The sequence below is a fragment of the Pseudomonas sp. B23(2017) genome (assembly GCF_002113725.1).
In the GTDB taxonomy this organism is placed as follows: Bacteria; Pseudomonadota; Gammaproteobacteria; order Pseudomonadales; family Pseudomonadaceae; genus Aquipseudomonas; species Aquipseudomonas putida_Z.
This window is the reverse complement of the sequence record NZ_NEJM01000018.1, coordinates 57,172-113,594: the sequence shown is the minus strand read 5'-3', so window position 1 is coordinate 113,594 and position 56,423 is coordinate 57,172. Positions and strand designations below refer to the sequence as shown.

The following is a 56,423-nucleotide window of genomic DNA, read 5'->3' as shown; positions in this document are numbered from 1 at the left end:
CCGCGCCGTTCCGGGTAGAGAATGGTGCCGCAGGCGGTCAGTTGGGTCAGCAAGGTGACGATGAGGGCGCCACCGATGACGCGGGTTGGGATGCGCATGTAAATCTCCGAAAAGGTATCCAGCAGGGCAAGCGAAGCGCCTGCACCTGAAGCTAAGACCATGATAGAGCAGGCTGGGTTCGCCGTTATACTCGCGGGACTGTTCGAGGACCACCATGATTTCATTACCGATCGATGCTGTCTTGCCCACCCTGCGCCAGGCCCTGGAAAACCGTGACGAAGCGGTGCTCGAGGCGCCGCCCGGTGCCGGCAAGACCACCCGCGTGCCGCTGGCGCTGCTCAACGAGCCGTGGCTGGCCGGGCAGAGCATTCTCATGCTCGAGCCCCGGCGCCTTGCAGCGCGGGCTGCAGCCGAGCGCCTGGCCAGCGAGCTGGGCGAAAAGGTCGGCGAAACCGTGGGCTATCGCATCCGCCTGGACAGCAAGGTCGGGCCGAAAACCCGCATCGAGGTGGTGACCGAAGGCATCCTGACCCGCCGCCTGCAGGCCGACCCGGCGCTGGAGGGTGTGGGGCTGGTGATCTTCGACGAATTTCACGAGCGCAGCCTTGATGCCGACCTGGCCCTGGCATTGAGCCTGAATGGCCGGGAGTTGCTGCGGGACGACCCGCCACTGAAGGTTTTGCTGATGTCCGCGACCCTGGAGGGCGAGCGCCTTTCGCGGCTGCTGGATGATGCCCCGGTGGTCAGCAGCGAAGGCCGCATGCACCCCGTCGACATCCGTTGGGGGCGGCCTTTCCAGCCGGGTGAGTTCATCGAGCCACGGGTAGTGGACAGCGTGTTGCAGGCACTGGCCGACCAGACCGGCAGTTTGCTGGTATTCCTGCCAGGTCAAGCCGAGATCCGCCGGGTACACCAGAGCCTGCAGGAAGCGCTGGGCGAGCGCCCCGAGGTCCTGCTTTGCCCGTTGCATGGCGAGCTCGATCTCGACGCCCAGCGTGCGGCCATCGACCCCGCGCCCAAGGGCCTGCGCAAAGTGGTGCTGGCCACCAACATCGCCGAGACCAGCCTGACCATCGACGGCGTGCGCGTGGTGATCGACGCAGGCCTGGCCCGGGTACCGCGTTTCGACCCCGGCAGCGGCATGACTCGTCTGGACACCCAGCGCATCTCCCGCGCCAGTGCCACTCAGCGCGCTGGCCGTGCCGGCCGCCTGGAGCCCGGCGTGTGCTATCGCCTGTGGTCCGAGGCCCAGCATGACCAGCTGGCCGCACACGGCAGCGCCGAGATCATGCAGGCCGACCTGGCCGGCCTGGCCCTGCAACTGGCGCGCTGGGGTGTTACACCCGAGCAGTTGCGCTGGCTCGACCAGCCCCCCACGGCCGCCTTCGCCCAGGCCCAGGACCTGCTGGCGCGGCTCAACGCCTTCAAGCCCGGCAGCCGCGACAACCTCAGCGAACACGGCCAGGCCATGGCCGAGTTGCCGGCGCATCCGCGTATCGCGCATCTGCTGTTGCGCGGCCAGGATCTGGGCCTGGCACAGATGGCCTGTGATGTGGCTGCGCTGCTGGGCGAGCGGGATATCCAGCGCGGCGGTGGTGCCGATTTGCACAGCCGGCTGGCGCTGGTCAGTGGCGAAAGCAAAGCTGCTCGTGGCAGCCACGGCGGTATGCAGCGTGCGCGCCAACTGGCTCGCCAGTACCGCGGCCTGCTGCGTGGCAAACCAGGCGCGCCGGTTGCGGACCCCGATCACCCGCGCTGGCTGGGCGCGCTGCTGGCGCTGGCCTACCCCGACCGCGTCGCCCAGCAGCGCCGCGAGGGCGGTGCGGAATACCGGCTGGCCAACGGCCGTGCGGCGCTGTTTGCCGAAGTCGATGCACTGATGAAGTGCCCGTGGCTGGTGATCGCCGACCTGGGCAGCCGCCAGGGCCAGCGCGAAGAGCGCATCTATCTGGCTGCCGAATTCGATCCGGCGCTGCTCGAGGGTGTGCTGGCCGAGCAGGTCGAGCGCGTCGATATCCTCGACTGGGACGAACGCGAGCAGGTGCTGCGTGCCGAACGCCAGACCAAGGTCGGCGAGCTGGTGCTGGGGCGTGAACCGTTACCCAACCTGGATGACGATGCCCGCGCCAAAGCGTTGCTTGGCCTGGTGCGGCGCAAGGGCCTGAACGTGTTTACCTGGACCCCGGAACTTCGCCAATGGCAAGCACGGGTGGCGCTGTTACGTCAGCTTGATCTGGACAAAGAGGGGCAAAGCGAATGGCCTGACCTGGGGGACGAAGCGCTGCTGGCGACCCTGGAAGACTGGCTGCAGCCATACTTGGGCAAGGTCTCGCGGCTGAGCCATTTCGCCGCCCTGGATGTGTCCTCGATCTTGCGCAATCTGCTGCCTTGGCCGTTGCCACAGCGCCTGGACGAATGGGCACCGGCGCATCTGGCGGTGCCCTCCGGCTCGAACATTCGCCTGGACTACAGTGAAAACCCACCGATTCTCGCCGTGCGTCTGCAGGAACTCTTCGGCCTTGCCGATACTCCGCGTATTGCCCAAGGCCGTCAGCAGGTGAAGTTGCATTTGTTGTCACCGGCACGGCGGCCGGTACAAGTGACCCAGGATCTGGCCAACTTCTGGCGCACGACGTATGCCGAGGTGAAGAAGGATTTGAAAGGGCGTTATCCCAAGCACTATTGGCCGGATGACCCCTTGGTGGCCGATGCGACCGCGCGGGCGAAGCCGCGCGGCACCTGAATGTGACGCAGAGCGGTAGCCAGATCGGTTGCCTTGTTCAGAGGGTTAGAGATGTGGCTATCCTCATGAATCATGTGATTCGGCCAAAGAAAATTTGTGAAGGCTAAGAAGCCCCAATAGATGTGCGCTTCATCGAAGTGCTCCCTATGAATTAATATTTCGTCAGGTCGAAGGTGACGATCTGACCTTTCTTGACATTCAGCGGGGCTAACGTTTCTTGGTACTCGTCTCGTTTGTAGTCAATGGCGCCCACGCTCTGCCCGCTTTGGTCACGCAGATGACAGATGAGAGACCCATGGAGCAGGTGCAGTGGCTCGATCATCCAGTAATCGGTGACTTCGGCATACTTGTAGAAGCCGAGGTAGCCATTGCGGCTGACACCCAACTTCTTGTCTGGTTGTTCCCAAAGGTGGATGTGATAATGCAGGCGATCTTCGGTTTTGGAGATATAACGGAACTCCAACAGTGGCGGCAGCGTGCGTCCGCCCAATATTAACCAATCATCCCCAGGGGAGAAATCAAAGAAACTATCATCGGTTTTGTCGCCACTACGACTAAGCCGAGTATTGGCATAACCATCGTCGAGGCGCATTAAAAGCCGGCCTCGAAACGATTCGGCATATTGAGTGCTGATTGTTTGCTCCATGACGTTTTCCTCTAATGGCATTGAAGGTGTGTTTACACTAATGCCACCGTCGGGCGTGCGAGCAGAATGAAGATTTTCCCAGATGGCTCAAGCCCCGGCTTCGCCTTCCAGCAACATGAACAGGCGGTACAGCACCACGGTGCTGAACAACTGCAGGAAGCCGCTGAGGCTGTCCATGGCCAGCTCCATGCCGGGCGATGGCTCGGGGAAGGCCATCAGCAGCAGGCCGTCGATCAGCCAGATCGGCGCCAGCACACCTACGACACAGATCATGATGCGCATGAAGTGCCCGGTGGTCATGCTTGCGCTGTCGCGCATCGACTGCACCACCGTCAGGCCGCGCAGTACCAGCAGGTACTCGGCGAACACCAGGTTGATCATGATCCACACGCCCGGGAAGATGAACAACGCCAGGCCGGCCATGATCAGCAGCGAGCTGATCAGTATCAGCAGGGCCAGCTGTGGCCACAGTTGCACGGCGCGGGCGAACAGGTCGCGCTTGGCGATTTCCTGGCCATTGCTGCGGGTGTCGAGGTACAGGATCAGCGCGGCGCTGTACAGCGGGTAGAACAGCAGGCTGATCAGCATGCCGTAGGCCGGCGATGCCTGGTCGCCCATCTGCCGGTACAGCAGCTGGGTGAGCAAGGCTTCCAGCACCACCAGCGGCAGGCACAGCTGGAGGATGTTCGGCAGGTGGCGGCGGAAGAAGTACAGGGAGTCGCGCAGGACGCTCAGCGGGTTCATCGGTCTACATCGCATGGCAGTAAAAACAGGGGCATAACTTTAGCCCAAAGCAGGCCTGGGGCTGTCACTTGCTGAAAAAAGTTTCACGCCGCCGGTGATTGAATCCCACGCCTGTACGCCCCATCTTTGACGCTGTCCGTTGTCCGCTACCCCACGAGGTCGCCCCATGAATACTGAAGAACAAACCCTGATCGACGGCCTGTTCGGCCGCCTTAAGCAAGCCGAAGACCCGAGCCAGCCACGCGATGCGCAGGCCCAGGCATGCATCGAGGAACATGTGCGTCAGCAGCCGGCGGCGCCTTATTACATGGCCCAGGCCATCCTGGTGCAGGAGGCAGCGATCAAGCGCCTCGACGAGCAGAACAAGCAACTGGAAGCCGAACTGAAGCAGGCTCGTGCCCAGGCCGAGGCCGCCCGTGCCAGCAGCAGTGCGCCGAGCGATGGCGGTGGTGGTTTCCTGTCCAGCATCTTTGGTTCGTCTGGGCGCAATGCGGCCCCGGCCGTGCAACCGCAGCGTCCAGCTGCAGCCCCCGTGGCATCTGGCGGTGGCTGGCGTGAGCCATCGGCGCCTGGCTTCTCTCAGCCACAAGCGCAGCAGCCTGGTTTTGGCGCTGCGCCGGCACGCAGTGGTGCCAGCAGCTTCCTCGGCGGTGCGATGCAGACTGCGGCCGGTGTGGCGGGTGGTGTGTTGCTGGCGCAGGGCATCAGCAGCCTGTTCAACCACAACTCGCAGCCGGAGGAGGTGGTCGAGGTGATCAAGGAAGAGCCGGCCCCGGCCAGCGACAGCGGAGGCTGGAACGACTCGGGGGCACAGCAGCAGGTAGCTGACAACGGTGGTTGGGGCAGCGATCAGGGTGGTTATGCCGACAGCGATTATGGCAGCGATGATGGTGGGTTCTTCTCGGACGACGATTCGTACGTCTGACAGGCCTGGCATACTGCTGGCAATTTTAGGGGCGCTTTGCGCCCCTTTCGCGACGCAACTTGACCAGTCCGGTTTTCGAAAGGTGAAAAGCCAAGCGGGCCAAACCCAGAGGTACATGACAACGCATGGCCGTGTACCTCGGGTTTTCCAGGGGCAACCTGTCAGGGGCAGGTGCCGCCTGGCAGCTATCGGCGCGTGATAAGAAATGTCGCAATGTCGCCATCGTTCGTATTCAAATAGACATTACTGTCCGGAGGCGTGTGATACAGCGTTTTCACGGTACGGCCCGTATGGTCGCGCAGGCGGCAGCGCAGTGTGTCAGGGCCCCATTCCAGCGGTTCGAGTTTTATCAGGTCGACCGGTGAGTTGGTCCGGTACAAACCAAGATAGCCGTTGCGGCTGATCTCGACCTTTCTGTCGCCGTCGGTGCCCGTGCCGTTGATGTAGACATGGATCCGATCCGTTGTCTCGGAGTGGTATTCGATGTTGAACGTGGTGGGTGCTGCTTGGCGTCCGGTGATCAGCCAGCCTTCCTCCTGGCCGAGCCCGGAAGCCTCGCTCAGCCAGACTGGTTGATCTATCCCCGGTGAGTCGAAAGTCATTATGTCTTTGTACCTGTCTTGTGTGCCGTCCCAGTATTTCCAGACCGACTGACAATGTATGTGCGCCTTGAAAGATTTTGCTTCTGCGATCCAGTTGGTAATGCTGTTACTCATGACTGTTCTCCAATGAGGGAGTTGAGCTCCCTCCGCGTGGGTACAGTAGTAAGGCGCGGGACCGGGCCGAAGCTTGAAGTACTTCCTTGTTCATTGGCATTGCATGGGCGAGCAAGGCTGGGAGGCGACCACGTGGAATGCCGACAGCGGTTATGGAGGGTTCTTCTCGGACGACGATTCGTACGTCTGACAGGTCTGGCATACTGCTGGCAATTTTGAGGGCGCTTTGCGCCCCTTTCGCGACACAAGGCCGCTCCTACAAGGGTACGCGAACCCCTGTAGGAGCGGCCTTGTGTCGCGAAAGGGCCGCAAGGCGGCCCCCAGCATTCCAGGCCGACCAAGGGGTTCCAAGGTGAAAAAGATCGCGCTGTTCGCCGATGTGCAGAACCTCTACTACACCGTGCGCCAGGCCCACGGCTGCCACTTCAACTACACCGCCCTGTGGGCCGATGTCAGCCGCGAAGGCCAGATCGTCGAGGCCGTGGCCTATGCCATCGACCGTGGCGACAGCAAGCAGCAGCAGTTCCAGCAGATCCTGCGCAATCTCGGTTTCGATGTGCGCCTCAAGCCCTTCATCCAGCGCAGCGATGGCTCGGCCAAAGGTGACTGGGATGTGGGTATTACCCTGGATGTGATCGACGCCGCCAGCCGCGTCGACCAAGTGGTACTGGCCTCCGGCGACGGCGATTTCGACCTGCTGCTGGAGCGGGTGATACAGCGCCATGGCACCGAGGCGGTGGTGTATGGTGTGCCCGGGCTTACCGCACTGTCGCTGATCCGTGCCGCCACCCGTTATGTGCCCATCGAGGGTGCGCTGTTGCTAAAACACTGAGATTTTTCATGGAACGTATCGCTGTCATCGACTTTGAAACCACCGGCATCAGCCCCGGCGCCGGCTGCCGCGCCACTGAGGTGGCGGTGGTGATGCTGGAGGGCGGGCGCATCGTCGAGCGCTACCAGAGCCTGATGAACGCGGGCGTGCCGGTACCGGCCTTCGTCGCCGGGCTCACTGGCATCACCACCGCCATGCTGCGCAGTGCGCCGCCGGTGGACAAGGTGATGAACGAAGTGGCCGAGTTCGTTGGTGGTACCCCGCTGCTGGCACACAATGCCGCCTTCGACCAGAAGTTCTGGGACTACGAACTGGGCCGCATCGGCCGCAGCCGCAGCCAGGCCTTCGCCTGCTCCTTGCTGCTGTCACGGCGCCTGTTGCCGGCGGCACCGAACCACAAGCTGGGCACCTTGACCCGCTGGGTCGGGCTGCCGGATACCGGTACCGCGCACCGTGCCATGGCTGATGCCGAAATGGCCGCCAACCTGCTGCAACATCTGGCTGGCGTGCTGCGCCAGAGCCACGGTGTACAGCAGCTTTCGCACGACCTGCTCTGCCGCCTGCAGAAAACCCCGGCCGCCAAGGTTCGTGAAGCTCTGGCCAGGTACTGTTAGGGCTTCTTCTCCAGTTGCGCCAGCGGCACCCGCCGCTCCACAGCGCTGGAGAGAATGATCGAGGTCTTGCTGAAGCCGAACTGCGCGACCCGGTTGATCAGTTCTTCCAGCTCCGGCATCGAACCCACCGCTGCCTGCATGATGACGCAGGGGTCGCCGGTTACCCGGTGGCATTCGGTCAACTGGGGGATCTGGGTCAACGCTTCGTAGGCCTGCTGGTTGCCGTGGCTGGCCAGGCGCAGTTCGATCACGCACTGGATCGGCAGGCCGATCTTGCTCATGTCGACCTTGGCCTGGTAGCCGGTGATAACCCCGCTGGCCTCGAGCTTGGCCACCCGCTCGGCCACCGCCGGCGCCGACAGGTTCACCTGGCGCGCCAGTTGGGCGAAGGTGGCGCGGCCATTGTCGAGCAGGGCGGCGAGCAGCATGCGGTCGTACTTGTCCATGGGTTATTTCTGCCTGGTTTCGATTCGATTGAAAAGCATCCGAATAACCATGCAATGCAAAGTGTTCGGGTGATTTAAAGCTGTTTTGTAACTTAAGTTTACACGGTGGCCTTTCTAAACTAAGCCACCCGTAAACGGATTTCGAGTGTTTCCCATGCCTGCCTCCCGTCGCTTCCCGTTGTTGCTCATTGGCGCTTTCCTGGCCTTGTACCTGGTCTGGGGCTCCACCTACCTGTTCATTCGCATAGGCGTCGAGAGCTGGCCACCGATGCTCATGGCCGGGGTGCGCTTCCTGATTGCCGGGGGCCTGCTGTATGGCTTCTTGCGCTGGCGCGGTGTGCCGGCACCGACCTGGCCGCAGTGGCGGGCTGCGGGGGCGATCGGTTTCCTGCTGCTCAGCTGTGGCAACGGTGGCGTGACCGTGGCCGAGCATGCCGGTGTGGCCTCGGGCGTGGCGGCGCTGGCGGTGGCGACGGTGCCGCTGTTCACCTTGCTGTTCGGCCTGCTGTTCGGGCACCGCAATTCGAAGCTGGAGTGGGCGGGGATCGCCCTCGGGCTGGTGGGCATCGGCCTGCTGAACCTGGGCTCCAACCTGCAGGCAAGCCCGATTGGCGCGGCGCTGATCATCTTTGCGGCAGCGTCGTGGGCATTCGGCTCGGTGTGGAGCAAGACCTTGCCGCTGCCCCAGGGGCCCATGGCCAGCGCCGCGGAAATGCTGGTTGGTGGCGCTGTGCTGCTGCTCGGCAGCGTGCTGTCTGGCGAGCGCATGACGCAGATGCCGACCGCTGCCGGCTGGGGCGCACTGGCCTACCTGGTGTTCTTCGGTTCGATCCTGGCGTTCAGTGCCTACATGTACCTGCTCAAGCACGTGCGCCCGGCAGCTGCCACCAGCTATGCCTACGTCAACCCGGCGGTGGCCGTGCTGCTGGGCATCGTCTTTGCCGGTGAGCAGATCGGTGCCGAAGAATGTGTGGCCATGGCGGTGATCATCGGCGCGGTGGTGCTGATTGGCCTGCCGCAGTGGCGCAAGGCACCTGAGCAGGTGCAGCCGTTGAAAGGCGAAATCTGCAAGTAGGCAGGGGTGATGCGGTAAACTTGCCGCCTTCGCTGAACCCCCTGACGGTATTGCCATGAATTTCGCCAAACTCGGCCTGATCGAACCGCTGCTGCACACCCTGCAGCAACTGGACTACACCACCCCGACTCCGGTGCAGGCCAAGGCCATCCCCGCCGTGCTGGCCGGCCGCGACCTGATGGCCGCGGCCCAGACCGGCACCGGCAAGACCGCGGGCTTTGCCCTGCCTGTGCTGCAGCGCCTGGCGCTGGAAGGCGAGAAGGTGGCCAGCAACTCGATCCGCGCGCTGGTGCTGGTGCCCACTCGTGAGCTGGCCGAGCAGGTGCACAACAACGTGCGCGAGTATGCCGAGAACCTGCCGCTGAGTACCTACGCGGTGTATGGCGGGGTCAGCATCAACCCGCAGATGATGCGCCTGCGCCGTGGTGTCGACCTACTGGTGGCCACCCCGGGGCGCTTGCTCGACCTGTTCCGGCAGAATGCCGTGAAGTTCAACCAGGTGCAGACCCTGGTGCTGGACGAAGCCGACCGCATGCTCGACCTGGGCTTTGCCGAAGAGCTGCAGTCGGTGTACGCCGCGCTGCCACGCAAGCGCCAGACGTTGCTGTTCTCCGCCACTTTCTCCGACCAGATCCGCATGCTGGCGGGGCTGGCCCTGAACGACCCGCTGAGCATCGAAGTCAGCCCGCGCAATGCCACGGCCACCAGCGTCAAGCAGTGGCTGGTGCCTGTGGATAAAAAGCGCAAGGTCGACCTGTTCTGCCACCTGCTGCGCAAGCAGCGCTGGAAGCAGGTGCTGGTGTTCGCCAAGACCCGCAATGGCGTCGATCAACTGGTGGAGCGCTTGCTGGCCGAGGGTGTGAATGCCGACGGTATCCACGGTGACCGCCCGCAAGCCACCCGCCAGCGCGCGCTGGACAGCTTCAAGGCCCGCGAAATCCAGGTGCTGGTGGCGACCGATGTGGCGGCCCGCGGCCTGGATATCGATGACTTGCCGCTGGTGGTCAACCTTGACCTGCCGATCGTTGCCGAGGATTACGTGCACCGCATCGGGCGTACCGGGCGGGCGGGCAACAAGGGCGAGGCGATCTCGCTGGTGTGTGCGGATGAAGTGCAACTGCTGGCGGCGATCGAAGTGCTGACCCGGCAGACCCTGCCGCGTCATGAAGAGCCGGACTTCATCCCTGACCACCGGGTGCCGATGACCGACGCCAGTGGCCAGGTGATCAAGAAGCCGAAGAAGCCCAAGAAGCCGAAGGAAAACAGCGCCAAGCGCGGGTTGGGGCGCTGGATGGACAGTGCTGAATCAGGCAGTGCGGAACCGGCGGTGAAGGCGGTGCGCAAGGTACCGAGCTTCAATGGTGGGGCGCGCAAGCGTAAGCCGTAGATTTGCAGTGTACGCGGTCTCTGTGGGAGCGGGTTTACCCGCGAAGAATGCGACTCGGTGCATGGCACGGGCTTCGCCCGTGTTCGCGGGTAAACCCGCTCCCACAGGGGACAGTGTCAACCTTTGGATTTGAGCCAATCCGCCGCCGCCCGCCCGGCGCGCAAGCCGCTGGCAAAGCACGCTGTCAGCAGATACCCCCCAGTCGGCGCCTCCCAGTCCAGCATCTCGCCGGCACAGAACACCCCCGGCATGCCCTTGACCATCAAGCCCTCATCCAGCCCCTCGAAACGCACCCCACCCGCGCTGCTGATCGCCTCATCCAGCGGCCGCGTGCGCACCAGCGTGATCGGCAATGCCTTGATCGCCCTCGCCAAGACACCAGGGTCGGCAAAGGTCGCCTGATCGGTCAGCTCGCGTAACAGCGCCGCCTTGACCCCATCGATACCCAGCTGGCTGTGCAGGTGCTTGGCCATGGAGCGGGAACCCCGTGGCTTGGCCAGCGCCTGGGCAATCTTGTCCACAGGCTTGTCCGGTAACAGGTCGAGCAGCAACACCCCGTGGCCCTCACGGTTGATGGCCTCGCGCACCGGCGCTGACCATGCATACACCAGGCTGCCTTCCACACCCTGCGCGGTGAGGATGAACTCGCCCTTGCGCGGCGCGCTGCCGGGAACGCTGAGGGCAATGTTCTTCAACGGCGCACCGGCGAACTTGTCCTTGAGCAGCGCGCTCCAGCCTGCCACTTCAAAACCGCAGTTGCTGGGCTGCAAGGGTGAGATATCCACAGCCCGTGCGGCCAGCAGCGGCTGCCAGCTACCGTCCGAGCCCAGTCGCGCCCAGCTGCCGCCACCCAGCGCCAGCACCACCACGGCGGCCTTCACCGCCCGCTCGCCCTGTGGATAAGCAATCCGCAATGCACCTTCGGCATTCCAGCCCAACCAGCGGTGACGGGTGTGGATAACTACTCCGCTGTCGCGCAGGCGCTTGAGCCAGGCGCGCAGCAGTGGCGCGGCTTTCATGTCGGTGGGGAACACCCGGCCCGAGGTGCCGACGAAGGTTTCGATACCCAGGCCGTGAATCCACTGGCGCAAGGCGTCGGCATCGAAGTCGTGCAGCAGCGCGGCGATTTCGCCCTGGCGCTCGGCATACCGGCTGACGAACGCCGGGTAGGGCTCGGAATGGGTGATGTTCATGCCACCGACCCCCGCCAGCAGGAACTTGCGGCCCACCGAAGGCATGGCATCGAACACCTCGACCGCCAGGCCCGCCTGGGCCAGTGCTTCGGCGGCCATCAGGCCGGCTGGGCCGCCGCCGATGACGACAGCGAGGGGAGGGGAGGCGGGGCTCAGATCAGGCATGGTGGGCAGCAGGCTGTGGAAAAGAGGCGCATTCTAGCGCAGCGTAGCCTGTGGAAGCACTGCTCAAAAAATGATCAGAGCTTTGCAGGCCTTGCCTGTAAAGGGCTGCAGCGCCTTTCCCGCAGGTTATCCACAAGCGGTTCCACAGTCATTGTGAACAACCGATGACGCGTGCCGCGCTGTGATGAAGGATGCCATGGCGCCTGGCCAGGGCTGCGCGGTCCTTGCTGTAGCCACCGCCGATCACGCCCACCACCGGGATGTCGCGGCCCAGGCAGTGGCGCAGCACCGCTTCGTCACGGGCGGCAACGCCTGCATCGGTCAGTTGCAGATAGCCCAGGGCGTCGTCTTTGTGCACATCGACCCCGGCGTCGTACAGCACCAGGTCGGGTCGATAGAGTGGCAGCAGGTAGTTGAGGGCGTCGTCCACCACCTTCAGGTAGGCCATGTCGCCCATGCCGCGGGGCAGGGGGATGTCCCAATCGCTTTGTGCCTTGCGCGCCGGGAAGTTCTGTTCGCAGTGCAGCGACACGGTGATGGCGTCTGGTGTGTCGTGCAGGATGCGCGCGGTGCCGTCACCCTGATGCACATCGCAATCGAAGATCAGCACCCGGTGTACCCGGCCAGCCTCCAGCAGGTAGCGGCTGATCACGGCCAGGTCGTTGAAGATGCAGAAACCGGCAGGGTGGTCGTAATGGGCGTGGTGGGTGCCGCCGGCAAGGTGGCAGGCGATGCCGTGCTGCAGCGCCATCTCTGCGCTCAGCAGCGAGCCGCCTACGGCGCGCACGGTACGCCGGGCCAGGGCCTCGCTCCAGGGCAGGCCGAGGCGGCGCTGGTCCTCGCGTGACAGGTCACCGTTCATGTAGCGCTCGATGTAGCTGCGGTCGTGGGCCAAGGCGAGGATGTCGTTGGGGCAGATGTCCGGGCGCAGCAGGGCCTGGTCGGTGGTCAGTCCGCTGTCGATCAAGTGGTCGTGCAGCAGGCGAAACTTGTCCATGGGGAAGCGGTGTTCGGCAGGGAACTCCGGGCTGTAGTCTTCGTGGTAGATCAGCGGCAACGGCATGGGTGGGGTCGCAATCGGGGCCAGTGCTGATCTTGCCATGGCTGGAGACTGCTGTGGGAGAACCTGTCTGGCATCAATCTCCTGGCCAGCGCCGGCCTTTGTAGGAGCGGCCTTGCGTCGCGAAAGGGCTGCGCAGCAGCCCCGGGGTATCAGCGCAAATGCACAAATTGCCGGGGCTGCTGCGCAGCCCTTTCGCGACGCAAGGCCGCTCCTACAGGGCGTGTTTGCTGCGAGGGGGCGTTATTTCGTGGTACTGGCCAGCACCCGTTGCCAGTCCGGCTCGTTCAGGCGGCCGAGGATGCGCGTCTTGCCATTGCCGTCCACCGAAACGAACAGCGCACTGGCATAGCCGCTCTCACGCTCGCCCCCCGCAACTTTCTGCTGGCGGGCAAAATGGTCGATGCAGCCGTTGTGGGTCACCAGCACCAGGTTATGCCCCGGTCGTTTGTGTGCCAGCGCTTCACTGGCGAACTGGCTGTCACAGCTTTCCAGCCAGTCCTCACTGGCCACCGCCTGGCCAAGGATGAAATGCGCGGTTTGCCGTGTGCGCAGTTTCGGGCTGCTGAGCATATCGGCGTTGTTCAGGCCCAGCTGGTGCAGCCCTTGGCCAACACGTCCGGCAGCCTGGCTGCCGGCCACGGTGATGCCGGTGGGGTCGTCCACGCATGGACCGGGAGCGCTGTCGCAGCGCTCGGCGTGGCGGATCATCACGATCACCGCACCGTCGGCCCAGTCCTGCAGCAGGCCGCTGTCAGTCAATTGTCGTTCGTTGCCAAGGTCCACGATGTGCGTCCTCGTCGCCAGCCAGGTGCTCAACGCCGCCACGACCATGCACAGGCCAAGGGCGGCACCGAGGGCTTTGCGGGTCAGGCGTCGCTTGCGCCGGGCGTGGATGGCTGGGTGCCCCAGGGTGTTGCTCGATAGCATGCGTTGCTCCGTTGGCATGGTCGCGGCTGGCGCGGCGGTGTTGGCTGGCATCCTGCCAACAGGCCTGTCGGGGGGCGGTGAAGGGCGTGTGAAAATTGCATTCGGCTGCGCCGGCTGGGTGAAACCTGCACCCGCGCCTACGCTGTAAACTGCAAGACGGTAAAACCGGAGCACGCCCGATGACCCCTATCCTGCAACTGGAAAGCGCGCGGCTGGTGCTGCGCCAATGGCACGACGACGACCTGCGCGAGTTCGCCGCCCTGTGTGCCGACCCGCAGGTGATGCGCTACTTCCCGGCGCCGCTGACGCGCGTGGAGGCAGCCGCGCTGATCGGCCGCGTGCGCGGGCATTTCAATGAATACGGCTTTGGCCTGTGGGCCCTGGAGCGCAAGGACAGCGGTGCCTTCATCGGGATGACCGGGTTGCTGCACGTGGGCTTCGATGCCGATTTTGCGCCGGCGGTGGAAATCGGCTGGCGCCTGGCACGCCGCCACTGGGGCCTGGGTTTCGCCAGCGAGGCGGCGTGGACCTGCCTGCGCTGTGCTTTCGCCCAATTGCGCCTGGAGGAGGTGGTGTCGTTCACTAGCGAGAGCAACCTGCCCTCGCAGAAGGTCATGCAGGCCATCGGTATGCAGCAGGACCTGAATGGCAGTTTCGAACACCCCAGTCTGCCCGTGGGCCATCCGCTGCGCCCGCATGTGCTGTACCGCATCGACCGCGCACACTGGGAGCGTACCCTGCGCGCCTGAATGCATGGCCATGCCCGGCACGAATGACAAACCCTGTATCATTTGCCTTCATAAGAGTGCTGTAGAGACCTGTTTGCCTTGCTAGGAGAACCCCCGATGAGTCATGTGTTGGACGACCTGGTCGACCTGTTGAGCCTCGAGTCCATCGAGGAGAACCTGTTCCGTGGCCGCAGCCAGGACCTGGGCTTCCGCCAGCTGTACGGTGGGCAGGTACTGGGCCAATCGTTGTCGGCGGCCAGCCAGACGGTCGAGGATGCACGCCATGTGCATTCGTTGCACGGCTACTTCCTGCGCCCTGGCGATGCCAGCCTGCCGGTGGTGTATTCGGTGGACCGCGTGCGCGATGGCGGCAGCTTCAGCACCCGGCGGGTGACTGCGATTCAGAAGGGCCAGCCGATCTTCACCTGCAGCGCCTCGTTCCAGTACGACGAGGACGGTTTCGAGCACCAGGCGCAGATGCCCGAGGTGGTCGGCCCGGAGAACCTGCCCACTGAAGTCGAGCTGGCCCGGGCCATGGCCGACCAGTTGCCCGAACGCATTCGCGACAAGGTGCTGTGCGCCAAGCCGATCGAGATCCGCCCGGTCACCGAGCGCGACCCGTTCAACCCCCAGCCTGGCGACCCGGTGAAGTACGCCTGGTTCCGCGCCGACGGCAACCTGCCCGATATCCCCGCCCTGCACAAATACATGCTGGCCTACGCCTCGGACTTCGGCCTGCTGACCACTGCGTTGCTGCCCCATGGCAAATCGGTGTGGCAGCGTGACATGCAGATCGCCAGCCTCGACCATTCGCTGTGGTTCCATGGCAACCTGCGTGCCGACGAGTGGCTGCTGTACGCCACCGACAGCCCTTGGGCGGGCAATGCCCGTGGCTTCTGCCGCGGCAGCATCTTCAACCAGGCCGGGCAACTGGTGGCGTCGTCGTGCCAGGAAGGCCTGATTCGCCATCGCAAGGACTGGGCATGAGTCTGGGCGAGGTACGCAACTGGGTGTTCGACATGGACGGCACCCTGACCGTGGCCGTGCACGATTTTGCCGCCATCCGCGTGGCGCTGGATATCCCGGCCGAGCACGACATCCTCACCCACCTGGCAGCCTTGCCGGCGGACGAGGCGGCGGCCAAGCATGCCTGGCTGCTGGAGCACGAGCGTGACCTGGCGATTGCCTCCACGGCGGCCACCGGGGCGGTGGAACTGGTGCGCGAATTGGCCCAGCGAGGTTGCCGGCTGGGCATTCTGACCCGCAATGCCCGTGAGTTGGCGCATGTGACGCTGGAGGCCATCGGCCTGGCGGACTGCTTCCCGGTGGAGCACATTCTGGGGCGTGACGAAGCGGCGCCCAAGCCAAGCCCGGATGGGCTGCTGAAGATTGCCAATGCCTGGGGTGTGGCACCGGGTGAGCTGGTGATGGTGGGGGATTACCGGTTTGACCTGGACTGTGGGCGGGCCGCGGGGGCGCGCACGGTGCTGGTGAACCTGCCGGACAATCCGTGGCCGGAGCTGGTGGATTGGCATGCGGCCGATTGCCGGGCATTGAAGGTGATGTTGGGCTGAGTTTTTGTGTCGCCTGCGCGGGCCTCTTCGCGGGTAAACCCGCTCCCACAGGGACCGCGCCGAGCTCAAGTCCAGCACTCAACCTGTGGGAGCGGGTTCACCCGCGAAGAGGCCGGACCTGTCTATGCTGAACCCCAATCTATTCCCTGAACGGAGACCTATCCATGACTAGCAAGGCCATCTACGTAAAACCCGGCGGCGGCTACGACAAGGTCGAGGTCGGTACCAGCGAGGCTCTCGCACCCCAGGCCGGTGAAATCACCGTGCGCCTGCACGCCAGCTCTCTCAACTACCACGATTTCGCCGTTGTCAGTGGCATGTGGGGCCCGAGCGAGCGGCGCATCCCCATGGCCGATGGCGCTGGCGAAGTGGTCGCGGTGGGTAGCGGCGTTACCGAGTTCCAGGTCGGCGACAATGTGGTCAGTACCTTCTTCCCCGACTGGCTCGACGGCCAGGCCAATGTGGAAGGCTTCGCCAGGGTGCCCGGCGACGGTATCGATGGTTACGCCCGTGAACAGGTCACCGCTCGCGCCACCGCCTTCACCCTGGCGCCCAAGGGCTTCAGCCATGCTGAAGCTGCCACGCTGACCACGGCTGGTCTCACGGCCTGGCGTGCGTTGATGAACGACGACCACCTCAAGCCCGGCGATACGGTGCTGGTGCAGGGCACCGGCGGTGTGTCGATCTTCGCCCTGCAGTTTGCCAAGCTGGCCGGCGCGACGGTGATCGCCACCTCGTCCAGCGACGCCAAGCTGGAGCGCCTGAAAGCCCTGGGTGCCGACCACCTGATCAACTACAAGAGCACCCCGGCGTGGGGTGAGAAAGTGCGCGAGCTGACCGGCAACCGCGGAGTCGACCATGTGATCGAAGTGGGTGGCCCGGCGACGCTGGAGCAATCGATGATTGCCGCGCGCATTGGTGGGCATGTGTCGTTGATCGGCATCCTCACCGGCGTGGCCGGGCAATTGCCGCTGGTGCAGGCGCTGGTGCGGCAGATTCGCCTGCAAGGCGTGCTGGTGGGCAGCCGCGCCCAGCAGCAGGCGATGGTGCGGGCGATCGATGCCAACGGCCTGCGGCCGGTGGTGGACAAGCATTTCGAGCTGGAACAGATCGTCGAGGCGTTCCGTTATCAGGAGAGCAATCGGCATTTCGGCAAGATCTGCCTGACCTGGTAACAGGGCCTGATGCGGTTCTCTTTGTAGGAGCGGCCTTGTGTCGCGAAAGGGCCGCAAAGCGGCCCCCGGCCTGCAATTCTGTAGCTGAAATCGAGGGGCTGCTGTGCAGCCCTTCGCGACACAAGGCCGCTCCTACAGGGGATCGTGTCAGACCTGTTCGGGCAGTAGTCGGTCGCGGCTATTGGACAGGTGCAGGCACACCGCCGCCCGCGCCGCGTCCGGGTCCTGCCGTCGGATGGCATTGAGGATCGCCTCATGCTCGAGGTTGGCCAGGTACGCCTGCCGCGCCAGCTTCGCCCCGCTGCGTTCGGCCAGGGCCATGCGGTTGCGCGGGATCAGGCCGTTGCCCAGCTGCAACAGCATTTCAGTGAAGTACAGGTTGCCAGTGGCCTCGGCAATCAACAGATGAAAGCGCCGGTCGGCCTCGATGCAGCTGTCGCCGGCGGCGGCCAGGTCCTGGTAGTCATCCAGCGCCTGGCGCATGCGCCTCAGGTGCCCCTCGTCACGGCGTAGCGCGGCCAGGGCGGCGGCCTGGCCTTCCAGGCCGATGCGCAGCTCCAGCAGGTCGCGCACATTCGCCGCGCTTTCCGCAGCGATGCGCAGGCCGGCCTGGGCCTGGCGCTCCATCACGAACGTACCGATACCGTGGCGTGGCTCCACCAGCCCCGAGGCCTGCAATTTCGACAGGGCCTCGCGGACCACGGTGCGGCTGACCCCATGCTCGCGCACCAGGCTGTTTTCCGAGGGCAACTTGTCGCCTGGCTTGAAGGTACCCAGCAAGATCTGTTGGGTCAGGCTGGAGACCAGGTCATGGGCACGGCTGTGGCCGCGTTTGTGGGCTTGTTCGGTGGCCATGGTGTGATCCGATTGTTGTTGTGCTTGTACGACAAGTTAATCGATAAAAATATTTCTTGCCGATTTTTCCAGCGGTCAAGCCAGCGAGTAGTTTGTCTGTTTTTGCAAGATCGACGCATATTGGCTTTGCGGTAGCTTGTATTTTGTGATTTTGCCGATGTTGCTGATCTTGTCGTACAACTGCGCTGCGCATATGCTCCTCCCCGCTGCCATGTCAGACAACCTCGACCCGCACAAAAACAATTAGTGGGAGATCCGCAAGTGAACGATACCCTCGCTCCGTCTGCCCGGAATGAAGGCGACGCCCTGGCCAGCGCCGTGGCCAAGGTCAAGCGCCACGTCCTGCCGCTGTTCGTCATCATGTTCATCGTCAACTACCTGGACCGCGTCAACATCGGCTTCGTCCGCCCCCATCTGGAAAGCGATCTGGGCATCAGCGCCGCGGCCTATGGCTTTGGTGCCGGCCTGTTCTTCATCGGCTACGCGTTGTTCGAGGTGCCCTCGAACATGCTGCTGCAGAAGGTCGGCGCACGGCTGTGGCTGACCCGCATCATGTTCACCTGGGGGCTGGTGGCCACGGCCATGGCCTTCGTGCAGAACGAAACCCAGTTCTACGTGCTGCGCTTTCTGCTGGGCGTTGCCGAAGCGGGCTTCTTCCCCGGGGTGATCTACTACTTCACCCGCTGGTTGCCGGCCGCCGAGCGTGGCAAGGCGATTGCCATCTTCCTCAGCGGCTCGGCATTGGCGTCGCTGATTTCCGGGCCGCTGGCCGGCGCGCTGATGCAGATTCAGGGCCTGGGCATGCATGGCTGGCAGTGGATGCTGTTCATCGAAGGCATGGCCTCGGTGACGCTGTGCTTCTTCGTGTTCTTCTGGCTCGACTCCAGGCCGCAGGACGCCAAGTGGCTGAGCCAGGCCGAGCAGGAAGCACTGGTGGCCGCCATCGATCGCGAGCAGCTTGAGCGCGAAGCGGTCGGCGCGGTCAGGCCATCGGCCTGGAGCCTGCTCAAGGACCGCCAGATCCTGCTGTTCTGCCTGATCTACTTCTGCATCCAGCTGACCATCTACGCCGCCACCTTCTGGCTGCCGAGCATCATCAAGCGCATGGGTGACCTCAGCGACCTGCAGGTCGGCTTCTTCAACTCGATCCCGTGGCTGATCTCGATCCTGGCCATGTATGCCTTCGCCGCCGGCTCGGCGCGCTGGAAGTGCCAGCAGGCCTGGGTCGCAGGTGCGCTGGTGATCGCTGCCATCGGCATGTTCATGTCCACCACGGGTGGGCCGGTGTTCGCCTTTGTCGCGGTGTGCTTCGCGGCCATCGGTTTCAAGTCGGCGTCGTCACTGTTCTGGCCGATCCCGCAGGGCTACCTGGATGCCCGCATCGCCGCTGCGGTGATCGCCTTGATCAACTCGGTCGGCAACCTCGGCGGCTTCGTCGCTCCCACCACCTTCGGCCTGCTGGAGCAGCAGACCGGTTCGATCCAGGGCGGCCTGTACGGCCTGGCGGTGACCTCGGTGCTGGCGGCCATTGCCATCTTCTTCGTACGCACTCGCCCAAAGGGCGTCCCTTCCGATGACCTCAAGGCCCCTTCGGCCCTGGGTCAGAGCCATTGATGACTGCGAGACAACAACCATGAACATGCAGACCCTTCACACCAGCACCCCCGTGGTCACTGATCTGCGCGTGATCCCCGTCGCCGGGCACGACAGCATGCTGCTCAACCTCAGTGGTGCCCATGGCCCGTTCTTCACCCGCAACGTGGTGGTGCTGCGTGACAGCGCCGGCAATACCGGGTTGGGCGAGGTGCCGGGCGGCGAGAAGATCCGCCAGACACTGGAGGACGCCCGCAGCCTGGTGGTCGGCCAGCCGATCGGCCATTACCAGCGCGTGCTCAATGCCATGCGCCAGACCTTCGCCAACCGTGACTCGGCTGGTCGCGGCCTGCAGACCTTCGACCTGCGCATCACCGTGCATGCGGTGACGGCCATCGAGTCGGCGCTGCTCGACCTGCTCGGCCAGCACCTGAACGTGCCGATGGCGGCACTGCTGGGCGAGGGGCAGCAGCGCGAGGCGGTGAAGATGCTCGGTTACCTGTTCTACATCGGCGACCGCCAGCAAACCGACCTGGCCTACCGCAACGAAGCCGATGCCGAGGACGACTGGTTCCGCCTGCGCCACGAAAAGGCCCTGACCCCGGACGCGGTGGTGCGCCTGGCCGAGGCCGCCAAGGCGCGCTATGGCTTCAGCGACTTCAAGCTCAAGGGCGGGGTGTTGCGCGGCGAGGAGGAGATGGAAGCGGTAACGGCGCTGGCCGAGCGGTTCCCCGAAGCCCGCATCACCCTCGACCCGAATGGTGCCTGGTCATTGAAGGAGGCCATTGCCCTGTGCCGCGACAAGCACGATGTGCTGGCCTACGCCGAAGACCCGTGCGGTGCCGAGAACGGCTACTCGGGCCGTGAGGTGATGGCCGAGTTCCGCCGCGCTACCGGCCTGCCCACCGCCACCAACATGATCGCTACCGACTGGCGGCAGATGGGCCATGCGATCCAGTTGCAGTCGGTGGACATTCCGCTGGCCGACCCGCACTTCTGGACCTTGCAGGGTTCGGTACGGGTGGCGCAGATGTGCAACGACTGGGGGCTGACCTGGGGTTCGCATTCCAACAACCACTTCGATATCTCGCTGGCAATGTTCACCCAGGTGGCGGCAGCGGCGCCGGGTGAAATCACTGCGATCGACACCCACTGGATCTGGCAGGACGGCCAGCGCCTGACCCGCGAACCACTGCGCATCGTCGACGGGCATGTGCACGTGCCGGCGCGGCCGGGGCTTGGGGTGGAGCTGGATGAAGACCAGTTGGCCAAGGCGCATGAGTGCTACCGCAACATGGGGTTGGGCGCGCGGGATGACAGCGTGGCAATGCAGTTCCTGATTCCGGGGTGGAGCTTCGATAACAAGCGGCCTTGCCTGGTGCGTTGAGGCTGCTGGCCTCTTCGCGGGTGAACCCGCTCCCACAGGTACTGCATATCCCTCAAGGTTTATGCAAACCCAGTGGGAGCGGGTTTACCCGCGAAGAGGCCGGAACAGGTTAACCCTGCTCGAAGAAGGCCCGCGCCATCGCCACGAATGCCCCCAGCACCGGGTTGGGGTTATCCCGGCAGAACGCCAGGAAAATCTCCGCCTGCTGCTCCATCCCCACCAATGGCCTGAACACCACCTGCTCCAGGCGCAATGCCTGCGCCGAGGCCGGCACCACCGCGCAGCCCAGCCCCACATTGACCAGCCCCAGTATCGAGTGAGTCTGCCCCAGTTGGTGCAGGTACCGCGGCTGCACCTCATGCCGGGCAAACAGGTTGGCGATGCGGTCATGGAAGTAGCGCCCTTCGTTGGCGCTGTACATCACGAATGGTTGTTCATCGAAATCGCTCGGCCTGAGCCGCTCACGTGCCACCAGCGCATGCCCGGCGGGCAGGGCGGCGATGAAGGGTTCGCGGTGGATCGGCAGGTACTCCACTCGCGCGCTGGGCAATACCTGGCGCACCAGGCCAACATCGATCAGCCCTGCCTCCAGGTCATGCACCTGGGTGCTGGAGACGCGTTCGCTGAGCACCAGTTCGATGTCCGGCAGCGCCTGCCCGGCATGCACCAGCAAGCGCGGGATCATGCTGTAGGCACCCACTGCGGTGAAACCCAGGGTCAACCGGCCCGCTTCGCCATGAGCAATGCGCCGCGCCGACTGGCTGGCCGACTCGGCGATCTGCAGGATGCGACGGGCGTCTTCGAGAAAGCTCTGGCCCGCCAGGGTCAGCCGCGCCTGGCGGTTGTTACGCTCGAGCAGCAACACGCCGAGGGCATGTTCCAGCAACTGGATCTGCCGGCTCAAGGGCGGCTGGGTCATGTGCAGGCGGGTGGCGGCACGGCCGAAATGCAGCTCTTCGGCCACGGCCACGAAGCAGCGCAGCTGATGCAGCTCCATGATTCAATTCCTGAATTATTCGATCCAGCATCTATATTAGACCTGTATCAAATGCCGGCCTAGCATCGAGTCATGTCTTCGAACTGCCGGATGCCCACCATGAACGAAAACCCCATCGAAGTGCTGTTGACCCAGCCAGTACCAGAGGCCATCGATGCCCGGCTGGTCAGCGCCTATCGGGTACATCGCCTGTATCAGCATTCCAACCCGCAACAGTTGCTCGACGAAGCCGGCCCGCGCATTCGTGGTGTGGTTACAGGCGGTGCCAAGGGCCTGTCCAATGAGCTGATGGAGCAACTGCCCGCGCTGGAGATCATCGCCATCAGCGGTATCGGCACCGATGCTGTGAACCTGCGCCATGCGGCCAGCCGCGGCATCCATGTCACCACTACGCCGGGTGTGCTCACTGCAGATGTGGCCGACCTGGCCATGGGCTTGATCATTGGCACCTTGCGCCGCCTGGGCGAGGGTGAGCGGCTGGTGCGTGATGGCTTGTGGGGCAAGGTCGACCTGCCATTGGCGCGCAAGGTCAGCGGTATCGAACTGGGCATCGTCGGGCTTGGCGAGGTGGGCAAGGCTATCGCTCGGCGTGCCGCTGCATTCGACATGCGCATTGCCTACAACGGGCGGCGCGAGCAACCAGAAACCGGCTACCGCTATGAGGCCGACCTGGTCGAGCTGGCGCGCTCGGTGGATGTGCTGGTGGTTGCAGCTGCCGCCGATGGCGGGCAGGTGCTGGTGACGGCCGAGGTGCTCGATGCACTGGGGCCGGAGGGGTACCTGGTCAATGTGGCGCGTGGCAAGTTGGTCGATGAAGAGGCGCTGGTCGAGGCGTTGCGTGAGCAGCGCATTGCCGGGGCTGGGCTGGATGTGTTCGTCGACGAGCCGCATGTGCCGCCGGCCTTGCTTGACCTCGACCAGGTCAGTCTGCAACCGCACCGGGGTAGCGCCACGCTGCAAACCCGGCTGGAAATGGGGCAGATGGTTTTATCGAATCTCGCTGCTTGCTTCCGCGGCGAGGTTCCCCCGAATTGCGCGTAGGCCACATCGCCGGCAAGCCGGCTCCCACAGGGACAGCGCATGCCTTGAACACTGCACTGACCCTGTGGGAGCGGCTTTAGCCGCGAAGAGGCCGGCACAGGCAACACAAGGCCCCAAGGGCCACACCTTCTCCGCACAAGAACAATCGCTTCCACCGAGAAGCAAGAGGGTCCACATGAACAGCAAATCCGCCGTCGCCGCACCGCAGGCCGTGGCCGGGATCGGTCGCCATCGCTTCCTGGTCCTGGCACTGATCTTCGTCATCACCGTCATCAACTACGCCGACCGCGCCACCCTGTCGATTACCGGCACCGAGGTGCTCAAGGACCTCGGCCTGGACCCGGTCATGCTGGGCATGATCTTCTCTGCTTTCGCCTGGGCCTACGCCCTGGGCCAGGTACCTGGCGGCTGGTTGCTCGACCGCTTCGGCGCCCGCCGGGTCTACGGCATCAGCCTGATCCTCTGGTCGCTGTTCACCCTGCTGCAAGGGACCGTGGGCTGGATGGGCCTGGCTGGTGTGTCCGCCGCTGTAGCGTTGTTCTCCATGCGGTTCATGCTGGGCCTGGTGGAGTCGCCGGCCTTCCCGGCCAACTCGCGCATCGTCAGTTGCTGGTTCCCCACCCGCGAGCGCGGCACCGCCTCGGCACTGTTCAACTCGGCGCAGTACATGGCCGTGGTGGTGTTCGCACCGTTGATGGCGTGGATGACCCATGCGCTGAGCTGGGAGCAGGTGTTCATCTGGATGGGCGTGCTGGGGCTGGCGCTTAGCGTGGTGTGGTTCCGCTTGTACCACGAGCCGCACAGTGCGCCAGGGCTGAGCCCCGAAGAGCTGGACTACATGCGTGAAGGCGGCGCCCTGGTCGACCTGGAAAAGGAACGCAAGACCGCCAAGAGCAAACCGACCCGGGCCGAGCTTGCGCAACTGTTCACCAGCCGTAACCTGTGGGCGGTGTACCTGGGCCAGTACTGCATCACCGCGCTCACCTACTTCTTCATCACCTGGTTCCCGATCTACCTGATCAAGGGCCGTGGCATGACCATCATGGAGGCCGGCTGGGTGGCCGCGTTGCCGGCAATCTGCGGTTTTACCGGTGGCATTCTCGGTGGCTTCGTGTCCGACTGGCTGATCCGTCGTGGCGTGCACCCGTCCAAGGCGCGCAAGACCCCGTTCATCATCGGCATGGGGCTGTCCACCAGCCTGGTGCTGGCCAACTATGTGGACGGCAATGCCGCGGTGATCGCCCTGATGACCCTGGCCTTCTTCGGCAAGGGCCTGGCGGCGGTGGGCTGGGCGGTGTTGTCGGATGTGGCGCCGAAGAAGATGGTTGGCCTGTGCGGTGGCGTGTTCAACGGCATCGGCAACATTGCCGGTATCGTCACCCCGTTGGTGATCGGTTATGTGGTGGCCAGCACCGGCTCGTTCCACAACGCACTCTGGTTCGTGGCCGCCCATGGCGTGCTGGGGATCCTCGCTTACCTGTTGCTGGCCCGACGCTTCGAGCGTACCGGGCAGGCGTAGGCAGACGCCTGGCAACAGAGGCCCCGGGAGACCGGGGCTTTTTTGTGGCTGGCAGAAAGTGGTGATGCCGGCACCGGCCCTTTCGCGGGCTTGCCCGCTCCCACAGGTACACCACAGGTTTGAGGGGCGTGGAGTACTTGTGGGAGCGGGCGAGCCCGCGAAAGGGCCAGTACAGCCACAAACACACCCAAATGAAAAACAAAAGCTTCAGACGGCCTGGTGACGCGATCGGGCATGCCATTCGCGACATCTGGCGTTCATGGAAATGCCCTGTCGTGATCGAACAGTTCCGGGGCGTTCTCGTGTAATTTCCCACAGCCCTGCGGGGCTTAAATGAAGCCCGACCTGCACTGACACGTTGCTCTGTGACGCGTGCCAAATATCAACAACAGAGCGCGAGTAACGTGTCGACTTATTGATTTCAAAGGAGATATTTTCGCCTACACCTGCCCGTCCATCCTTGTGTCAGCAAAAAGAGAACAACATCAATGAACACCGTGGGATCTGATGGCAACCTTGCACAAGGTTTCAAGCCACGTCATGTAACGATGCTGTCCATCGCCGGCATCATCGGCGCCGGACTTTTCGTCGGCTCTGGCCACGCCATCGCGGCAGCCGGGCCAGCTACCATAATTTCCTATTTCGTGGCCGGGACCCTGGTGGTACTGGTCATGCGCATGCTCGGCGAAATGGCCGTGGCACACCCGGACACCGGATCGTTTTCCACCTACGCCGAGCAGGCCATCGGCCGCTGGGCCGGCTACACCATCGGCTGGCTGTACTGGTGGTTCTGGGTACTGGTAATCCCGATCGAAGCACTGGCCGCCGGGCATGTGCTGAACGCCTGGTTCCCGCAGGTGGACAGCTGGATATTCGCCCTGGCTTCGGTGCTGCTGCTGGCCGGTACCAACCTGTTCAGCGTGGCCAAGTACGGTGAGTTCGAGTTCTGGTTCGCCATCCTCAAGGTCACGGCCATTCTCGGTTTCATCGGCCTGGGTTTCGCCGCACTGATGGGCTGGCTGCCCAACCGCGAGGTCAGCGGCCTGAGCGGCTTGATGGCCGAGCACGGCGGCTTCGCGCCGAAGGGCTGGTCGGCCGTGGTGGGTGCGTTCATCACCGTGATGTTCAGCTTCATCGGCACCGAAGCGGTGACCATCGCCGCGTCCGAATCCAGCGACCCGTCGCGCAACATCGCCAAGGCCACTCGCTCGGTGATCTGGCGCATCAGCACCTTCTACATCCTGTCGATCTTCGTGATCATTTCGGTGGTGCCTTGGAACGACCCGCAGCTGGCGGTGGTGGGTTCCTACCAGCGTGCGCTGGAGATCATGAACATCCCCAACGCGGCCTTCATGGTCGACCTGGTGGTGCTGGTGGCAGTGACCAGCTGCATGAACTCTTCGATCTACATTGCCTCGCGGATGATGTACTCGCTGGCCAAGCGCGGTGACGCACCGGCCATGCTCAACAAGACCTCCAAGGTCGGTGTGCCACGCGCTGCGGTATTCGGCAGCACGCTGATCGGCGCGGCCATTGCCATCCTCAACTACTTCGCGCCGAAGGGCGTGTTCGAGTTCCTGCTGGCCAGCTCCGGCGCCATTGCCTTGCTGGTGTACATGGTCATCGCCATTTCGCAGCTGCGCATGCGCCGCCGCCTGGAGCGGGAAAACACCGAGCTGAAGTTCCGCATGTGGCTGTTCCCGTACCTGACCTGGGCGGTGATCCTGTTCATTGGCGGAGCACTGGCGGTCATGATGTTCACGCCTGAACACCGGGCAGAAGTGAGCTCGACATTGGGCCTGGCGATCGTGATTTCCTTCCTGGGGATCGTGACCACGCGGGGCAATGCGCAACCTGTGGGGGTGCGTTCGATGGGGTGATTGAGTTCACCTGGCGGTAGGGCAAAGGGCACCAGTGGATGGGTGCCCTTTGTTTTTTTGAAACACTTGTTCGGTGTCGTTGACGGTCGAACGGCGACTCCCCGGGCGTAGACTCCCTTTCGAATTCATAAAGGGAGTCGATGCATGAGCGCAGAACAACAAGACCTACAAGCGCCGCCGGCCCTTCCTTTGGTAAAGGATGACCGTTTTGAGGAAGTGCTGGCGTTGATTCAAGGCGCCAGGCAGCGGGTGGCGCAGGCGGTCAATACTCAACTGATCGAGTTGTACTGGCAGGTTGGTGCCTATATCAGTCGCAAACTGGAGCAGGCGGAGTGGGGTGATTCGGTGGTCAGTCAGCTGGCTGTGCATCTTGCTCGAACGCAGCCTGGATTGCGCGGGTTCACTCGCGCGAATTTGTTCCGGATGCGTCAGTTCTACGATTCATACCGAGGTGATAAGAAAGTCGCACCACTGGTGCGACAATTGTCTTGGAGCCACAACCTCATCATTCTGGGACAGTGCAAGCAGCGCGATGAGCGCGAGTTTTATGTGCGCATGGCTGTTCAGGAGCGTTGGTCAAGGCGTGAGCTCGAGCGTCAACTGAAAGCCGCTTTGTATGAACGCAGCATCGCTAGCCCGGCAAAAGTTTCAGCGGCGCTGAGGCAGAATTATCCGGCGGCCATGGATGTTTTCCGAGATGCCTACATGGTCGAGTTCCTTGGCCTGCCTGGGGACCATGCTGAGGCTGACTTGCATTGCGCACTGATGGAGCGGCTCAAACAGTTCCTGAGCGAATTGGGCCGGGATTTCTGTTTCGTCGGCTCTCAATATCCGCTTCAGGTTGGCGGCCGGGATTTCGCACTGGACTTGCTGTTCTTCCACCGTGGCCTCAACTGCCTGGTAGCGATCGAACTGAAGGTTGGTCGCTTCGAGCCCGAGTATCTGGGCAAGCTCGATTTTTATCTTGAGGCACTGGATCGCAATGAGCGTAAGCCTCATGAAAACCCTGCCATCGGCGTGTTGCTGTGTGCCAGCAAGGACGACGAGGTGGTCGAGTACGCACTTAATCGCAGTTTGTCTCCAGCGCTGATTGCGGAGTATCAAACGCGCTTGCCGGACAAGGCACTGCTGCAAGCCAAGCTGCATGAGTTCTATGCCTTGGGCGCTTCTGAGGAACAGGACGCTTGAGCACCCATCAAATGTCGCACTTCACGCTTTCCACATAACGCATCACTGCCGGCGCTTTCTCGAAGCGCCGGTGGATCAGGCTAAGCCACGAGCTGGCTTGGCAGTCGACAATACGCCGGTAGTTCACCTGCGGCAGGCTGACGCGCTGGACCACCGACTCCGGCACCACTGCGATGCCTTGGCCGAGTGACACCAGGGTGATCACCGCCACCAGGCTGCCTGGCTGGGAACCGAGCCTCGGGACGAAACCACCTTGTGCGGCCACCTCCAGCGTGCCGGAGATCTGTTCGGGCAGGATGAAGGTTTCATTGGCCAGGCGCGAGGCCGGGATCTGCGGCACTTCATTTATCCGCGAGCTGGCGGGCAGGGCGAGCACGAAACCTTCCTGGTGCAAGGCGATGGCTTCGAGTTCCTCGGGCAGCTCCATCGGTGAGCGCACATAGGCAAGGTCGAGCAGGCCGTCGCGGACCATACCGGGCAGTTCGGCCATGGGCAGTTCGCGAATGTTCAGGCGCACGCCGGGGCAGGTTTCGCTGTAGCGGCTGACTTGCTGCTGGAGCATGCCCGAGTACGCGGCCGAGGCCACATAGCCCAGTTCTATGCGCCCGCTTTCGCCTCGGGCGGCCCGTTGCGCGCCCAGTTGTGCAGCATCGAACTGGCGCACGGCATGTTCGGCCTCGACCAACAGGGCCTGGCCCGCTGCGGTGAGGTTGACCTCGCGCTGGTTACGCTCGAACAGGCGCACGCCCAGCTCGCGCTCCATGTCCTGGATCTGCCGGCTGAGGGTGGGCGGGGCGATCCCCAGCTGTTCGGCGGCACGGGTGAAATGACCGTGGCGGGCGACGCAGAGGAAGTAGCGGAAATGGCGGATTTCCATGGGTGTTACCTGCAGGGTAATGACGCGGGCCGCCGGGGCTAACAAGCCTGGGGGCTGGCGGCGTTATGGTGAGGCCAACACTACAAGGCTGATGGCTTGGCGGCAAAGGCTGCCTGGGAATTGCAGGGGACCGCTTTGCGATCCGTCGCAGGCAAGCCAGCTCCTACAGGTATTGCGCAATCCTTGAAGGCGGTGCGGTCCCTGTAGGAGCTGGCTTGCCTGCGATGGGCTGCAAGGCAGCCCCGGCGATTTGACCAACCAGCCCTGCATCCGGAGCCTCACCATGCCCTCTGCGCGTTTCACCCTGCTCACCGCCTCCCTGGTCTGCGCCCTGATCATCCTCGACACCAACATCGTCGCGGTCAGCCTGCCCAGCATCGCCCGCGACCTGTCCGGCTCGTTCGCCGATATCGAATGGGTGGTCAGCGCCTACCTGCTGGCCTTTGCCGCTTGCCTGCTGCCCGCTGGCAGCCTGGCCGACCGCTTTGGCCGCCGCCGCATGCTGCTGCTCGGCCTGGCCCTGTTCGGCATCGCCTCGCTGGCCTGTGGCGCGGCGCCCAACCTGCTGTTCCTCGACCTGGCCAGGGCAGCCAAGGGCGTTGGCGCGGCGCTGCTGCTGACCTCGGCACTGGCCGCGATCGGCAACCGCTTCCACCAACCCCAGGAACGCATGCGCGCCTGGGCCTTCTGGGGCGCCTGCATGGGCGCCACCATCACCTTTGCGCCGCTGCTGGGCGGGTTGATCGCCAGCACCCTTGGCTGGCGCTGGATCTTCTACATCAACCTGCCGTTGGTGGCAGTGCTCGCAGTGATGGTGCTGCGCAGTGTCGAAGAGTCCCGTGACAGCACTGCGGCCCGGCTCGACCCATGGGGCAGCCTGACTTTCGCCGGCAGCCTGGGTTACCTGATCTGGGCAATGATCGATGCCAACCAGGTGGGCTGGGGCAGTGCGCAAACCCTGGGACGGCTGGTGATCAGCGCCTTCCTGTTCGGCCTGTTCGTCATGGTCGAACGCAGCCAGGATCGGCCGATGATCGACCTGCGGCTGATGCGTAGCGGGCGTTTCGTTGGTGCCTTGCTGGGCATGTTCGCCTACGCTGCCTGCGCCCAGGTGATGATGACCCTGCTGCCGCTGTACTTGCAGAATGGCTTGCAGCTGTCGGCCCTGGCCGCAGGGGCGGGCATGTTGCCGTTTGCCGTGGCCATGCTGCTGACGCCACGCCTGGGCATGCGCCTGGCTGCACACTTGAGCCCGGCGCAGGTGTTCGCACTCGGCCTGGTATTGGTCGGGGCGGGTAACCTGCTGTGTGCCTGGGCCACGCAGCAGGGCGGTTACGGTGCATTCGCCCTCGCCAGCCTGGTGCTGGGTGCTGGCGCCGGGCTGCTGAATGGCGATACGCAGAAGAACATCATGGCTTGCGTGCCGCGTGAGCGCACCGGCATGGCTTCGGGGTTGAGCACAACCACGCGGTTCGGGGCGATCGTGCTGGCCATCGGTGGGTTGGGTGGTGTGCTGGCTGCACGTAGTGGGCAGTTGCTGTATGAGGCCATGGCTGCCGTGGCGCCTGGGCAATCGGGCCAGGTTGCCGCAATGGCTACGCGGGTTGCCGCGGGTGATTTGCAGGCGGCATTGGCATTGCTTGAGCCCGGGTTACGGAAAACGGTGGCACCCTTGGCCCGCCAGGCGTTCATCGGGGGCTTCGAAGCCGTGTTGCAGGTCGTCGGTGTGGCGGCGCTGCTGTTCGCGATGCTGGTCGGCGTGTTGTTGAGCCGGCCGCTGCCGGCCATGCCGGAGGTATTGCTGGCCGAGGGGCAATCATGAAGCGTGCGGCGGGGCACCACGACACAGCGACTGGGGGCATCGAGCCCCTCGTCGCGGCATTCGACAATCAGTCATTCAACAGCCATGGCTTCAATTCCTTGAGGTTGCTCACCACCAATTGCTGCGCCTCGGGAAGTACTGCCAGGTTGCGGTGGTCGATCTGGTAACGCTGCAACACGTACTTAACCAGCGCCCTGCGGCTGGGCACCACCAGTTGCCCCTGCGTCATGCCGAAGTCGGTTTCGATGATTGCCTTCTGCGCCGCGTTCAATCGCCCGTCAGGTTCGAAGATGACCGGCACCTCGACATTCCAGTCTTCATCCTGCTCGCGGGTGTTCGGCGATTGGTCGAGCAAGTCTGGCTGCCCACGCAGGCGGCTGAGGACGAAGTCGCGATACTGGCCGTTCTTTTCGCAGTAAGCCCTCACGTGCCAGCGCATGCCGGTGTAGACCAGCGTGTGCGGGGCGATGAGGCGCACTTCCACGTTGGGGGTGTTGAAGGACACGTATTCGGTTTCCAGGCGCAAACCTTCACGGCAGGCCTTGAGCAAGGGGCGCAGCACTTCCGGGCGAATAGGCCGGTCCGGCACTTCCAGCACCCGGGTATGCGCATAGGCCAGTGCCAACCCGTCGATGTGCGGGGCCCGCTCATTGTTCTGATAAAGCAGGTGCAGGTAGGCGCTGGCGCTGTCGTCGATGAACAGCGGCTTGAACTGCTTGCTTGGTACATAGCCCTTGAGCTGCTTGTCATATGTCAAGTTTTTGGGCGCATGTTCGGTGATGTAGGTATTGATGTCCTTCGACGCCTGCTGGCGGCTGATGCCAAAGCTCTGCATCAGGTGGCCCGTGGTCAGCCGGCCTTCCCACCAGGCAACGGTCTCGATCAAGCGATAGCGAAGTGCCAGGTCCCAGCGTACCTGCTCGATGGATTGCTTGCGTTTCATACCCTCTCCATGTGCGCGATAACTTTACCTGTATAAGTCTACATTCTAGACCTGTCACTAAACACTACATATCGTGTTCCTGTCTTCGAAATAAATTGAAGTCACGAAAGGAAGTGGACATGACCATGTCTGAAGCGGTTTCAACAGGAGCGTTGGTGTTGATCGGGGTGATCCTGGTGGTGCTCCTGATGCAGTACTTGCGGTTGCGAGAAATCTGGCACCTGGTTTTCGCCTGTCGCCAGGACGCGCGTTGGGCGCGGATATGGGAGATGGAAAACCGGGAGCTACGTGCGGCACAGCGTGCCGACAAAGCGCACATCGCGCAGCTGCAAAGCAAGCTGGTGCTTTTGCAGAACCTGGTCTCTGCAGAAGAGTGACAAGGGAAGACATGAACAGGCTTGAACGGATCAAAGGCTGCCTGCTGGGTGGCGCAGTGGGAGACGCGCTTGGCGCCCCCGTGGAGTTTCTCGAGTGGCCTGTGATCAAGGCCAGATTCGGCGCGCAGGGCATCATTGATCTTGCACCGGCCTACGGCATCACCGGTGCGATCAGCGACGATACGCAGATGATGCTGTTCACCGCAGAAGGCTTGCTGCGGGCTTATGTGCTTGGGAGCTCACGGCAGCCCCGCCATGTCCCCAGCATTATTCATCACGCGTTGCTGCGCTGGCTGATGACACAGGATTACCCCTCGACGATACCGGTGACCACGGATGGCTGGCTGATCAAGCACGTGGAGCTCTGGTCGCGCCGCGCCCCCGATGCAACTTGCCTGAATGCGCTCAAGAGCAGCGGGCGGCTGGGTGCGGTTGCCGAAAACAACAGCAAGGGCTGCGGTGCCCTGGTACGGGTTGCACCCTGTGCATTCTTTGCCCATGCATTTGACTACGCAGCGCAGTCCGGGCGACTGACGCACGGGCATCCGACCGGTTACCTGGCGGCAGGTCTGTTCGCCGACATTCTCCAGCGCATTGTCGATCGACAAGATAGCGTGGAGCACGCTGTGACTCAGAGCCTGGCCAGGTACGGGCAGGTGCCTGGCATGGAGGAAACGCGCAGCCTGATCGAGCGCGTGCTGTTCTTCTATTACGAGGGCTATGCACCCACCCCGCAACGCATTGACGATTTTGGCGCTGCTTGGGTCGCTGACCAGGTGCTGGCGGTTGGGTTGTGGTGTGCGCTGACAGCTCGGTCACTCGAAGAAGGGGTAGCCATGGCGGTGAATCACAGCGGCGACAGCAGCAGTACGGGGCTGGTCGTCGGGCACTTGCTGGGTGCGCAACATGGTGCTGCCGCTATTCCTGGCCGCTGGCTCGAGCACCTGGAACTGCACCAGGTGATTGCGCAGGTAGCCGAAGATATCGAGCGCATTCCGCGGGAGTATTGTGGGGTTGGCGGGGAGTTCGATCAGCAGATCGAACTGGCTTATCCGGGTAGTTGAACGCAGTGAAGGCCATGAGTTTGCACGGGGGCCGAGGAGCCGGGACGTTTCGTTTTACAGCCCGCCCCCGGTTCTCGAGTCGAGTGGATGATATTGATATCCACTCGAAATTCGTCGATGAGCCTGTTGATCGCTTGATCGCCACTGAACTGGGCAGCCGAGATCTCTATAAAAAGTAGACCAATCCGTCAAGATGCTGGCCCGGTGGTTTTGAAACTTTATGTTGCAGCTGTTAATCGGTATCATTAAGATTAAATTTCAGGACGCAAGGAGAGCATTGTCCATATAAAAAGAAGGTCATAAAAATAATGCTGAAAATGCTCCTCGTGTATGTTCATCTACTCGCCACCTGTATTGCCCTCGGTAGGGTCTTGCTTGCCGATCACAAGCTTTGGAGTTGGCGCAAGGAAGCGCTGGATCAGGCAAAACATGAGTACCTGGAAGAAACCAGGAAAATTGCCACCCTCGCGTTACTGGCTCTTTGGGGCAGTGGTCTGCTGTTGATACTTCAGGGATATCTTCTCGAGGGCGCAGCGTATTTGCTCAACCAGAAGCTCTGGGCCAAGGTTGCGGTTGTCGCGTTGCTGACATTGAACGGCGGTCTGTTGCATCGCATCGGCTTCCCGTTGTTGCAAAAAGCCCCTTTCGTCTTGTTGCCGGGTTCCGACCGCGGTCGCCTTGCACTCTTGGGGGCGTTCTCCATGAGTGGTTGGCTGTTCGCCGCTTTTCTGGGGGTAGCCCGAGCCTGGAACCATGTCATGCCATGCATGCATGTGATGGCGGTGTTCACGGCATTCGCTTTGCTGGCTTGTATCGTGGCGCTTGTGGTCGCCAGTACGGCAGGCACCATGGAAACTACGGCTTCATAGTGGCTGTGACACGCCATAACGTCACGCATCCTTTCAGCAGCGTGGCGGTCGAGCGCACGTATGACGAATGGCAGGAGAGCGCGTACAGCCTCAACGGTGTCACCTGCCGCTATACCGGTCAGCCCTTGGCGTCATTGGCTGGCTTGGCTTTGCTTTCAGCTACAGCGGCTTCTGCTTTCTGTTTCTCTGCGAGCTGGAAGGCCTGCATCGAGGCTTTGCGGGCTGACTCCATGCGTGCGAAGGTCCGATCACCACCGCCGGAGGCCATCGCCAGAGTAGAAGCGGTCAGGGCGGCGGCAACGAAGAGAACTTTCATGGTTTTCATCTGGATATCCTCAAGTAAAACTTTGTGAACTGCTCAGCATGACCCAGCACTGTTTGGCTGGAGTGTGCTGTTGTTGGCTGAAATTGAATTTCAGCTATTCTGGTAATTAACTTGCAGAATTAGGCTGTCAAGATAATAGTGTTTTTCGCGAATAAACTTTTAATCATTCGCTCATGTCCGTTTTCAGGTGATGGAAACATCATTCGCACTGAAAGCGTACGAGGTTTGACTTCCGTTTCTGGGGGCTTTAACGTTGGGCGGATCAGGCCACGCCAGTAGGGGCTGCGGGGCTTCCACCCCATTCGAGGAAGCGGATCTTGTGAATCTCGCCCTTGCTGTCTTCATAAACTACGGTTACCGGTACCACACCGGTCTTGTCGGATGTATCGGTGCGTTGCAATACGCGTTTCACATCTATGTTCATCCCGTAGTGGTATTCGACGGCAGAGATATGCGCGCCGGGTTCTTGCAGGCTGTTATGGTCAAAGACACTTGGTGCGAGACTGGAAATCACGGCACTTACAATTGTGGCCATGCTCATAAGGCTGTACCTCTACTGAAGTTCGCTTGACAAGGACCTAATCTGACACGCCGAGAAAGTGAAGTTCATTTCACCACGACGAACGCGCTTGGCTGAAACGCCAGTAGTGGCAAAAAACTCCCAGCAATTCCCCGTGCCTGACACATTTCGACCATTCGTCCTTTGACCCCCGTATCTGTTGGGCGAAGTCCGTTTTTGAGGCTGGCCGAGCACGGGGAAGGGCAGTGTGGTGTTCAGCGCATCATGCCGAGTTCGGCATCATCCAGCAGTGCTTTGCTGGCCATTAATCGATCTTACTCGTTGCAGGTGCTTGTGCTGCTCCTATCTCCGGCAAGCTGGGCTTTCAGGGAACTGCACATGACTTGTTGATTTGGCAGGGTCCCTGTGGGAGCGGGTTTACCCGCGAACACCGGCATAGCCGGTGCCATGCACCGCGTTGGATTCTTCGCGGGTAAACCCGCCCCCACAAGTACAGCATCGGCCTGAGGAAACGGCCTACACGGAAGGGGTGAAATCTGATTTTGGGGGCTCGTGCACCCTAAAATCCAGGCACAAAAAAAAGACGCCCGAGGGCGTCTTTTTCTTTGGAATTTGGTGGAGCCGGGGGGATTTGAACCCCCGTCCGCCAGTACTCCGCTGTCGGTACTACATGCTTAGCCGTGTCTACTGAGTTAATCCGCAGCCGCCCGACGGGCAGGGTGCTTTGGACGAGTTGGGTAAGTTTTAGTCGCTTTGCCCCCAACGTGCTACACGACGATCCTGTTCTGTATGACAATCATTTCGGGTTTACAGGCATCCCCTGATGATTGCTGGAGCCGAAGCTACCAGGAGAGCGGGCTCAGCTGCTTACGCAGCGAGAGCGTAGCCCTCGTAGTTTTCGTCATTGGCAACTATAGAAAGTTGCAACAGTGGATTTACGAGTTCTGTTACCAACTCGGCATGCACCTAGAGTTTCGCTACCGGCGTCGAATCCTGATCGGCCCCACACTAGCTCTTGGCTAACGCACCTTACGGTACGTGAGGCGGAGTATACGCCATTGCGCGGGCGACGTCGACAGCCGGTCCGGTCGCCCGCTTTTGGGCTCACGCGCCGCTACCGCCGCTGGTGCCGCTGCCTTTCTCGGTTTTTTCCAGGCGCTCCAGGACTTTGCTGGTGATGGCGATGCATTCCTTGGTGTCGCCCGAGGCTTGCGCAGCCTTGGCTTTGTCGACGTGCTCGGTGATGGCCTTGTCCAGGCCTTCGGAGGTGGCGCCGGCGGTGGCCATGCTGTCGTCGATCTTTTGCAGGTTGGCGGTGCACAGGTCTTCGGCGGCGAACACCGGCGAAGCCAGCAGGGTGGCGGCCGCGAACAGGGCCGAAAGCGCGGTACCTTTCATGGGAGTCTCCTTCTGGGCCTCTGGAAGGTGGGCCTGTAAGGGTGGACTGTGGGGGAATGGTGGGGGTTCAATCGGGATGCTGGCGCGGGATGGCACCGGCTTTGCCGGTGTTCGCGGCTGAAGCCGCTCCCACAGGTGCTGCACATAGCTGCCCAGGCATGACTGGGGGTTGAGGTGGTGCATAGTGCATGCCTTGATTCTTTCTGCGCCAGTGAGATCGAGCGCCGCCCGCGCGGCGCTTCGCGGGACAAGCCCGCTCCCACATTTGTTGCAACGTGCCCATGTCTGTTAGGCCATGGTTGTCAGCCTGTTTTGACTCAATTTCTCGGCTGGCGCTGCCGCCGCCTCACCAGTTTCAAGACATGCGCCAAGGCAGGCAACCATGGCCTGACAGGTTCGGTACGTTGCAACAAATGTGGGAGCGGGCTTGTCCCGCGAAGCGCCGCGCGGGCGGCGCTCGATCTCACTGGCAACAAAGTTGTCACGACAAGAACATGCTTGCCAAAAACCATAGAATCTCCGACTGGGATTGCGATAGCCGTCAGAACTTGCCTTGAACGGTCATATGCTACGCGGCCGGGTGACGCGGTCTACCAGGTAGACCAGCCCGTGGTAGTCGATGCCGCTATGGCTGGACAGGCCGATCTCGCAGGTGCGGCTGGTGGAAATGCCTTCGCTGCAATACTGCACCGCATCCTTCAGGCTGCGCAGCGAGTGGGCGTTGAGCTCGGGGGTGGTGAAACCTTTGTCACCGGCAAAGCCGCAGCAGTGTATGCCCTCCGGGATCACCACCTGTTTGCTGCAGCGCCGCGCCAGGTCGATCAGTGCCTGGCTTTCGCCCAGGTGCTGGGTGCTGCAGGTCACATGCACGGCCACTGGTTCGTCCTGGGGGGTGAACTCCAGGCGCTCGAGCAGGTGGGTGCGGATGAAGCGCACCGGGTCGTACAGGTCCAGCCGGGTGTCGCTCAGGTCTTGCACCAGGCGCAGGGTGCAGGGACTGGTGTCGCAGTAGATCGGGTCGAGGCCGCCGCGGCTTGCGTGCAGCAGGGCGGCAATCAGTTCCTGGCGTTTGTGCTCGGCCTGCTCGGGGTAGCCCTTGGAGGCGAACGGCTGGCCGCAGCACAGGCTGTCGGCGTTGTCGGGGAACACCACCTGGTAACCGGCCTTTTCCAGCAGGGCGCGGGTCTTGTCCAGTAGCGAACTCTGCTCGCGGTCGGCATAGGCCGGGCCCATCACCCGCGAGACGCAGGCGGCCAGGTACACCACGCGAGGGCGGGCATCGTTGCTGGCCGGGCCGATGTCCAGTGGGCGCAGGGGTTGTGGCATCGCCGGGGTCCACTGTGGCAGGCGGCCTTTGCTGGCTTTGTTCAGCGAGGCGCTCAGGCGGCCCAGGCGTGGGGCGCCGAGCAGCTTGCGTGCGGTGTTGGCGGCGGTCAGGGTCAGGCGCGCGCCGCCCAAGGCAGTGTGGAAGTGTTCGGCCAGCCAGTCGGCGGTTTTTTCGTGCTCGGCGGCCTGGCTGCGCAGTTTCTTCACCAGTTCGCCGGTGTTGATGCCGACCGGGCAGCGCTGGGCGCACAGGCCGGTGGCGGCGCAGGTGTCGATGCCCTGGTACTGGTAGGTCTGGCGCAGTTCGCGGGTGTCGATGCCGGCGCGTTGTTTGGCCTGTATGTCACGCCACATGACGATGCGCTGGCGCGGGCTGAGGGTCAGGCCTTTGGACGGGCAAACCGGTTCGCAGAAGCCGCACTCGATGCACTTGTCGACGATCTCGTCGGCGGCGGGCAGCGGCTTGAGGTTCTTCAGGTGGATGTCGGGGTCTTCGCTCAGCACCACGTCGGGGTTGAGGATGCCGTTGGGGTCGAGCAGGCGCTTCAGCTTCCACATCAGTTGGTAGGCGTCATGGCCCCATTCCAGCTCCACGAACGGTGCCATGTTGCGCCCGGTGCCGTGCTCGGCCTTGAGCGAGCCGCCGAACTCCACCGCCACCAGTTGCGCCACATCGTCCATGAAGGCCTGGTAGCGGGCGACTTCCTCGGCACTGTTGAAGCCTTGGGTGAAGACGAAGTGCAGGTTGCCTTCCAGGGCATGGCCGAAAATGATCGCTTCGTCGTAGCGGTGCTTGTCGAACAGCTGGATCAGGCGGTTGACGCCTTCGGCCAGTTGCTCGATGGGGAAGGTGACGTCTTCGATGATGACGGTGGTGCCGGTCTGGCGCACGGCGCCGACGGCGGGGAAGGTGTCCTTGCGGATTTTCCACAGCTGGTTGTACACGGCCGGGTCTTCGCTGAAGTCCACCTGCTGTTCCAGCGGGAAGTCGGCGATCGAGGCCATCACCTGTTGCAGCTGTTCATGCAGCAGGCTCTGGCTGGCGGCGCGGGACTCGATCAGCAGGGCGCAGGCATTGTCCGACAGGCCTTTTACCCACAGCGGCATGCCCGGCATGTTCTGCACCGAGCGCAGGCTGCGGCGGTCGAGCAGCTCCACGGCCGAGACCGGCTGGCGCTTGAGTACGGTCACCGCGCGGCAGCAGCTTTCCACGCTGGGGAACACCAGCAGGGCGCTGGCCTTGTGCGGGTGGTCGGGCACGGTGTCGTAGGTGACGGCACTGATGAAGCCCAGGGTGCCTTCGGAACCGACCAGCAGGTGCTGCAGGATATCCAGCGGCTGGTCGTAGTCCACCAGTGCGTTCAGCGACAGGCCGGTGGTGTTCTTCAGCCGGTATTTGTGCCGGATGCGCTCGGCGAGTGCAGTGTTGGCGCGGGTCTCGCGGCCCAGGCGGGCCAGTGCTTCCAGCAGGTCGGCGTGGCTGGCCTCGAACGCGGCGACGCTGGCCGGGTCTTCGCTGTCCAGGCGCGTGCCGTCGGCCAGCACCAGGCGCAGGCCGGCCAGGGTGTGGTAGGTGTTCTGCGCGGTGCCGCAGCACATGCCGCTGGCGTTGTTGGCGACGATGCCGCCGATCTTGCAGGCGTTGATCGAGGCCGGGTCGGGGCCGATCTTGCGCCCGAAGGGGGCCAGCCAGGCATTGGCCTGGGCGCCGATGACGCCGGGCTGCAGGCGGATCTGCTCGCCTTGGCCGCGGATTTCACGGCCGTTCCAGTTATCGCCCAGCACGATCAGCACCGAGTCGCTGATGGCCTGGCCGGACAGGCTGGTGCCGGCAGCGCGGAAGGTGACCGGCACCCGCTCGCGCTGGGCCAGTTTGATCAGGCCGACCACTTCGTCTTCGGACTCGACGCGCACCACCAGCTTGGGGATCAGCCGGTAGAAGCTGGCGTCGGTGCCGAAGGCCAGGGTGGAGGTGGGGTCGTCGAAGCGGCGTTCGGCGGGGATCAGGCGCTCGGCATCACGCAGGAACGCGGCGGGCAGGCTCATGCAGTCTCCTCGCGGGGCCGTGGCGTCTGTGCGCCACATGCCCCGGGTCAATCAGGCGGTCGTTCTTGCGGGCGTTCAGGCGCCCAGTTCGCGTACCAGCGAGTCGCGGGTGATTTCGCTGATCGACTTGGCGCCGGTCAGCACCATCGCTACGCGCATTTCCTTCTCGAACAGTTCCAGCAGGTTCTTCACCCCGGCCTGGCCGTGCACGGCAAGGGCGTAGAGGAAGGCGCGGCCGATCAGTACGGTATCGGCGCCCAGGGCGATCATGCGCACCACGTCGAGGCCGCTACGGATGCCGGAGTCGGCGAGGATCTTCAGGTCACCTTTGACCGCATCGGCAATTGCCGGCAGGGCACGGGCGCTGGACAGCACGCCGTCGAGCTGGCGGCCGCCGTGATTGGACACGACGATGCCGTCGGCACCGAACCTGACCGCATCGCGGGCGTCATCGGCATCGAGGATGCCCTTGATGATCATCGGGCCGTCCCAGAACTCGCGGATCCACTCCAGGTCTTTCCAGGAGATCGACGGGTCGAAGTTGTTGGCCAGCCAGCCGATGTAGTCGGCAAGGCCGGTGGGGTTGCCACGGTAGGTGGAAATGTTGCCCAGGTCGTGCGGGCGCCCCATCACGCCGACATCCCACGCCCACTCGGGGTGGGTCATGGCTTGCAGCACACGGCGCAGCGGGCCGTTCTTGCCGCTCATGCCAGAGTGGGCGTCGCGGTAGCGGGCGCCGGGGGTCGGCATGTCGACGGTGAACACCAGGGTCTTTACCCCGGCGGCCTTGGCCCGCTCCAGCGCGTTGCGCATGAAGCCGCGGTCCTTGAGCACGTACAGCTGGAACCACATCGGCCGGTCGATGGCCGGGGCCACTTCTTCGATCGGGCACACCGACACGGTGGACATGGTGAACGGAATACCGTGGGCAGCCGCTGCGCGCGCCGCCTGCACTTCACCACGGCGGGCGTACATGCCGGTGAGGCCGACCGGGGCCAGGGCCACCGGCATGCTCAGGGTTTCGTCGAACAGTTTGGTCTGAAGGCTGAGCTCGGACATGTTCTTCAGCACGCGTTGGCGCAGGGCAATGCTGGCCAGGTCCGAGACGTTGTGGCGCAGGGTGTGCTCGGCGTAGGCGCCGCCGTCGGCATAGTGGAACAGGAAGGGAGGCAGCTTGCGTTGGGCCGCGGCGCGATAGTCGGTAGAGGCAGAAATGATCATGGATTCTCGCAGCGTTGCGTGTGGGGATTGCCGGGCGCGCGATGGCGCCCGGCCCCTTTCACTTTAGTGATGAACCAGCATGCCGGTCAGCCAGTAGGCCTGGATCAGGGTGATCAGGCCGACGATGGTGGCGAAGAACAGGCTGTGCTTGACGGTGAAGCGGAACAGGTCGGATTCCTTGCCAACCAGGCCGGTGGCGGCGCAGGCCACAGCGATCGACTGCGGCGAGATCATCTTGCCGGTCACGCCGCCGCTGGTGTTGGCCGCTACCAGCAGAGTGTCGTTGACCCCGATCTGGTGCGCGGTGGTGGCCTGCAGCGAGCTGAACAGGGCGTTGGACGAGGTGTCGGAACCGGTCAGGAACACACCCAGCCAGCCGAGGAACGGCGAGAAGAATGGGAACGCGGCACCGGTACCGGCCAGCACCAGGGCCATGGTCGAGGACATGCCCGAGTAGTTGGTGACGAAGGCGAAGGCCAGCACCATGCCGATCGACAGGATTGGCCAGCGCAGCTCCCAGAAGGTTTCCTTGAAAGTGGTCAGACCAGTTTTGAAGTTGATCTTCAGCACGGCCATGGAGATCAGCGCCGAGAGGAAGATCGCGGTGCCGGTGGCAGAGATCGGGTCGAGCTTGAACACCGCTGGCATGGCGGTTGGCGCGGCGACGATCGGTGCGGTCTTGATCACCAGTTGGTCGAGGTGCGGGATGGCGAAGTTGAACACGAAGTTGTACATCGCGCCGCCCGGGGCGAAGGCCGCCTTGAACGGTTTCAGGGTCCAGATGGTGACCAGCACGGTGAGGATCAGGAACGGCGACCAGGCTTTGAAGATCTCGCCAAAGCTGTAGGGGCTTGGCTGGCTGCCGCTTGGCTGAACCACGGCGGCGCCGACGCTGCCTTTGGCTTCGGCGAACGAGCGCTTGGGCTGCCAGACTTTCAGGAACAGGGTCAGGGCGATCAGGCTGGCCAGGGCCGAGGTGATGTCCGGCAGCTCCGGGCCGATGAAGTTCGAGGTGAAGTACTGGGTGACGGCGAAGCTCAGGCCGGCGACCAGGGCGGCAGGCCAGGTTTCCTTCACGCCACGCAGGCCGTCCATCATGAATACCAGCCAGAACGGCACGAACAGCGACAGCAGCGGCAGCTGGCGACCGGTCATGGCGCCGATGTGGAAGGCGTCGATACCGGTGACCTGGCCGGCCACGATGATCGGGATGCCCAGGGCGCCGAAGGCCACTGGCGCGGTGTTGGCGATCAGGCACAGGCCGGCGGCGTACAGCGGGTTGAAGCCCAGGCCCACCAGCAGCGCGGCAGTGATTGCCACCGGTGCGCCAAAGCCTGCCGCACCTTCCAGGAAGGCACCGAAGCAGAAGCCGATCAGCAGCACTTGCAGGCGCTGGTCATCGGTAATCGACAGCACCGAGCTGCGGATCACTTCGAACTGGCCGCTCTTGACCGTGAGTTTGTACAGGAACACCGCGGCAACGATGATCCAGGCAATCGGCCAGAGGCCGTAGAGGAAGCCATAACCCGCAGCGGCGAATGCCATGTCGACAGGCATCTGGAAGGCGAAGATCGCCACCAGGATCGACAATGCGAGGGTGATGCTGCCGGCCACGTGGCCTTTGAGGCGGAATACGGCGAGGGCGAGGAAGAAGAAGACGATGGGAATGACCGCCGCCAGTGCGGACAGGCCAAGACTACCAAGCGGACTATAGATTTGTTGCCAGGTTTGCATATGGGGTGGCCCCTAATTGTTGTTGGTCAGGCACTGGCATTGGATAATTGGTAAGACCAATTTACAATGGCTGGGCGCTAGGTTAAAAGCGTCTTCGTGGGTGTGTCAATTTGTCCCGTGCAAAACTTTGGTCGCGTGCCGATGAGCGGGCGCCTGGTGGGTAGGGAAAATCGTCGCCTGGTGGGTGTTTGCGCGATCTGGATCGGCGAGAATAGGCGCCCCCTGAAATCTGCCGGGGGTTTGTGGAGAGCATGTGATGGTTTTTGATCAGGTCCGCCAACGGCGCCTGTCCGACGACATTGTCGATCGGTTGGAAGGGATGATTCTGGAAGGCACGCTGACCTCGGGGCAGCGGCTGCCGGCCGAGCGCGTCCTTGCCGAGCAGTTCGGCGTGTCCCGCCCGTCACTGCGTGAGGCGATCCAGAAGCTGGTGGCCAAGGGGCTGCTGGTCAGCCGCCAGGGTGGGGGCAATTTTGTCGCCGAGTCCCTGGGGTCCACTTTCAGCGACCCGTTGCTGCAGCTGCTCGAGCACAGTGCCGAGGCGCAGCGTGACCTGCTTGAATTCCGCCATACCCTGGAGGCTTCCTGCGCCTACTACGCGGCCCAGCGCGCGACCCAGCCGGACCGGGCGCGGCTGAAGGCGGCGTTCGATGCGCTGCAGGACTGCTATGCCAGGGCCGACGAAGTGACCCGGGCGGAGGAGGGCGCGGCCGATGCGCGCTTCCACCTGGCGATTGCCGAGGCTAGCCATAATGCCGTGCTGCTGCACACCATTCGCGGCTTGTTCGACCTGCTCAAGCGCAACGTGGTGACCAACATCGGCGGCATGTACCAGCAACGGACCGAGACCCGGGACATGCTGATCAGCCAGCACCGGGAGCTGTACCTGGCGATAGTCGAGGGCAGGGCGGAGGATGCGCGGGAAGTGTCCAGCCGACACATTCTGTATGTGCAGGAGGTGCTGGAAGAGGCGCACGAAGAAGCGCAGCGAGTGGCGCGGGCGGAGCGGCGTAGCGGGCGTTGAGATTTGTACTGGCAGTGCTGGCCTCTTCGCGGGTAAACCCGCTCCCACAGAGACTGCACCGAATCTGAACTCAGTGTTAATCCTGTGGGAGCGGGCGAGCCCGCGAAGAGGCCGGAGCAGGCTGAAGAAGAGGTATTACTCTTCCTTGCCCTTGTTCCGCACAGCCCGCTGCAGCTCGCGGTTGGAATCGCGCTCGCGCATGGTGTCGCGCTTGTCGAATTCCTTCTTGCCCTTGCCCAGTGCGATTTCGCACTTGATCAGGTGCTTGCTCCAGTACAGCGCCAGGGCCACGCAGGTGTAGCCCTTTTGCGCCACGGCCGCTTCCAGGCGCTCGAGCTCGCGCTTGTTCAGTAGCAGCTTGCGAGTGCGGATGGGGTCGGCGATGACGTGGGTGCTGGCCGTGGTCAGCGGGGTGATGTGGCTGCCGAACAGCCAGGCCTCACCGTCTTTCAGCAGCACGTAGCTGTCAGTCAGGTGCGCCTTGCCGGCTCGCAGGCTTTTTACTTCCCAGCCGGACAGGACCAGCCCGGCCTCGAACTTGTGTTCGATGAAGTAATCGTGTCGCGCCTTCTTGTTCTGCGCGATGGTCCCGGTCGGATGTTTCTTTTGTTTAGCCATAGGGGCGGCATTATAGGCAGTCGCCGCGTCGTCGGCTATGGGATTTCGGTGTGCTTGAGCCACTGCAATGAATACCGGACAATACAGCCCCTGTCTTTGCGACAGAACCTGTTTTCGGCACGCTGCGAAGCGCCGCCACCCAGCCTTGGAAGTGATGCCTGGATGACTACCCATATTCAACGCTCCGCCCTGCTGCCATACCCCGCCCAGGCGCTTTACGATCTGGTCAACGATGTGGCCAGCTATCCGCAGTTCCTGCCTTGGTGCTCGGCCTCGACGGTGATCGAAGCCAGCGACACGCACATGCGCGCCAAGCTCGATGTTGCCAAGGGCGGCATGAGCCAGCACTTCGTCACGCGCAACGTACTGGTGCCGGGGCAGTCCATCGAGATGAACCTGGAAGAGGGGCCGTTCACCCAGTTGCATGGCCTGTGGGTGTTCAAGCCGTTGGGTGACAAGGCCTGCAAGATCAGCCTGGACCTGTCGTTCGATTATGCCGGCCCGCTGGTGCGCGCGACCCTGGGCCCGCTGTTCAACCAGGCGGCCAATACGCTGGTGGATGCGTTCTGCCAGCGTGCCAAGCAGCTGAATGCCTGACTGAAAAGGTGGCAACAAAAAGCCCGGACCAGGTCCGGGCTTTTTTGTATCTGCTCGCCGCTTATTGAGGCGAGGTCTCCAACGGAGCCGGAGTCGGGACCGGGGTGGTCTCGATGGTGTCGATCTCGCGCTGGATGGATTCTTCCACCGAGCCTGGCTTGGCCGGTTTCTCTTCAGGCTGCACGGTTGGTTGCTCTGGCTGGTTGGCCGGGCTGACCGTGGTGTCGCTGCTGCCACCGAGGATTTCCTGGTCGCGGCTGACGCCTGGCATGAAGTCGCCGGAAAGGCTGACCAACTGGTCGCTTTCGTTGAAGAATACGCTCATGCGTTCTTGCTGGCGTTTGCCGCCGCCTGGCTGCAGGCTGTACAGGTAATCCCAACGGTTGGTGTTGAAGGTGTCCTGGATCAGCGGGTTACCCATGATAAACCTTACTTGCCGGCGGGTCATTCCGGGGCGCAATTGGTCTATCATGTCTTGCGTAACGACATTGCCCTGCTGGATGTCGATTTTGTAAACCCCGGGAAACGAGCAACCGGCGAGTGCGAGCAGTCCCACTAGGGTGAGGCTGGTTAGCAAGAGCTTGGTGTTTTGCATCGGTGGGCGACTTCCACTATCTTGGCTGGACAACGTAAACCCCGATCATACCCGTATTAAGAGAAGCTGCGAAGCAGCATCGGCGAGAAAGCTGACCATGGTTGAAAATAGCGAATTGCGCAAAGCCGGTCTCAAGGTGACCCTGCCTCGAGTCAAGATCCTTCAGATGCTCGACTCCACCGAGCAGCGTCACATGAGCGCCGAGGATGTCTACAAGGCGCTGATGGAGGCTGGCGAGGACGTGGGCCTGGCCACCGTCTACCGCGTACTGACCCAGTTCGAAGCGGCGGGTCTGGTGGTTCGCCACAACTTCGACGGCGGTCATGCGGTGTTCGAACTGGCCGATGGCGGTCACCACGACCATATGGTCAACGTGGAGACCAGTGAAGTCATCGAGTTCATGGATGCCGAGATCGAGAAACGCCAGCGCGAAATCGTGGCCGAGCATGGCTACGAGCTGGTGGACCACAATCTGGTCCTGTATGTGCGTAAAAAGAAGTAACGATTTTTTATCGTTATGAATGGCAAAGGCGACCTTCGGGTCGCCTTTGTGCTTTCTGAGGCAGAGAGCTGTGTCGTTTGTGCCGGCCTCTTCGCGGGTAAACCCGCTCCCACAGGTACTGCGCAGGCTCAGGTCCGGTGAATATCCTGTGGGAGCGGGTTTACCCGCGAATGGGCCTGAAAAAGAAGGGTTCAGGCCTTGCCGCTTACCACCATCTTGCGCGCATGCGCCAGGGATTCCTTGGTCAGGTCTATGCCGCCCAGCATCCGCGCCACTTCCTCGACCCGCTCACGTTTGCCCAGGTTGGCCACGGCGGTGTGGGTGGTGTCGCTGTTGCGCACCTTGTGCACGAACAGGTGGTGATGCCCTTGTGCCGCCACCTGCGGCAGGTGGGTCACGGTCAGCACCTGGCCGCGTTCGCCCAGGCGGCGCAGCAGTTGGCCGACGATTTCGGCAGTAGGCCCGCCGATACCGACGTCGACTTCGTCGAACACCAGGGTTGGAATGCGTGAGGTCTGCGCGGTAATTACCTGGATCGCCAGGCTGATGCGGGACAGTTCGCCACCTGAAGCCACCTTGGCCAGGCCCTTGAGTGGTTGGCCAGGGTTGGCGCTGACCAGTAGCTCGATCTGCTCCAGGCCATGAGGCGAAAGGTCTGCTCCCTCATTGGGGGTAAGTGCGATGCAGAAGCGCCCGCCGGGCATGCCCAGGCGTTGGATCTCCTGCTCGACGGCCACTGCCAGCTGCTGGGCAGCCTGTTGGCGCAGTGCGCTGAGCTCGCGAGCCTTCTCTTTATAGTGCTGGGCGAAGGCGGCCAGCTCTTCACTCAACCGCTCGATCGACTCGTCACTGGCGTTCAGGCCCTCCAGCTCTTCCATCAGCTGCTGTTGCAGGTGGGGTAGTTCGGTGGGGTGCACACGGTGTTTGCGCGCCAGCGTATAGATAGTGTCGAGGCGTTCTTCCAGTGCCTGCAGGCGCATGGGGTCGGCGTCGAAGTTGTCGAGAAAACGGTTGAGCTCGCCCACGGCTTCTTCGACCTGGATCTGCGCACTGGCGATCAGGTTGGCTGCTTCGCCCAGTGCCTTTGGCGAGTTGGTGGCGGCACCCAGGCGGTTGAGGCTGGAGGTGAGGGCGCTGAGCACATTGCCCGAATCGCTCTCGCTGCACTGGTCGATGACCTGGCGGCAGATGCCGAACAGGGCTTCGGCGCTGGTCAGGTTCTTGTGTTCCTGCTCCAACTGCTCCAGCTCGTGTTCGCCCAGGCCGAGGTTGTCGAGTTCCTCCAGCTGATAGCTCAGCAGCTGATGGCGGGCGCGCTGCTCGTCGCCGGAGTTGGACAGGCGCTCCAGTTCCAGACGGGTCTGGTTCCAGCGCTTGGCTGCCAGCTGTACCTGGCGGGCCAGGTCGACGGCGCCGGCGTACTCGTCGAGCAGGCGGCGGTGGGTGTCGGTCTTGAGCAGCGACTGGTGCTCGTGCTGACTGTGGATATCGATCAGCAACTCGCCCAGCGCCTTGAGGTCGCCGAGCGGGCAGGGCGTGCCATTGATGTAGCCGCGGCTGCGGCCTTCGGCGGTGATCACCCGGCGCAGGATGCACAGGCCGTCGTTGTCCAGGTCGCGCTCGGCCAGCCAGGCATGCGCCTCGGGGATGTCCACCAGATCGAAGGTGGCGAGGATGTCTGCCTTGTCCGTGCCGGGGCGCACCACGCCGCTGTCGGCCCGGTCGCCCAGTGCCAGGCCGAGGGCGTCGAGCATGATCGATTTGCCGGCACCGGTCTCGCCGGTAATGACGGACATGCCGCGGGCGATTTCGAGGTCGAGGTGCTCGACGATGGCGTAGTTGTGAATGGACAGGTGCACCAGCATGGGGCGGCTCCCGAAAGTCAGGTCTGGTTATTTATACAGTACTTTTTTCAGGCCTGCCAATGCCCCTTGGCAGATTCTGTTGCAGCCGGGAAAACCACCTTGCCCCTTGAAGCTGGTTTTTCCGGCCCCATATAGCCGACATCCAAGGCGAGCCTGGCTCGCAGTCCACAAAATTGCGCAGGAGAGACCCCATGGCTGACGAACAGCTGAACGAGAAAGACCTTAACGTCGAAGAGACCGGTGCAGGTAATGCTGCCGACGCCCGCGTCCTGGAACTCGAGGAGCAGCTGGCCGCCGCCAAGGACCAGGCGCTGCGCGCCGTTGCCGACGTGCAGAACGCTCGCCGTCGTGCCGAACAGGACGTCGAGAAAGCCCACAAGTTTGCCCTCGAGAAGTTCTCGGGCGACCTGCTGCCTGTGATCGACAGCCTGGAACTGGCCCTGGCGCACTCCAGTGCCGACGATGAGCACGTCAAGCAGATCCGCGAAGGCGTCGAGCTGACCCTGAAGATGTTCCAGGACACCCTCAAGCGTTACAACCTCGAAGCAGTCGACCCGCACGGCCAGCCGTTCAATCCAGAGCATCATCAGGCCATGGCCATGCAGGAAAACGCCGAAGTCGAGCCGAACAGCGTGCTGAACGTCTTCCAGAAGGGCTATCTGCTCAACGGCCGCCTGCTGCGCCCTGCCATGGTGGTGGTCAGCAAGGCGCCGAGCGCGGCGCAGCCCTCGATTGATGAAAAGGCTTGAAATCCTTCCGGGCATCCCCATCTAGGTGTCAAGCCTTCAAGTATTACTGCAGTTGGCCAAAGTAGTCGCTGCTACCAAATTCAAGTTTCGGGAGAGTTAACATGGGTAAAATCATCGGTATCGACCTGGGGACCACCAACTCGTGCGTCTCTGTTCTGGAAAACGGTAACGTCAAGGTCATCGAAAACGCCGAAGGTGCGCGTACCACCCCTTCGATCGTGGCCTACGCCAATGATGGCGAAATCCTGGTTGGTCAGTCGGCCAAGCGTCAGGCGGTCACCAATCCGCACAACACTCTGTTCGCAGTGAAGCGCCTGATTGGCCGTCGCTTCGAAGAAGACGTGGTGCAGAAAGACATCAAGCTGGTGCCTTACAAGATCGTCAAGGCCAGCAACGGCGACGCCTGGGTACAAGCCAGCGGCAAGGACATGGCTCCGCCGCAGATCAGCGCCGAAGTCCTGAAGAAAATGAAGAAAACCGCCGAAGACTACCTCGGCGAGCCAGTTACCGAAGCGGTCATCACCGTTCCGGCCTACTTCAACGACAGCCAGCGTCAGGCCACCAAGGATGCCGGTCGCATCGCTGGCCTGGAAGTAAAACGCATCATCAACGAGCCGACTGCCGCTGCGCTGGCTTACGGCATGGACAAGGCCAAGGGCGACCACACCGTCATCGTTTATGACCTGGGTGGCGGTACCTTCGACGTTTCGGTCATCGAAATCGCCGAAGTCGATGGTGAGCACCAGTTCGAAGTACTGGCTACCAACGGCGACACCTTCCTGGGTGGCGAAGACTTCGACATGCGCCTGATCGACTACCTCGTCGACGAGTTCAAGAAAGAGTCCGGCATGGACCTGAAGAACGATCCGCTCGCGCTGCAGCGTCTGAAAGAAGCCGCTGAAAAGGCCAAGATCGAACTGTCCTCCGCTCAGTCGACCGACGTGAACCTGCCGTACATCACTGCAGACGCTACCGGTCCGAAGCACCTGAACGTGAAGATTTCCCGCGCCAAGCTGGAATCTCTGGTCGAAGACCTGGTTGCCCGTACCATCGAGCCTTGCCGCATCGCTCTGAAAGACGCTGGCATTGATGCCAGCAAGATCGACGACGTGATCCTGGTCGGCGGTCAGACCCGCATGCCGCTGGTGCAGAAGGCCGTTGCCGACTTCTTCGGCAAGGAAGCGCGCAAGGACGTCAACCCGGACGAAGCCGTGGCCATGGGTGCTGCCATCCAGGGCGCCGTGCTGGCCGGTGACGTGAAAGACGTACTGCTGCTGGACGTCAGCCCGCTGACCCTGGGTATCGAAACCATGGGTGGCGTGATGACTTCGCTGATCGAGAAGAACACCACCATCCCGACCAAGAAGTCGCAGGTGTTCTCGACTGCCGATGACAACCAGGGTGCCGTGACCATTCACGTGCTGCAGGGTGAGCGCAAGCAGGCTGCCCAGAACAAGTCGCTGGGCAAGTTCGACCTGGCTGACATTCCGCCGGCTCCACGTGGCGTGCCGCAGATCGAAGTAACCTTCGACATCGACGCCAACGGCATCCTGCACGTCAGCGCCAAGGACAAGGCCACCGGCAAGTCGCAGTCGATCGTGATCAAGGCCAACTCCGGCCTGTCGGACGAAGAGATCGAGCGCATGGTGCGTGACGCCGAGGCCAACGCCGAGGAAGACCGCAAGTTCGAAGAGCTGGCCGCTGCCCGTAACCAGGGTGATGCGCTGGTTCACTCGACCCGCAAGATGGTCGCTGACGCTGGTGACAAGGTTACCGCTGAAGAGAAAACCGCCATCGAGGCTGCCGTTGTTGCCCTGGAAGCCGCTGTCAAAGGCGACGACAAGGCTGCCATCGACGCCAAGGTCGAAGAGCTGTCCAAGGTATCGGCACCGGTTGCCCAGAAGATGTACGCCGAGCAGTCGGCCGAACAGCCACAGGGCGGCGCACAGCAGGCCGAGCCGGAAGCCAAGCACGATGACGTGGTTGACGCTGAGTTCGAAGAAGTGAAAGACAACAACAAGCAGTAATCCCTGCATGTTGTCGGCCGGTTCACCGCCGTTTGGCGGTGAGCTGGTAGGATGTCGCCGCGCGGGGGCTTGCTCCCGCGTTGGCGTATCTGGAATTCGAGAATTTTTACAGCATCTGTCAGTGGCCCTGGTGGGCAAAAGGCAGGTGCTGATGGCGCGGCGCAGATGCCAGACGCCCAACAAGGTGCAAATGACCTATGTCCAAGCGTGATTATTATGAGGTACTGGGTGTCGAGCGCGGCGCCAGCGAAGCTGACCTCAAGAAGGCTTACCGCCGCCTGGCGATGAAGTACCACCCGGACCGAAACCCCGGCGACAAAGAGTCGGAAGACAAGTTCAAGGAGGCCAACGAGGCCTACGAAGTGCTGTCTGACGCCAGCAAGCGTGCGGCCTTCGACCAATACGGCCATGCGGGTGTAGACCCGAGCATGGGTGGCGGTGGCGCCGGTTTCGGCGGTGCCAACTTCTCCGACATCTTCGGCGATGTGTTCAGCGACTTCTTCGGTGGCGGCCGCGGCGGCTCGCGTGGCGGCGCCCAGCGCGGCAGCGACCTGCGCTACACCCTGGAGCTGAACCTGGAAGAGGCGGTGCGTGGCACCACGGTCAGCATCCGCGTGCCCACCCTGGTCAACTGCCAGCCTTGCGATGGCTCCGGTGCCAAGAAGGGCTCGACCCCGTCCACCTGCCCGACTTGTGGCGGTATCGGCCAGGTGCGCATGCAACAGGGCTTCTTCTCGGTACAGCAGACCTGCCCGCGCTGCCATGGCCAGGGCAAGATCATTACCGACCCCTGCACCTCGTGCCACGGCGAAGGCCGTGTCGAGGAATACAAGACGCTGTCGGTCAAGGTGCCGGCAGGTGTCGATACCGGCGACCGCATCCGCCTGTCGGGCGAGGGCGAGGCTGGTACCCATGGTGGCCCGACTGGCGACCTGTATGTGGTGATCAACGTGCGTGAGCACGAGATCTTCCAGCGTGATGGCAAGCACCTGTACTGCGAAGTACCGATCAGCTACACCGATGCCGCCCTGGGTGGCGAACTGGAAGTGCCGACCCTCGATGGTCGGGTGAAGCTGAAGATCCCGGAAGGTACCCAGACCGGCAAGCAGTTCCGTCTGCGCGGCAAGGGTGTTGCCCCGGTGCGTGGTGGTGGTGCGGGTGACCTGCTGTGCCGCGTGGCGGTGGAAACCCCGGTCAACCTCAGCCGCCGCCAGCGCGAGTTGCTCGAAGAGCTGCGTGATTCGCTGGAAGGCGATAGCTCCCACTCGCCCAAGGCCAGTGGCTGGTTCGATGGCGTGAAGCGCTTCTTCGGCGATCTCTGACAAGGAAATGGCTATGCGACGTATTGCAGTGATGGGCGCGGCAGGGCGGATGGGCAAGACCCTCGTCGAAGCCGTGCAGCAGCAGGCTCCCCAGGCGGGCCTGACGGCGGCGATCGACCGCCCGGACAGCTCGCTGGTGGGGGCTGATGCTGGTGAGTTGGCGGCCTTGGGCCGTATTGGTGTGCCGATTTCCGACGACCTGAGCAAGGTGGTTGATGAGTTCGACGTGCTGATCGACTTCACCCACCCTTCGGTAACCCTGAAGAACCTGGCGTTCTGCCGCAAGGCGGGCAAGGCCATGGTCATCGGCACCACTGGTTTCACTCCAGAAGAGAAGCAGCAGTTGGCCGAAGCCGGCAAGGAAATCCCGATCGTCTTCGCCGCCAACTTCAGCGTCGGCGTCAACCTGTGCCTGAAGCTGCTGGATACCGCGGCGCGCGTGCTGGGTGACGATGTGGATATCGAAATCCTCGAAGCGCACCACCGGCACAAGGTCGATGCGCCGTCGGGCACCGCGCTGCGCATGGGTGAAGTGGTTGCCCAGGCGCTGGGTCGCAACCTGCAGGAAGTGGCCGTGTATGGCCGTGAAGGGCAGACCGGTGCGCGTGAGCGTCAGACCATCGGCTTCGCCACCGTGCGTGCCGGTGATGTGGTGGGTGACCATACCGTGCTGTTCGCCGCCGAAGGCGAGCGCGTCGAGATTACCCACAAGGCTTCCAGCCGCATGACCTTCGCCAAGGGCGCCGTGCGTGCGGCGCTGTGGCTGGACGGGCGTGAGCCTGGCCTGTACGACATGCAGGATGTGCTCGAGCTGCGTTAAGCAGTTGGAGCGGTGTTGGCTTCTTCGCGGGTAAACCCGCTCCTACAGGTACAGCGTTGCCCTCAGGCATGGCGCTATCCCTGTAGGAGCGGGTTTACCCGCGAAGAAACCGGCACAGATGTCAGCCTGTCGCATTGATGTGTTTTAGAGGCACATCCGCGGTAGACCGAAAACGCACTTTTCTGTAAGCTACAGCTTTAGTGTGTCCACTAAAAGCGCGCAGCGAATTGAATTCAGCACATGAAAGCGGGGTGACGTGTCCATACGTCACTCCGCTTTTTTGCAACCTGCGATCGCCCTTTCATGCTTGATTTACGGGAGGTCTTCTTGACAAAGCCAGCCATACTCGCCCTTGCCGACGGCAGTATTTTCCGCGGTGAAGCTATCGGTGCCGACGGTCAGACCGTTGGTGAGGTGGTATTCAACACCGCTATGACCGGCTACCAGGAAATCCTTACAGACCCTTCCTACGCGCAGCAAATCGTTACCCTGACCTACCCGCACATCGGCAACACCGGTACTACCCCGGAAGACGCCGAGTCGAACCGCGTCTGGTCCGCTGGCCTGGTCATTCGTGACCTGCCGCTGCTGGCCAGCAACTGGCGTAATACCCAGTCGCTGCCTGAGTACCTCAAGGCCAACAACGTCGTCGCCATCGCCGGCATCGACACCCGTCGCCTGACCCGAATCCTGCGTGAAAAGGGCGCTCAGAACGGTTGCATCCTCGCCGGTGACAACATCAGCGAAGAAGCCGCCATCGCCGCTGCCCGCGCCTTCCCGGGCCTGAAGGGCATGGACCTGGCCAAGGTCGTTTCCACCAAGGAACGCTACGAGTGGCGCTCCAGCGTGTGGGAACTGAATACCGACAGCCACCCGACCATCGAAGCCGCTGACCTGCCTTACCACGTGGTCGCCTTCGACTACGGCGTCAAGCTGAACATCCTGCGCATGCTGGTTGCCCGTGGCTGCCGCGTGACCGTGGTGCCGGCCCAGACCCCGGCCAGCGAAGTGCTGGCACTCAACCCGGACGGCGTGTTCCTGTCCAACGGCCCTGGCGACCCCGAGCCGTGCGACTACGCCATCCAGGCGATCAAGGACATCCTCGAGACCGAGATCCCGGTATTCGGCATCTGCCTGGGCCACCAGCTGCTGGCCCTGGCTTCTGGTGCCAAGACCGTGAAAATGGGCCACGGCCACCACGGTGCCAACCACCCGGTCCAGGACCTGGACACCGGCGTGGTCATGATCACCAGCCAGAACCACGGCTTTGCCGTTGACGAGGCCACCCTGCCGGGCAACGTCCGCGCCATCCACAAGTCGCTGTTCGACGGCACCCTGCAGGGTATCGAGCGTACCGACAAGAGCGCGTTCAGCTTCCAGGGCCACCCTGAAGCGAGCCCAGGCCCGACCGACGTCGCGCCACTGTTCGATCGTTTCATCGATGCCATGGCCAAGCGCCGCTGAGCATCCTGCTTCAAGGCCCCGGGCCGGCTTGCGCCGCGCCCGGAAGCGCCTGACCCAGATTGTTCAAAGCGGCTTGCCGACTGACCCCGGATTTGAGTGACAACCATGCCAAAACGTACAGACATCAAAAGCATCCTGATTCTCGGCGCTGGCCCGATCGTGATCGGCCAGGCCTGCGAATTCGACTACTCCGGCGCCCAGGCTTGTAAGGCCCTGCGCGAGGAAGGTTTCCGCGTCATCCTGGTGAACTCCAACCCGGCCACCATCATGACCGACCCGGCCATGGCCGACGCCACCTACATCGAGCCGATCAAGTGGCAGTCGGTGGCCAAGATCATCGAGAAAGAGCGCCCGGACGCACTGCTGCCGACCATGGGTGGCCAGACTGCACTGAACTGCGCCCTGGACCTGGAGCGCCACGGCGTTCTGGAAAAGTTCGGCGTGGAAATGATCGGTGCCAACGCCGACACCATCGACAAGGCCGAAGACCGCTCGCGCTTCGACAAGGCGATGAAGGACATCGGCCTGGAGTGCCCGCGCTCCGGTATCGCCCACAGCATGGAAGAAGCCAACGCCGTCCTCGAGCGCCTGGGTTTCCCGTGCATCATCCGTCCGTCGTTCACCATGGGCGGCACCGGTGGTGGTATCGCCTACAACCGTGAAGAATTCGAAGAAATCTGCGCCCGTGGCCTGGACCTGTCGCCGACCAAGGAACTGCTGATCGACGAATCGCTGATCGGTTGGAAGGAGTACGAGATGGAGGTGGTCCGCGACAAGAAGGACAACTGCATCATCGTCTGCTCGATCGAGAACTTCGACCCGATGGGCGTGCACACCGGTGACTCGATCACCGTTGCCCCGGCACAGACCCTGACCGACAAGGAATACCAGATCATGCGCAACGCCTCGCTGGCGGTGCTGCGTGAAATCGGTGTGGAAACCGGCGGTTCCAACGTGCAGTTCGGTATCTGCCCGAACACTGGCCGCATGGTCGTGATCGAGATGAACCCGCGCGTTTCGCGTTCCTCGGCGCTGGCCTCCAAGGCCACCGGCTTCCCGATCGCCAAGATCGCTGCCAAGCTGGCTGTCGGCTACACCCTCGACGAACTGCAGAACGACATCACCGGCGGCCGCACCCCGGCGTCCTTCGAACCGTCGATCGACTATGTCGTCACCAAGCTGCCGCGTTTCGCCTTCGAGAAATTCCCGAAAGCCGACGCCCGCCTGACCACCCAGATGAAGTCCGTGGGTGAAGTCATGGCCATCGGCCGTACCTTCCAGGAGTCCCTGCAGAAAGCCCTGCGCGGCCTGGAAGTCGGCGCCTGCGGCCTCGACCCGAAAGTCGACCTGGCCAACCCTGAAGCCAGCAGCATCCTCAAGCGCGAGCTGACCGTACCGGGCGCCGAGCGTATCTGGTACGTGGCCGACGCCATGCGTGCCGGCATGACCTGCGAGCAGATCTTCGACCTGACCGGCATCGACATGTGGTTCCTGGTGCAGATGGAAGACCTGATCAAGGAAGAGGAGAAGGTCAAGACCCTGGCCCTGTCGTCGATCGACAAGGACTACATGCTGCGCCTCAAGCGCAAGGGCTTCTCCGACCAGCGCCTGGCCAAGCTGCTGGGTATCACCGACAAGAACCTGCGCCGTCACCGCCACAAGCTGGAAGTGTTCCCGGTGTACAAGCGCGTCGACACCTGCGCTGCCGAGTTCGCCACCGACACCGCCTACCTGTACTCCACCTACGAGGAAGAGTGCGAGGCCAACCCGTCGACCCGCGACAAGATCATGATTCTGGGTGGCGGCCCTAACCGTATCGGCCAGGGTATCGAGTTCGACTACTGCTGCGTACACGCCGCACTGGCGCTGCGTGAAGACGGTTACGAGACCATCATGGTCAACTGCAACCCGGAAACCGTCTCCACCGACTACGACACCTCCGACCGTCTGTACTTCGAGCCGCTGACCCTGGAAGACGTGCTGGAAGTGTGCCGCGTCGAGAAGCCGAAAGGCGTGATCGTCCACTACGGCGGCCAGACCCCGCTGAAACTGGCCCGCGCCCTGGAAGAAGCCGGCGTACCGATCATCGGTACCAGCCCGGATGCCATCGACCGCGCCGAAGACCGCGAGCGCTTCCAGCAGATGGTTCAGCGCCTGAACCTGCTGCAGCCGCCAAACGCCACCGTGCGCAGCGAAGAAGAAGCCATCAGCGCCGCTGGCGGCATCGGCTACCCGCTGGTAGTGCGCCCGTCCTACGTGCTGGGCGGCCGTGCCATGGAAATCGTCTACGAACTGGACGAGCTCAAGCGCTACCTGCGTGAAGCCGTACAGGTGTCCAACGACAGCCCGGTACTGCTCGACCACTTCCTCAACTGCGCCATCGAGATGGATGTGGATGCGGTGTGCGACGGCACCGACGTGGTGATCGGCGCGATCATGCAGCACATCGAGCAGGCCGGCGTTCACTCCGGTGACTCGGCGTGCTCGCTGCCACCTTACTCGCTGAGCAAGGAAGTGCAGGACGAAGTCCGCGTACAGGTCAAGAAAATGGCCCTGGAGCTGGGCGTGGTCGGCCTGATGAACGTGCAGCTGGCCCTGCAGGGCGACAAGATCTACGTGATCGAAGTCAACCCGCGTGCTTCGCGTACCGTGCCGTTCGTCTCCAAGTGCATCGGCACCTCCCTGGCGATGATCGCAGCCCGCGTCATGGCCGGCAAAACCCTCAAAGAGCTGGGCTTCACCCAGGAAATCATCCCGAACTTCTACAGCGTCAAGGAAGCCGTCTTCCCGTTCGCCAAGTTCCCGGGGGTTGACCCGATCCTCGGCCCTGAGATGAAATCGACCGGTGAAGTCATGGGTGTCGGTGACAGCTTCGGTGAAGCCTTCGCCAAGGCCCAGATGGGGG

At 62.8% G+C, this 56,423-nt stretch carries 50 protein-coding genes and 1 other RNA gene (2 of these 51 only partly in view); 29 read left to right on the top strand and 22 right to left on the bottom strand.

The annotated features are described in order from the left end of the window. Positions 1-98, bottom strand: partial view of a hypothetical protein gene (locus CAG46_RS24305; protein WP_013974328.1) — the 5' end (the start) only. It extends 322 nt beyond the left edge of the window; the window shows 98 of its 420 coding nt (coding positions 1-98); its start codon is at positions 96-98; the stop codon falls past the left edge of the window. Positions 99-214: 116 nt separating this feature from the next. On the opposite strand from CAG46_RS24305, the gene hrpB reads away from it, so the two are divergent. Beyond that, positions 215-2,743, top strand: a complete 2,529-nt coding sequence (hrpB, locus tag CAG46_RS24300) for an ATP-dependent helicase HrpB (RefSeq protein WP_085617967.1) — start codon at positions 215-217, stop codon at positions 2,741-2,743. Between the two features lie 151 nt (positions 2,744-2,894). Here hrpB and CAG46_RS24295 read toward each other — a convergent pair whose 3' ends face one another. Together CAG46_RS24295 and CAG46_RS24290 are read right to left on the bottom strand one after the other, a co-directional pair. Continuing rightward, on the bottom strand, positions 2,895-3,389 hold the full coding sequence (locus tag CAG46_RS24295; RefSeq protein WP_178080726.1) for a hypothetical protein: 495 nt from the start codon (positions 3,387-3,389) through the stop codon (positions 2,895-2,897). 87 nt (positions 3,390-3,476) lie between these two features. Further along, positions 3,477-4,133 carry a YciC family protein gene (locus CAG46_RS24290; protein ID WP_085617965.1) on the bottom strand — a complete coding sequence of 219 codons (657 nt, stop codon included), beginning with the start codon at positions 4,131-4,133 and terminating at the stop codon, positions 3,477-3,479. 166 nt (positions 4,134-4,299) lie between these two features. Here CAG46_RS24290 and CAG46_RS24285 point away from each other — a divergent pair, with 166 nt between their 5' ends. Next, the gene (locus tag CAG46_RS24285) at positions 4,300-5,058 is read left to right on the top strand and encodes a DUF2076 domain-containing protein (RefSeq protein ID WP_085617963.1); all 759 of its coding nucleotides are present in this window, start codon (positions 4,300-4,302) and stop codon (positions 5,056-5,058) included. A 185-nt stretch (positions 5,059-5,243) separates the two neighbouring features. On the opposite strand, the gene CAG46_RS24280 is transcribed toward CAG46_RS24285, so the two are convergent. Beyond that, positions 5,244-5,774, bottom strand: coding sequence for a hypothetical protein (locus tag CAG46_RS24280; RefSeq protein ID WP_085617961.1), 531 nt, complete (start codon positions 5,772-5,774; stop codon positions 5,244-5,246). A 352-nt stretch (positions 5,775-6,126) separates the two neighbouring features. On the opposite strand from CAG46_RS24280, the gene CAG46_RS24275 reads away from it, so the two are divergent. Then, entirely contained in the window at positions 6,127-6,606 is a 480-nt protein-coding gene (locus tag CAG46_RS24275; RefSeq protein WP_004576858.1) for an NYN domain-containing protein, read from the top strand. Positions 6,607-6,614: 8 nt separating this feature from the next. After that, entirely contained in the window at positions 6,615-7,220 is a 606-nt protein-coding gene (locus tag CAG46_RS24270) for a PolC-type DNA polymerase III (protein ID WP_085617959.1), read from the top strand. On the opposite strand, the gene CAG46_RS24265 is transcribed toward CAG46_RS24270, so the two are convergent. After that, on the bottom strand, positions 7,217-7,666 hold the full coding sequence (locus tag CAG46_RS24265; protein WP_015271918.1) for an Lrp/AsnC family transcriptional regulator: 450 nt from the start codon (positions 7,664-7,666) through the stop codon (positions 7,217-7,219). The genes CAG46_RS24270 and CAG46_RS24265 overlap by 4 nt on opposite strands. 154 nt (positions 7,667-7,820) lie before the next feature. Between CAG46_RS24265 and yedA the strand changes: the two genes are divergently transcribed. Both yedA and CAG46_RS24255 read left to right on the top strand, forming a co-directional pair. Further along, the gene (gene yedA, locus CAG46_RS24260; RefSeq protein WP_085617957.1) at positions 7,821-8,741 is read left to right on the top strand and encodes a drug/metabolite exporter YedA; all 921 of its coding nucleotides are present in this window, start codon (positions 7,821-7,823) and stop codon (positions 8,739-8,741) included. 55 nt (positions 8,742-8,796) lie between these two features. Then, positions 8,797-10,128, top strand: a complete 1,332-nt coding sequence (locus CAG46_RS24255) for a DEAD/DEAH box helicase (protein ID WP_085617955.1) — start codon at positions 8,797-8,799, stop codon at positions 10,126-10,128. Between the two features lie 116 nt (positions 10,129-10,244). Here CAG46_RS24255 and CAG46_RS24245 read toward each other — a convergent pair whose 3' ends face one another. From CAG46_RS24245 to CAG46_RS24235, 3 genes are all read right to left on the bottom strand, one after another. Continuing rightward, the gene (locus tag CAG46_RS24245) at positions 10,245-11,486 is read right to left on the bottom strand and encodes a TIGR03862 family flavoprotein (RefSeq protein ID WP_085617953.1); all 1,242 of its coding nucleotides are present in this window, start codon (positions 11,484-11,486) and stop codon (positions 10,245-10,247) included. Between the two features lie 148 nt (positions 11,487-11,634). Next, positions 11,635-12,549 (bottom strand): histone deacetylase, encoded by a 915-nt coding sequence (locus CAG46_RS24240; protein WP_015271914.1) that lies wholly within the window; start codon positions 12,547-12,549, stop codon positions 11,635-11,637. A 240-nt stretch (positions 12,550-12,789) separates the two neighbouring features. Next, positions 12,790-13,476, bottom strand: coding sequence for a histidine phosphatase family protein (locus CAG46_RS24235; RefSeq protein ID WP_085617951.1), 687 nt, complete (start codon positions 13,474-13,476; stop codon positions 12,790-12,792). Positions 13,477-13,655: 179 nt separating this feature from the next. On the opposite strand from CAG46_RS24235, the gene CAG46_RS24230 reads away from it, so the two are divergent. From CAG46_RS24230 to CAG46_RS24215, 4 genes are all read left to right on the top strand, one after another. After that, positions 13,656-14,225, top strand: a complete 570-nt coding sequence (locus CAG46_RS24230; protein WP_085617949.1) for a GNAT family N-acetyltransferase — start codon at positions 13,656-13,658, stop codon at positions 14,223-14,225. 96 nt (positions 14,226-14,321) lie between these two features. Further along, the gene (gene tesB / locus CAG46_RS24225) at positions 14,322-15,191 is read left to right on the top strand and encodes an acyl-CoA thioesterase II (RefSeq protein WP_075046449.1); all 870 of its coding nucleotides are present in this window, start codon (positions 14,322-14,324) and stop codon (positions 15,189-15,191) included. After that, positions 15,188-15,778 (top strand): HAD family hydrolase, encoded by a 591-nt coding sequence (locus tag CAG46_RS24220; protein ID WP_025340732.1) that lies wholly within the window; start codon positions 15,188-15,190, stop codon positions 15,776-15,778. Before tesB ends, CAG46_RS24220 begins: the two co-directional genes overlap by 4 nt. A gap of 164 nt (positions 15,779-15,942) precedes the next feature. Then, positions 15,943-16,953, top strand: coding sequence for an NAD(P)-dependent alcohol dehydrogenase (locus CAG46_RS24215; RefSeq protein ID WP_085617947.1), 1,011 nt, complete (start codon positions 15,943-15,945; stop codon positions 16,951-16,953). A gap of 147 nt (positions 16,954-17,100) precedes the next feature. Here CAG46_RS24215 and CAG46_RS24210 read toward each other — a convergent pair whose 3' ends face one another. Then, entirely contained in the window at positions 17,101-17,808 is a 708-nt protein-coding gene (locus CAG46_RS24210) for a FadR/GntR family transcriptional regulator (protein WP_025340730.1), read from the bottom strand. A gap of 261 nt (positions 17,809-18,069) precedes the next feature. Between CAG46_RS24210 and CAG46_RS24205 the strand changes: the two genes are divergently transcribed. Further along, positions 18,070-19,422 (top strand): MFS transporter, encoded by a 1,353-nt coding sequence (locus CAG46_RS24205; RefSeq protein ID WP_085617945.1) that lies wholly within the window; start codon positions 18,070-18,072, stop codon positions 19,420-19,422. A gap of 19 nt (positions 19,423-19,441) precedes the next feature. Further along, on the top strand, positions 19,442-20,788 hold the full coding sequence (gene gudD / locus CAG46_RS24200) for a glucarate dehydratase (RefSeq protein WP_015271908.1): 1,347 nt from the start codon (positions 19,442-19,444) through the stop codon (positions 20,786-20,788). 109 nt (positions 20,789-20,897) lie between these two features. Here gudD and CAG46_RS24195 read toward each other — a convergent pair whose 3' ends face one another. Then, positions 20,898-21,785 (bottom strand): LysR substrate-binding domain-containing protein, encoded by an 888-nt coding sequence (locus CAG46_RS24195; RefSeq protein WP_085617943.1) that lies wholly within the window; start codon positions 21,783-21,785, stop codon positions 20,898-20,900. A 99-nt stretch (positions 21,786-21,884) separates the two neighbouring features. Between CAG46_RS24195 and CAG46_RS24190 the strand changes: the two genes are divergently transcribed. From CAG46_RS24190 to CAG46_RS24175, 4 genes are all read left to right on the top strand, one after another. Next, positions 21,885-22,826, top strand: a complete 942-nt coding sequence (locus CAG46_RS24190; RefSeq protein ID WP_085617940.1) for a 2-hydroxyacid dehydrogenase — start codon at positions 21,885-21,887, stop codon at positions 22,824-22,826. A 175-nt stretch (positions 22,827-23,001) separates the two neighbouring features. Continuing rightward, complete coding sequence (locus CAG46_RS24185; RefSeq protein WP_085599595.1) at positions 23,002-24,345, top strand: MFS transporter; 1,344 nt, start codon at positions 23,002-23,004, stop codon at positions 24,343-24,345. A gap of 488 nt (positions 24,346-24,833) precedes the next feature. Then, positions 24,834-26,225, top strand: coding sequence for a GABA permease (gene gabP, locus CAG46_RS24180; RefSeq protein WP_075046444.1), 1,392 nt, complete (start codon positions 24,834-24,836; stop codon positions 26,223-26,225). Positions 26,226-26,369: 144 nt separating this feature from the next. Then, on the top strand, positions 26,370-27,413 hold the full coding sequence (locus CAG46_RS24175; protein WP_085617938.1) for a YhcG family protein: 1,044 nt from the start codon (positions 26,370-26,372) through the stop codon (positions 27,411-27,413). Between the two features lie 7 nt (positions 27,414-27,420). On the opposite strand, the gene CAG46_RS24170 is transcribed toward CAG46_RS24175, so the two are convergent. Next, complete coding sequence (locus CAG46_RS24170; RefSeq protein ID WP_085617936.1) at positions 27,421-28,290, bottom strand: LysR family transcriptional regulator; 870 nt, start codon at positions 28,288-28,290, stop codon at positions 27,421-27,423. Between the two features lie 283 nt (positions 28,291-28,573). Between CAG46_RS24170 and CAG46_RS24165 the strand changes: the two genes are divergently transcribed. After that, positions 28,574-30,112, top strand: a complete 1,539-nt coding sequence (locus CAG46_RS24165) for an MFS transporter (RefSeq protein ID WP_085617934.1) — start codon at positions 28,574-28,576, stop codon at positions 30,110-30,112. A 67-nt stretch (positions 30,113-30,179) separates the two neighbouring features. Here CAG46_RS24165 and CAG46_RS24160 read toward each other — a convergent pair whose 3' ends face one another. Next, positions 30,180-31,055, bottom strand: a complete 876-nt coding sequence (locus CAG46_RS24160; protein ID WP_025340723.1) for a WYL domain-containing protein — start codon at positions 31,053-31,055, stop codon at positions 30,180-30,182. 119 nt (positions 31,056-31,174) lie between these two features. On the opposite strand from CAG46_RS24160, the gene CAG46_RS24155 reads away from it, so the two are divergent. The 3 genes from CAG46_RS24155 (at position 31,175) to CAG46_RS24145 (ending at position 33,365) form a co-directional block, all read left to right on the top strand. Continuing rightward, positions 31,175-31,432 carry a hypothetical protein gene (locus tag CAG46_RS24155; RefSeq protein ID WP_025340722.1) on the top strand — a complete coding sequence of 86 codons (258 nt, stop codon included), beginning with the start codon at positions 31,175-31,177 and terminating at the stop codon, positions 31,430-31,432. Between the two features lie 11 nt (positions 31,433-31,443). Then, the gene (locus CAG46_RS24150; RefSeq protein WP_085617932.1) at positions 31,444-32,496 is read left to right on the top strand and encodes an ADP-ribosylglycohydrolase family protein; all 1,053 of its coding nucleotides are present in this window, start codon (positions 31,444-31,446) and stop codon (positions 32,494-32,496) included. A gap of 308 nt (positions 32,497-32,804) precedes the next feature. Then, positions 32,805-33,365 (top strand): hypothetical protein, encoded by a 561-nt coding sequence (locus CAG46_RS24145; protein ID WP_025340720.1) that lies wholly within the window; start codon positions 32,805-32,807, stop codon positions 33,363-33,365. A 118-nt stretch (positions 33,366-33,483) separates the two neighbouring features. Here the strand turns inward: CAG46_RS24145 and CAG46_RS24140 are convergent, their stop codons facing one another. From CAG46_RS24140 to CAG46_RS24110, 7 genes are all read right to left on the bottom strand, one after another. Then, entirely contained in the window at positions 33,484-33,690 is a 207-nt protein-coding gene (locus tag CAG46_RS24140) for a co-regulatory protein PtrA N-terminal domain-containing protein (protein ID WP_061303556.1), read from the bottom strand. Positions 33,691-33,952: 262 nt separating this feature from the next. Next, entirely contained in the window at positions 33,953-34,231 is a 279-nt protein-coding gene (locus tag CAG46_RS24135) for a DUF2790 domain-containing protein (RefSeq protein ID WP_061303559.1), read from the bottom strand. Between the two features lie 592 nt (positions 34,232-34,823). After that, positions 34,824-35,215: a transfer-messenger RNA gene (gene ssrA / locus CAG46_RS24130) on the bottom strand. 99 nt (positions 35,216-35,314) lie between these two features. Further along, positions 35,315-35,608, bottom strand: coding sequence for a hypothetical protein (locus tag CAG46_RS24125; RefSeq protein ID WP_085591686.1), 294 nt, complete (start codon positions 35,606-35,608; stop codon positions 35,315-35,317). 561 nt (positions 35,609-36,169) lie between these two features. Then, on the bottom strand, positions 36,170-38,980 hold the full coding sequence (locus tag CAG46_RS24120) for an FAD-binding and (Fe-S)-binding domain-containing protein (protein ID WP_085617930.1): 2,811 nt from the start codon (positions 38,978-38,980) through the stop codon (positions 36,170-36,172). A gap of 75 nt (positions 38,981-39,055) precedes the next feature. Then, positions 39,056-40,201 (bottom strand): FMN-dependent L-lactate dehydrogenase LldD, encoded by a 1,146-nt coding sequence (gene lldD, locus CAG46_RS24115; protein ID WP_013974303.1) that lies wholly within the window; start codon positions 40,199-40,201, stop codon positions 39,056-39,058. A gap of 63 nt (positions 40,202-40,264) precedes the next feature. Further along, complete coding sequence (locus CAG46_RS24110) at positions 40,265-41,935, bottom strand: lactate permease LctP family transporter (protein ID WP_015271872.1); 1,671 nt, start codon at positions 41,933-41,935, stop codon at positions 40,265-40,267. Positions 41,936-42,191: 256 nt separating this feature from the next. On the opposite strand from CAG46_RS24110, the gene CAG46_RS24105 reads away from it, so the two are divergent. Beyond that, entirely contained in the window at positions 42,192-42,959 is a 768-nt protein-coding gene (locus CAG46_RS24105; RefSeq protein ID WP_013974301.1) for an FCD domain-containing protein, read from the top strand. 135 nt (positions 42,960-43,094) lie between these two features. Here the strand turns inward: CAG46_RS24105 and smpB are convergent, their stop codons facing one another. Then, the gene (smpB, locus tag CAG46_RS24100) at positions 43,095-43,577 is read right to left on the bottom strand and encodes an SsrA-binding protein SmpB (RefSeq protein WP_013974300.1); all 483 of its coding nucleotides are present in this window, start codon (positions 43,575-43,577) and stop codon (positions 43,095-43,097) included. Between the two features lie 162 nt (positions 43,578-43,739). Here smpB and CAG46_RS24095 point away from each other — a divergent pair, with 162 nt between their 5' ends. Further along, positions 43,740-44,174 (top strand): type II toxin-antitoxin system RatA family toxin, encoded by a 435-nt coding sequence (locus tag CAG46_RS24095; protein ID WP_025340712.1) that lies wholly within the window; start codon positions 43,740-43,742, stop codon positions 44,172-44,174. A gap of 61 nt (positions 44,175-44,235) precedes the next feature. Here the strand turns inward: CAG46_RS24095 and CAG46_RS24090 are convergent, their stop codons facing one another. After that, on the bottom strand, positions 44,236-44,769 hold the full coding sequence (locus CAG46_RS24090) for an outer membrane protein assembly factor BamE (protein WP_025340711.1): 534 nt from the start codon (positions 44,767-44,769) through the stop codon (positions 44,236-44,238). 97 nt (positions 44,770-44,866) lie between these two features. Here CAG46_RS24090 and fur point away from each other — a divergent pair, with 97 nt between their 5' ends. After that, positions 44,867-45,271, top strand: a complete 405-nt coding sequence (gene fur, locus CAG46_RS24085) for a ferric iron uptake transcriptional regulator (RefSeq protein WP_015271870.1) — start codon at positions 44,867-44,869, stop codon at positions 45,269-45,271. 191 nt (positions 45,272-45,462) lie between these two features. On the opposite strand, the gene recN is transcribed toward fur, so the two are convergent. Then, on the bottom strand, positions 45,463-47,136 hold the full coding sequence (gene recN, locus CAG46_RS24080) for a DNA repair protein RecN (protein WP_085617927.1): 1,674 nt from the start codon (positions 47,134-47,136) through the stop codon (positions 45,463-45,465). 191 nt (positions 47,137-47,327) lie between these two features. Between recN and grpE the strand changes: the two genes are divergently transcribed. From grpE to carB, 6 genes are all read left to right on the top strand, one after another. Further along, on the top strand, positions 47,328-47,885 hold the full coding sequence (grpE, locus tag CAG46_RS24075) for a nucleotide exchange factor GrpE (protein WP_025340709.1): 558 nt from the start codon (positions 47,328-47,330) through the stop codon (positions 47,883-47,885). A 101-nt stretch (positions 47,886-47,986) separates the two neighbouring features. After that, entirely contained in the window at positions 47,987-49,912 is a 1,926-nt protein-coding gene (gene dnaK / locus CAG46_RS24070; RefSeq protein ID WP_085617925.1) for a molecular chaperone DnaK, read from the top strand. A gap of 197 nt (positions 49,913-50,109) precedes the next feature. Continuing rightward, on the top strand, positions 50,110-51,234 hold the full coding sequence (gene dnaJ, locus CAG46_RS24065) for a molecular chaperone DnaJ (protein ID WP_025340707.1): 1,125 nt from the start codon (positions 50,110-50,112) through the stop codon (positions 51,232-51,234). Positions 51,235-51,247: 13 nt separating this feature from the next. Further along, the gene (gene dapB / locus CAG46_RS24060; protein WP_013974295.1) at positions 51,248-52,054 is read left to right on the top strand and encodes a 4-hydroxy-tetrahydrodipicolinate reductase; all 807 of its coding nucleotides are present in this window, start codon (positions 51,248-51,250) and stop codon (positions 52,052-52,054) included. Positions 52,055-52,381: 327 nt separating this feature from the next. Next, entirely contained in the window at positions 52,382-53,518 is a 1,137-nt protein-coding gene (gene carA / locus CAG46_RS24055; RefSeq protein WP_085617923.1) for a glutamine-hydrolyzing carbamoyl-phosphate synthase small subunit, read from the top strand. A 105-nt stretch (positions 53,519-53,623) separates the two neighbouring features. Next, positions 53,624-56,423 carry the 5' portion of a carbamoyl-phosphate synthase large subunit gene (gene carB / locus CAG46_RS24050; protein ID WP_015271865.1) on the top strand. Its footprint extends 422 nt past the window's final position, so 2,800 of the gene's 3,222 nt are visible here — the first part of the coding sequence; it begins with the start codon at positions 53,624-53,626; its stop codon lies beyond the right edge, outside the window.

Bases quoted from the DNA above. Each gene is read 5' to 3' on its own strand.
- fur (WP_015271870.1), top strand. From the start codon at position 44,867: ATGGTTGAAAATAGCGAATTGCGCAAAGCCGGTCTCAAGGTGACCCTG.
- hrpB (WP_085617967.1), top strand. From the start codon at position 215: ATGATTTCATTACCGATCGATGCTGTCTTGCCCACCCTGCGCCAGGCC.
- CAG46_RS24190 (WP_085617940.1), top strand. From the start codon at position 21,885: ATGAACGAAAACCCCATCGAAGTGCTGTTGACCCAGCCAGTACCAGAG.
- recN (WP_085617927.1), bottom strand. From the start codon at position 47,136: ATGCTGGTGCACCTGTCCATTCACAACTACGCCATCGTCGAGCACCTC.
- CAG46_RS24195 (WP_085617943.1), bottom strand. From the start codon at position 21,785: ATGGAGCTGCATCAGCTGCGCTGCTTCGTGGCCGTGGCCGAAGAGCTG.
- tesB (WP_075046449.1), top strand. From the start codon at position 14,322: ATGAGTCATGTGTTGGACGACCTGGTCGACCTGTTGAGCCTCGAGTCC.
- CAG46_RS24095 (WP_025340712.1), top strand. From the start codon at position 43,740: ATGACTACCCATATTCAACGCTCCGCCCTGCTGCCATACCCCGCCCAG.
- dnaK (WP_085617925.1), top strand. From the start codon at position 47,987: ATGGGTAAAATCATCGGTATCGACCTGGGGACCACCAACTCGTGCGTC.
- CAG46_RS24245 (WP_085617953.1), bottom strand. From the start codon at position 11,486: ATGCCTGATCTGAGCCCCGCCTCCCCTCCCCTCGCTGTCGTCATCGGC.
- CAG46_RS24170 (WP_085617936.1), bottom strand. From the start codon at position 28,290: ATGGAAATCCGCCATTTCCGCTACTTCCTCTGCGTCGCCCGCCACGGT.
- CAG46_RS24255 (WP_085617955.1), top strand. From the start codon at position 8,797: ATGAATTTCGCCAAACTCGGCCTGATCGAACCGCTGCTGCACACCCTG.
- CAG46_RS24160 (WP_025340723.1), bottom strand. From the start codon at position 31,055: ATGAAACGCAAGCAATCCATCGAGCAGGTACGCTGGGACCTGGCACTT.
- CAG46_RS24165 (WP_085617934.1), top strand. From the start codon at position 28,574: ATGCCCTCTGCGCGTTTCACCCTGCTCACCGCCTCCCTGGTCTGCGCC.
- CAG46_RS24240 (WP_015271914.1), bottom strand. From the start codon at position 12,549: ATGCCGTTGCCGCTGATCTACCACGAAGACTACAGCCCGGAGTTCCCT.
- smpB (WP_013974300.1), bottom strand. From the start codon at position 43,577: ATGGCTAAACAAAAGAAACATCCGACCGGGACCATCGCGCAGAACAAG.
- CAG46_RS24135 (WP_061303559.1), bottom strand. From the start codon at position 34,231: ATGAGCATGGCCACAATTGTAAGTGCCGTGATTTCCAGTCTCGCACCA.
- CAG46_RS24295 (WP_178080726.1), bottom strand. From the start codon at position 3,389: ATGGAGCAAACAATCAGCACTCAATATGCCGAATCGTTTCGAGGCCGG.
- CAG46_RS24235 (WP_085617951.1), bottom strand. From the start codon at position 13,476: ATGCTATCGAGCAACACCCTGGGGCACCCAGCCATCCACGCCCGGCGC.
- CAG46_RS24230 (WP_085617949.1), top strand. From the start codon at position 13,656: ATGACCCCTATCCTGCAACTGGAAAGCGCGCGGCTGGTGCTGCGCCAA.
- CAG46_RS24150 (WP_085617932.1), top strand. From the start codon at position 31,444: ATGAACAGGCTTGAACGGATCAAAGGCTGCCTGCTGGGTGGCGCAGTG.
- CAG46_RS24280 (WP_085617961.1), bottom strand. From the start codon at position 5,774: ATGAGTAACAGCATTACCAACTGGATCGCAGAAGCAAAATCTTTCAAG.
- CAG46_RS24270 (WP_085617959.1), top strand. From the start codon at position 6,615: ATGGAACGTATCGCTGTCATCGACTTTGAAACCACCGGCATCAGCCCC.
- CAG46_RS24210 (WP_025340730.1), bottom strand. From the start codon at position 17,808: ATGGCCACCGAACAAGCCCACAAACGCGGCCACAGCCGTGCCCATGAC.
- CAG46_RS24265 (WP_015271918.1), bottom strand. From the start codon at position 7,666: ATGGACAAGTACGACCGCATGCTGCTCGCCGCCCTGCTCGACAATGGC.
- CAG46_RS24215 (WP_085617947.1), top strand. From the start codon at position 15,943: ATGACTAGCAAGGCCATCTACGTAAAACCCGGCGGCGGCTACGACAAG.
- CAG46_RS24175 (WP_085617938.1), top strand. From the start codon at position 26,370: ATGAGCGCAGAACAACAAGACCTACAAGCGCCGCCGGCCCTTCCTTTG.
- gabP (WP_075046444.1), top strand. From the start codon at position 24,834: ATGAACACCGTGGGATCTGATGGCAACCTTGCACAAGGTTTCAAGCCA.
- gudD (WP_015271908.1), top strand. From the start codon at position 19,442: ATGAACATGCAGACCCTTCACACCAGCACCCCCGTGGTCACTGATCTG.
- CAG46_RS24125 (WP_085591686.1), bottom strand. From the start codon at position 35,608: ATGAAAGGTACCGCGCTTTCGGCCCTGTTCGCGGCCGCCACCCTGCTG.
- CAG46_RS24110 (WP_015271872.1), bottom strand. From the start codon at position 41,935: ATGCAAACCTGGCAACAAATCTATAGTCCGCTTGGTAGTCTTGGCCTG.
- lldD (WP_013974303.1), bottom strand. From the start codon at position 40,201: ATGATCATTTCTGCCTCTACCGACTATCGCGCCGCGGCCCAACGCAAG.
- dapB (WP_013974295.1), top strand. From the start codon at position 51,248: ATGCGACGTATTGCAGTGATGGGCGCGGCAGGGCGGATGGGCAAGACC.
- CAG46_RS24140 (WP_061303556.1), bottom strand. From the start codon at position 33,690: ATGAAAACCATGAAAGTTCTCTTCGTTGCCGCCGCCCTGACCGCTTCT.
- CAG46_RS24145 (WP_025340720.1), top strand. From the start codon at position 32,805: ATGCTGAAAATGCTCCTCGTGTATGTTCATCTACTCGCCACCTGTATT.
- grpE (WP_025340709.1), top strand. From the start codon at position 47,328: ATGGCTGACGAACAGCTGAACGAGAAAGACCTTAACGTCGAAGAGACC.
- CAG46_RS24290 (WP_085617965.1), bottom strand. From the start codon at position 4,133: ATGAACCCGCTGAGCGTCCTGCGCGACTCCCTGTACTTCTTCCGCCGC.
- CAG46_RS24155 (WP_025340722.1), top strand. From the start codon at position 31,175: ATGACCATGTCTGAAGCGGTTTCAACAGGAGCGTTGGTGTTGATCGGG.
- CAG46_RS24220 (WP_025340732.1), top strand. From the start codon at position 15,188: ATGAGTCTGGGCGAGGTACGCAACTGGGTGTTCGACATGGACGGCACC.
- CAG46_RS24105 (WP_013974301.1), top strand. From the start codon at position 42,192: ATGGTTTTTGATCAGGTCCGCCAACGGCGCCTGTCCGACGACATTGTC.
- CAG46_RS24120 (WP_085617930.1), bottom strand. From the start codon at position 38,980: ATGAGCCTGCCCGCCGCGTTCCTGCGTGATGCCGAGCGCCTGATCCCC.
- CAG46_RS24185 (WP_085599595.1), top strand. From the start codon at position 23,002: ATGAACAGCAAATCCGCCGTCGCCGCACCGCAGGCCGTGGCCGGGATC.
- CAG46_RS24090 (WP_025340711.1), bottom strand. From the start codon at position 44,769: ATGCAAAACACCAAGCTCTTGCTAACCAGCCTCACCCTAGTGGGACTG.
- dnaJ (WP_025340707.1), top strand. From the start codon at position 50,110: ATGTCCAAGCGTGATTATTATGAGGTACTGGGTGTCGAGCGCGGCGCC.
- yedA (WP_085617957.1), top strand. From the start codon at position 7,821: ATGCCTGCCTCCCGTCGCTTCCCGTTGTTGCTCATTGGCGCTTTCCTG.
- CAG46_RS24285 (WP_085617963.1), top strand. From the start codon at position 4,300: ATGAATACTGAAGAACAAACCCTGATCGACGGCCTGTTCGGCCGCCTT.